Annotated in this window: 44 protein-coding genes (2 of these 44 running past the window's edge); 24 read left to right on the top strand and 20 right to left on the bottom strand. The window is 72.9% G+C overall.

From position 1 onward, the window contains the following. The 3 genes from qcrB to ACZ7P3_RS15635 form a co-directional block, all read right to left on the bottom strand. Positions 1 to 735, bottom strand: the beginning of a protein-coding gene (gene qcrB, locus ACZ7P3_RS15625; RefSeq protein ID WP_472081753.1) for a cytochrome bc1 complex cytochrome b subunit. It extends 759 nt beyond the left edge of the window; the window shows 735 of its 1,494 coding nt (coding positions 1-735); the start codon lies at positions 733 to 735; its stop codon lies off the left edge, out of view. Further along, the gene (locus tag ACZ7P3_RS15630; protein WP_472081755.1) at positions 732 to 1,004 is read right to left on the bottom strand and encodes a hypothetical protein; all 273 of its coding nucleotides are present in this window, start codon (positions 1,002 to 1,004) and stop codon (positions 732 to 734) included. The genes qcrB and ACZ7P3_RS15630 overlap by 4 nt, the downstream gene beginning before the upstream one ends. 81 nt (positions 1,005 to 1,085) lie before the next feature. Next, on the bottom strand, positions 1,086 to 3,533 hold the full coding sequence (locus ACZ7P3_RS15635; protein ID WP_472081757.1) for a SpoIIE family protein phosphatase: 2,448 nt from the start codon (positions 3,531 to 3,533) through the stop codon (positions 1,086 to 1,088). 203 nt (positions 3,534 to 3,736) lie between these two features. Between ACZ7P3_RS15635 and lanKC the strand changes: the two genes are divergently transcribed. The 4 genes from lanKC (at position 3,737) to ACZ7P3_RS15655 (ending at position 10,272) form a co-directional block, all read left to right on the top strand. Further along, positions 3,737 to 6,427 (top strand): class III lanthionine synthetase LanKC, encoded by a 2,691-nt coding sequence (lanKC, locus tag ACZ7P3_RS15640; RefSeq protein ID WP_472081759.1) that lies wholly within the window; start codon positions 3,737 to 3,739, stop codon positions 6,425 to 6,427. A gap of 49 nt (positions 6,428 to 6,476) precedes the next feature. Beyond that, on the top strand, positions 6,477 to 6,593 hold the full coding sequence (locus ACZ7P3_RS15645) for a SapB/AmfS family lanthipeptide (RefSeq protein WP_472081761.1): 117 nt from the start codon (positions 6,477 to 6,479) through the stop codon (positions 6,591 to 6,593). A gap of 95 nt (positions 6,594 to 6,688) precedes the next feature. Further along, entirely contained in the window at positions 6,689 to 8,389 is a 1,701-nt protein-coding gene (locus ACZ7P3_RS15650) for an ATP-binding cassette domain-containing protein (protein WP_472081763.1), read from the top strand. Further along, positions 8,386 to 10,272 (top strand): ATP-binding cassette domain-containing protein, encoded by a 1,887-nt coding sequence (locus ACZ7P3_RS15655; protein ID WP_472081765.1) that lies wholly within the window; start codon positions 8,386 to 8,388, stop codon positions 10,270 to 10,272. Before ACZ7P3_RS15650 ends, ACZ7P3_RS15655 begins: the two co-directional genes overlap by 4 nt. Here the strand turns inward: ACZ7P3_RS15655 and ACZ7P3_RS15660 are convergent, their stop codons facing one another. Further along, positions 10,273 to 10,881 carry a LuxR C-terminal-related transcriptional regulator gene (locus ACZ7P3_RS15660; RefSeq protein WP_472081767.1) on the bottom strand — a complete coding sequence of 203 codons (609 nt, stop codon included), beginning with the start codon at positions 10,879 to 10,881 and terminating at the stop codon, positions 10,273 to 10,275. Positions 10,882 to 11,224: 343 nt separating this feature from the next. Here ACZ7P3_RS15660 and ACZ7P3_RS15665 point away from each other — a divergent pair, with 343 nt between their 5' ends. Then, positions 11,225 to 13,375, top strand: a complete 2,151-nt coding sequence (locus ACZ7P3_RS15665; RefSeq protein ID WP_472081991.1) for a SpoIIE family protein phosphatase — start codon at positions 11,225 to 11,227, stop codon at positions 13,373 to 13,375. A 347-nt stretch (positions 13,376 to 13,722) separates the two neighbouring features. Here ACZ7P3_RS15665 and ACZ7P3_RS15670 read toward each other — a convergent pair whose 3' ends face one another. Then, positions 13,723 to 15,189, bottom strand: coding sequence for a S1 family peptidase (locus ACZ7P3_RS15670; protein WP_472081993.1), 1,467 nt, complete (start codon positions 15,187 to 15,189; stop codon positions 13,723 to 13,725). 198 nt (positions 15,190 to 15,387) lie between these two features. On the opposite strand from ACZ7P3_RS15670, the gene ACZ7P3_RS15675 reads away from it, so the two are divergent. From ACZ7P3_RS15675 to ACZ7P3_RS15700, 6 genes are all read left to right on the top strand, one after another. After that, complete coding sequence (locus ACZ7P3_RS15675; protein WP_472081769.1) at positions 15,388 to 15,801, top strand: PaaI family thioesterase; 414 nt, start codon at positions 15,388 to 15,390, stop codon at positions 15,799 to 15,801. A 454-nt stretch (positions 15,802 to 16,255) separates the two neighbouring features. Beyond that, positions 16,256 to 16,471, top strand: coding sequence for a type A2 lantipeptide (locus ACZ7P3_RS15680; protein ID WP_472081771.1), 216 nt, complete (start codon positions 16,256 to 16,258; stop codon positions 16,469 to 16,471). A 116-nt stretch (positions 16,472 to 16,587) separates the two neighbouring features. Further along, positions 16,588 to 17,394, top strand: a complete 807-nt coding sequence (locus ACZ7P3_RS15685) for a hypothetical protein (RefSeq protein WP_472081773.1) — start codon at positions 16,588 to 16,590, stop codon at positions 17,392 to 17,394. Further along, positions 17,391 to 19,613: an NHLP family bacteriocin export ABC transporter peptidase/permease/ATPase subunit gene (locus ACZ7P3_RS15690; RefSeq protein WP_472081775.1), complete on the top strand. Its 2,223-nt coding sequence runs from the start codon at positions 17,391 to 17,393 to the stop codon at positions 19,611 to 19,613. Before ACZ7P3_RS15685 ends, ACZ7P3_RS15690 begins: the two co-directional genes overlap by 4 nt. A gap of 1 nt (position 19,614) precedes the next feature. Next, positions 19,615 to 22,440 (top strand): NHLP bacteriocin export ABC transporter permease/ATPase subunit, encoded by a 2,826-nt coding sequence (locus ACZ7P3_RS15695; RefSeq protein WP_472081777.1) that lies wholly within the window; start codon positions 19,615 to 19,617, stop codon positions 22,438 to 22,440. Between the two features lie 95 nt (positions 22,441 to 22,535). Then, a complete protein-coding gene (locus ACZ7P3_RS15700) occupies positions 22,536 to 24,176 on the top strand; it encodes an FAD-dependent monooxygenase (protein ID WP_472081779.1) in 1,641 nt (546 codons plus the stop codon). 12 nt (positions 24,177 to 24,188) lie between these two features. Here ACZ7P3_RS15700 and ACZ7P3_RS15705 read toward each other — a convergent pair whose 3' ends face one another. Then, positions 24,189 to 24,716, bottom strand: coding sequence for an SRPBCC family protein (locus ACZ7P3_RS15705; RefSeq protein WP_472081781.1), 528 nt, complete (start codon positions 24,714 to 24,716; stop codon positions 24,189 to 24,191). Positions 24,717 to 24,743: 27 nt separating this feature from the next. After that, entirely contained in the window at positions 24,744 to 25,109 is a 366-nt protein-coding gene (locus tag ACZ7P3_RS15710) for an ArsR/SmtB family transcription factor (RefSeq protein WP_472081783.1), read from the bottom strand. A gap of 211 nt (positions 25,110 to 25,320) precedes the next feature. Here ACZ7P3_RS15710 and ACZ7P3_RS15715 point away from each other — a divergent pair, with 211 nt between their 5' ends. After that, positions 25,321 to 26,823: an MFS transporter gene (locus tag ACZ7P3_RS15715; RefSeq protein WP_472081785.1), complete on the top strand. Its 1,503-nt coding sequence runs from the start codon at positions 25,321 to 25,323 to the stop codon at positions 26,821 to 26,823. Between the two features lie 289 nt (positions 26,824 to 27,112). On the opposite strand, the gene ACZ7P3_RS15720 is transcribed toward ACZ7P3_RS15715, so the two are convergent. Next, positions 27,113 to 27,547 carry a protease inhibitor gene (locus tag ACZ7P3_RS15720; RefSeq protein WP_472081787.1) on the bottom strand — a complete coding sequence of 145 codons (435 nt, stop codon included), beginning with the start codon at positions 27,545 to 27,547 and terminating at the stop codon, positions 27,113 to 27,115. A gap of 336 nt (positions 27,548 to 27,883) precedes the next feature. Here ACZ7P3_RS15720 and ACZ7P3_RS15725 point away from each other — a divergent pair, with 336 nt between their 5' ends. From ACZ7P3_RS15725 to ACZ7P3_RS15740, 4 genes are all read left to right on the top strand, one after another. Further along, positions 27,884 to 28,447, top strand: coding sequence for a hypothetical protein (locus ACZ7P3_RS15725; RefSeq protein ID WP_472081789.1), 564 nt, complete (start codon positions 27,884 to 27,886; stop codon positions 28,445 to 28,447). Positions 28,448 to 28,603: 156 nt separating this feature from the next. After that, positions 28,604 to 30,196 carry a purine-cytosine permease family protein gene (locus tag ACZ7P3_RS15730; protein ID WP_472081791.1) on the top strand — a complete coding sequence of 531 codons (1,593 nt, stop codon included), beginning with the start codon at positions 28,604 to 28,606 and terminating at the stop codon, positions 30,194 to 30,196. Next, positions 30,193 to 30,864: a cyclase family protein gene (locus ACZ7P3_RS15735; protein ID WP_472081793.1), complete on the top strand. Its 672-nt coding sequence runs from the start codon at positions 30,193 to 30,195 to the stop codon at positions 30,862 to 30,864. Before ACZ7P3_RS15730 ends, ACZ7P3_RS15735 begins: the two co-directional genes overlap by 4 nt. Before the next feature lie 315 nt (positions 30,865 to 31,179). Next, the gene (locus ACZ7P3_RS15740) at positions 31,180 to 32,349 is read left to right on the top strand and encodes a lactate 2-monooxygenase (RefSeq protein WP_472081795.1); all 1,170 of its coding nucleotides are present in this window, start codon (positions 31,180 to 31,182) and stop codon (positions 32,347 to 32,349) included. 69 nt (positions 32,350 to 32,418) lie between these two features. Here the strand turns inward: ACZ7P3_RS15740 and ACZ7P3_RS15745 are convergent, their stop codons facing one another. The 3 genes from ACZ7P3_RS15745 to ACZ7P3_RS15755 all read right to left on the bottom strand — a co-directional run bounded on the left by ACZ7P3_RS15745 (position 32,419) and on the right by ACZ7P3_RS15755 (position 35,173). Continuing rightward, a complete protein-coding gene (locus ACZ7P3_RS15745; protein ID WP_472081797.1) occupies positions 32,419 to 34,065 on the bottom strand; it encodes an RICIN domain-containing protein in 1,647 nt (548 codons plus the stop codon). 487 nt (positions 34,066 to 34,552) lie between these two features. After that, positions 34,553 to 34,930: a toxin Doc gene (locus ACZ7P3_RS15750; RefSeq protein WP_472081799.1), complete on the bottom strand. Its 378-nt coding sequence runs from the start codon at positions 34,928 to 34,930 to the stop codon at positions 34,553 to 34,555. Positions 34,931 to 34,933: 3 nt separating this feature from the next. Beyond that, positions 34,934 to 35,173: a hypothetical protein gene (locus ACZ7P3_RS15755; protein WP_201837833.1), complete on the bottom strand. Its 240-nt coding sequence runs from the start codon at positions 35,171 to 35,173 to the stop codon at positions 34,934 to 34,936. 164 nt (positions 35,174 to 35,337) lie between these two features. On the opposite strand from ACZ7P3_RS15755, the gene ACZ7P3_RS15760 reads away from it, so the two are divergent. From ACZ7P3_RS15760 to ACZ7P3_RS15770, 3 genes are all read left to right on the top strand, one after another. Then, entirely contained in the window at positions 35,338 to 35,844 is a 507-nt protein-coding gene (locus ACZ7P3_RS15760; protein WP_472081801.1) for a methylated-DNA--[protein]-cysteine S-methyltransferase, read from the top strand. 12 nt (positions 35,845 to 35,856) lie between these two features. Continuing rightward, positions 35,857 to 36,579: a 2OG-Fe(II) oxygenase gene (locus ACZ7P3_RS15765; RefSeq protein ID WP_472081803.1), complete on the top strand. Its 723-nt coding sequence runs from the start codon at positions 35,857 to 35,859 to the stop codon at positions 36,577 to 36,579. Positions 36,580 to 36,703: 124 nt separating this feature from the next. Next, positions 36,704 to 38,317 carry a multicopper oxidase family protein gene (locus ACZ7P3_RS15770; protein WP_472081805.1) on the top strand — a complete coding sequence of 538 codons (1,614 nt, stop codon included), beginning with the start codon at positions 36,704 to 36,706 and terminating at the stop codon, positions 38,315 to 38,317. Between the two features lie 299 nt (positions 38,318 to 38,616). Here ACZ7P3_RS15770 and ACZ7P3_RS15775 read toward each other — a convergent pair whose 3' ends face one another. The 3 genes from ACZ7P3_RS15775 to ACZ7P3_RS15785 all read right to left on the bottom strand — a co-directional run bounded on the left by ACZ7P3_RS15775 (position 38,617) and on the right by ACZ7P3_RS15785 (position 44,848). Next, complete coding sequence (locus tag ACZ7P3_RS15775) at positions 38,617 to 40,131, bottom strand: glycosyl hydrolase family 18 protein (protein WP_472081807.1); 1,515 nt, start codon at positions 40,129 to 40,131, stop codon at positions 38,617 to 38,619. Between the two features lie 615 nt (positions 40,132 to 40,746). Beyond that, positions 40,747 to 41,496: a dienelactone hydrolase family protein gene (locus tag ACZ7P3_RS15780; RefSeq protein WP_472081995.1), complete on the bottom strand. Its 750-nt coding sequence runs from the start codon at positions 41,494 to 41,496 to the stop codon at positions 40,747 to 40,749. 253 nt (positions 41,497 to 41,749) lie between these two features. Continuing rightward, on the bottom strand, positions 41,750 to 44,848 hold the full coding sequence (locus ACZ7P3_RS15785) for a glycoside hydrolase family 2 TIM barrel-domain containing protein (protein ID WP_472081809.1): 3,099 nt from the start codon (positions 44,846 to 44,848) through the stop codon (positions 41,750 to 41,752). Positions 44,849 to 45,113: 265 nt separating this feature from the next. Between ACZ7P3_RS15785 and ACZ7P3_RS15790 the strand changes: the two genes are divergently transcribed. Further along, complete coding sequence (locus tag ACZ7P3_RS15790) at positions 45,114 to 47,501, top strand: SpoIIE family protein phosphatase (RefSeq protein WP_472081811.1); 2,388 nt, start codon at positions 45,114 to 45,116, stop codon at positions 47,499 to 47,501. Here ACZ7P3_RS15790 and ACZ7P3_RS15795 read toward each other — a convergent pair. Then, complete coding sequence (locus tag ACZ7P3_RS15795) at positions 47,495 to 48,043, bottom strand: RNA polymerase sigma factor (protein ID WP_472081812.1); 549 nt, start codon at positions 48,041 to 48,043, stop codon at positions 47,495 to 47,497. The genes ACZ7P3_RS15790 and ACZ7P3_RS15795 overlap by 7 nt on opposite strands. Before the next feature lie 47 nt (positions 48,044 to 48,090). On the opposite strand from ACZ7P3_RS15795, the gene ACZ7P3_RS15800 reads away from it, so the two are divergent. From ACZ7P3_RS15800 to ACZ7P3_RS15810, 3 genes are all read left to right on the top strand, one after another. After that, positions 48,091 to 49,482, top strand: a complete 1,392-nt coding sequence (locus ACZ7P3_RS15800; protein WP_472081814.1) for a serine/threonine-protein kinase — start codon at positions 48,091 to 48,093, stop codon at positions 49,480 to 49,482. A gap of 473 nt (positions 49,483 to 49,955) precedes the next feature. Beyond that, on the top strand, positions 49,956 to 50,681 hold the full coding sequence (locus ACZ7P3_RS15805) for a DUF4232 domain-containing protein (RefSeq protein ID WP_472081816.1): 726 nt from the start codon (positions 49,956 to 49,958) through the stop codon (positions 50,679 to 50,681). A 191-nt stretch (positions 50,682 to 50,872) separates the two neighbouring features. Further along, on the top strand, positions 50,873 to 52,111 hold the full coding sequence (locus ACZ7P3_RS15810; protein ID WP_472081818.1) for a polysaccharide deacetylase family protein: 1,239 nt from the start codon (positions 50,873 to 50,875) through the stop codon (positions 52,109 to 52,111). 185 nt (positions 52,112 to 52,296) lie between these two features. Here ACZ7P3_RS15810 and ACZ7P3_RS15815 read toward each other — a convergent pair whose 3' ends face one another. Both ACZ7P3_RS15815 and ACZ7P3_RS15820 read right to left on the bottom strand, forming a co-directional pair. Then, the gene (locus ACZ7P3_RS15815; protein WP_472081819.1) at positions 52,297 to 54,144 is read right to left on the bottom strand and encodes an RICIN domain-containing protein; all 1,848 of its coding nucleotides are present in this window, start codon (positions 54,142 to 54,144) and stop codon (positions 52,297 to 52,299) included. Between the two features lie 385 nt (positions 54,145 to 54,529). Beyond that, complete coding sequence (locus ACZ7P3_RS15820) at positions 54,530 to 55,498, bottom strand: aldo/keto reductase (protein WP_472081821.1); 969 nt, start codon at positions 55,496 to 55,498, stop codon at positions 54,530 to 54,532. A gap of 290 nt (positions 55,499 to 55,788) precedes the next feature. Between ACZ7P3_RS15820 and ACZ7P3_RS15825 the strand changes: the two genes are divergently transcribed. Continuing rightward, a complete protein-coding gene (locus ACZ7P3_RS15825) occupies positions 55,789 to 56,586 on the top strand; it encodes an endo alpha-1,4 polygalactosaminidase (protein WP_472081823.1) in 798 nt (265 codons plus the stop codon). Between the two features lie 15 nt (positions 56,587 to 56,601). On the opposite strand, the gene ACZ7P3_RS15830 is transcribed toward ACZ7P3_RS15825, so the two are convergent. The 3 genes in view from ACZ7P3_RS15830 to ACZ7P3_RS15840 are tightly spaced (at most 46 nt apart) and all read right to left on the bottom strand, a layout consistent with a single transcriptional unit that may run on beyond the window. Further along, positions 56,602 to 57,135 (bottom strand): flavoprotein, encoded by a 534-nt coding sequence (locus ACZ7P3_RS15830; RefSeq protein WP_472081825.1) that lies wholly within the window; start codon positions 57,133 to 57,135, stop codon positions 56,602 to 56,604. A gap of 46 nt (positions 57,136 to 57,181) precedes the next feature. Continuing rightward, positions 57,182 to 57,382: a ferredoxin gene (locus ACZ7P3_RS15835; RefSeq protein WP_472081827.1), complete on the bottom strand. Its 201-nt coding sequence runs from the start codon at positions 57,380 to 57,382 to the stop codon at positions 57,182 to 57,184. 12 nt (positions 57,383 to 57,394) lie between these two features. Then, positions 57,395 to 57,671, bottom strand: the 3' portion of a protein-coding gene (locus ACZ7P3_RS15840) for a cytochrome P450 (protein ID WP_472081829.1). 953 nt of this gene lie beyond the right edge of the window; 277 of the gene's 1,230 nt are visible here — the last part of the coding sequence; its start codon lies off the right edge, out of view; its stop codon occupies positions 57,395 to 57,397.

The following is a 57,671-nucleotide window of genomic DNA, read 5'->3' on the forward strand; positions in this document are numbered from 1 at the left end:
GACGTTGCCCGGGGTGTGGCCGGGACCGCGCCACTGGGTGTGCTTGAGGTGGAAGACCAGGATCAGATGCACCGTCACCAGGGCGATGAGGGCTCCGGGCAGCAGCAGGATGTGCACGGGGTAGAGCCGGGTGATGATGTCGTGGCCCGGGTACTGGCCGCCGAAGACGAAGAAGGCCACGTACGTCCCCACCACCGGCAGGGACAGCATGATGCCCTGCGCGATGCGCAGCCCGGTGCCGGAGAGCAGGTCGTCGGGGAGCGAGTAGCCCGCGAAGCCCTCGGCCAGCGCGAGGACGAACAGGGTCAGCCCGATCGACCAGTTCAGCTCGCGCGGGCGGCGGAAGGCTCCGGTGAAGAAGATCCGCAGCATGTGCAGGCCGATCGCGGCGACGAACACGAGCGCGGCCCAGTGGTGGGCCTGCCGGATCAGCAGGCCGCCGCGCACGTCGAAGCTGATGTGCAGGGTGGAGTCGAAGGCCGCCGACATGAGCACGCCGCGCAGCGGGACGTAGGGGCCGGAGTAGACGACCTCGCGCATCTCGGGCTGGAAGAAGAACGTCAGCCACACCCCGGTCAGCATCAGCACCAGAAGGCTGTAGAGCGCGAGTTCGCCGAGCAGGAAGGACCAGTGCTCGGGGAAGGCCTTGCGCAGCAGCGCCCCGCCCTCCAGGACGGGCAGCCGGGCGTCCGCCGCGTCCACGAGCCGCTCGGCGCGGCGGCCGGCTCGGCTCATGTGTCCTCCGTGGCCGCCGCCCGCTCCACCTCGGCCTCCACCTCCGCGCGCGGCCGTCCCGTGTCCCGCGCGTAGTCGTTCACCGCGGTCTGCACATCGCGTGCGAGGTCCCGCCAGGCACGCACGGCCGTCTCGTAGGTGCCCGACTGGGCGCCCGTCATCCCCCGCTCGGCGGGCGGCCCGTAGGTGCCGCGCAGTTCGTCGACCATGCGCTGCGCCGCGTCCGCCGCGCGCTGCTTCTCCACGAGTTCTTCGAAGGTGTGTGCCACGGCAACCGACCCTAGGCACGGGGGGCGCGTCGGCCCCTCCGACCTGCCGGGAGCGCCGCCGACGGGTACCCGAGTGGCGGGTCAGCGCTCGGGGACGATGTCCGCCCACACCTGCTTTCCGCCGCTGACCGGCACGGTTCCCCAGGCCTGGGACACCGCCTCCACCAGCAGGATGCCGCGGCCGCCGGTGGCCTCCCAGCCGATGTTGGTGGGCTTGACGGGACTGCGCGGGGAGGAGTCGGCGACGGCGAGGCGCAGCCGGTGGTTGATCAGGCTGAGGTCCAGGCGGACCTGGCCCCCGGTGTGCACGAGGGCGTTGGTGACCAGCTCGGAGACGATCAGCAGGGCCGTGTCCATGGTGGCGGGCGACACACCCCAGGCGCGCAGGGTGCGCCGGGTGAAGCGGCGGGCGTGCCGGGCGGCCTCGGGGACCCGCCACACGGTCCAGGTCTCGCGCAGCGGGCGGACGGCCAGGCCGTCGTAGCGCACCAGCAGCAGGGCGACGTCGTCACCGCGGTGGGCGTCGGTGAGCAGGGCGTCGGCGACCAGGCCCAGATGGCCGGGGTCGGCGGCGGCAAGCCCGCGGGTGAGCCGGGCCAGTCCCACGTCCATGGGCGAGTCGGCGGACTCCACCAGCCCGTCGGTGGTCAGCGCGAGGACCGTACCGGGCCTGAGCCCGACCGGGGTGATCGGGAACTCGGCCCGGGTGAGCACCCCGAGCGGCGGGCCGCCCTCGGCCGTCACGATCTCGGTGGAGCCGTCGGGGTGGCGCAGCACGGGCGGCAGATGGCCGGCGCGGACGCACCAGGCGGTGCCCTGCTCCATGTCGGCGTCGACGTAGCAGCAGGTGGCGAAGAGGTCGGTCTCCATCTCCAGCAGCAGCCGGTTGGCGAGCGCGACGACCACGTCCGGCGCGTGCCCCTCGGTCGCGTAGGCGCGCAGGGCGGTACGCATCTGGCCCATCAGGGTCGCGGCGCCCGCGTTGTGTCCCTGGACGTCGCCGATGACGAAGGCCACGTGGTTGTCGGCCAGCGGGATCACGTCGTACCAGTCGCCGCCGACCTCGAGTCCTGCGGTGGCGGGCAGATAGCGTGCGACGGCGACCGCACCGGGCAGCCGGGGCAGACGGCGTGGCAGCAGGGTGCGCTGGAGCATGCCGACGAGTTCGTGCTCGGCGTCGAAGGCGTGGGCGCGCAGCAGGGCCTGGCCGGCCAGGCCCGCGCAGGCGGTGAGCAGGGCGCGTTCGTCGGGGCTGAAGTCGTGCGGCCGGTCCCAGCCGATCAGGCAGGCGCCTGCCATGCGGCTGCCGGCGGGCAGCGGCAGCACGGCCAGGCCGCCCGGGCCGACGTCCGCGAGGGCGGGTTCCAGCGGGGTGCCGGCGGGCCAGATGTGGGCGCGGCCCTCGCGCAGGGCGGCGGCGAGGGTCGGCATGGCGCGCACCGGCGCGTCGGGCCATTCGGTGCGCCACTCGGAGCGCCACACCTCGGGCCAGGCCTCGGGTCCGGGCGGGTCGAGGACGGTGACGACGAGCCGGTCGTTCTCCAGTTCGGCCAGGGCGATGCGGTCGGCCTGCAGGGGTTTGCGCAGGGCGGTGACGACGGCCTGCCCGACGTCCCTGACCGTGCCGGCCATGGCGAGGGCGGCGGCCAGGCGCTGGACGCGGGCCACGTCGGTGACGTCGGAGCGCAGAGTGGCGGCGTCCGCGACGGTGCCGACGAGCCGGGCCGGGCGTCCCCCGTCGGCGGGCAGCAGCCGTCCGCGCAGCCGGAGCCATCGGGGCGGGCCGGAGGGCTGCAGGATGCGGAACTCCAGCTCGCGGTCGCCGATCGACATGTGGTCGGCCTCGACCACCGACATCAGGGCGGGCAGGTCCTCGGGCACGGTCACGCCGAGCAGCGTCTCCACCCTGCCGTCGAACTCGTCGCGGGGTATCCCGACGAGTTGGAGGATCGCGTCGCCGACCTCGACCCGGCCGGTGTCCACGGCCAGGCTGAAGGCGTCGGGGGCCAACTCGCCGCCGTCCGCGGCCGTGCCGGCCGGTGCGGGCGCGGTGACCGCCCGGGCGATCAGCTCCAGACAGGCCCGGTCGTCGGTGTCGAAGCCGCCGGGGTGCTCGCAGACGGCGACCAGAGCGCCGCTGCCGGCCGGGCCGAGCGGCAGGACGGCCACGGTGAAGTCCGCCGACGGCGTCCGGCGGGCCTCGGGCCAGTCGGCCGGCGCGTCCGGGCCTAGCCACACCGGCCGCCCGGTGCGGTGCGTCTCGGCGAGCGGGGAGCCGCCCGCGGCCGGATAGCCGTCCCGCAGGCCGTACAGCGTGCGGGGCAGGCCCGCCGACTCGGCCAGACACAGCGTCGCGGGGTCGTCGCCGGGCACGTAGACACCCACGAACGCCGCCCCGGCGAGCACGAGTGCCTGTTCGAGGACCCGGCGCAGCCGGTCGGGAGAGGCGGGTACGGCTGTGAGTGTTTCAAGGGCGAGTCCGGCACGCTCGGCTCTCGTTCTGCGCACCGCAGCACCCTCACTGGCCACTTCGCCATTACAGCGCGTATGAGCCGCCTGCGCAGCCCCTGTGAACGGTACGAGTGCAGCGCATCGACGCCGCGCTCGAAAGCCGCCGAACACATCTTTACCCATGCGTTCCGCATGTCGATCTCGTGACAGGCATTACTGTCCGCGACCGTGCGCCTGCTGCGAGTGTCTACCGGGTCACCGGAGGAGGGGGCACAAGGCGCATGGACAAGCGGTACGAGGTGTACGCGCTGGCCGACGGGCACTTCTACGACACGCCCGACCGGCTCTCGGCGGACGGGAACGAGCCGGCGCCGCTGTTCGCGACGGCGCGTCGGCCGGTCCCGGACGGGTGGCACGCGGGGCGCACCGGCGACTGGCTGATGCTGACCCCGCTCGGCGAGGACGGCGCGCCGCTGCCGTCGCCGGCCCAGGGCTGGAAGATCCATTCCTCGGCGACTGCCGCGCACGCCGAGCGGATCGCCGGGATCGTGTGGGACTACTGCGTGCCGCGCCGCATCCCGTTCAAGTTCGTGCCGTCCGTGCATCTGCTGCACCTGCGCAACGCCAAGTACGCGGGCCGCGACACCAGCGGCAAGTTCGTCACGGTCTATCCCGCCGACGAGGAGCAGCTGCAGCAGGTGCTGCGCGAGCTGGGCGCGCTGCTGGAGGGCTGCGAGGGGCCGTACATCCTGACCGATCTGCGCTGGGGCGAGGGCCCGCTCTACGTCCGCTACGGCGCCTTCGCACGCCGGTATGTCGTCGACGAGCGCGGCTCGCTGGTCCTGGCGGTGGCCGACGGCGAGGGACGCCTGGTCCCGGACCGGCGGGAGCCGTCCTTCCAGGTGCCGGAGTGGATCACGCTGCCGGAGTTCCTGCGGCCGCACCTGGAGGCCCGCAACACCACGACCGTGGGCGAGCTGCCGTACCGGATCGAGAAGGCGCTGCACTTCTCCAACGGCGGCGGGGTGTACGTCGGCACGGACACCCGCGACGGGCGCCGGGTGGTGCTGAAGGAGGCGCGTCCGCACGCGGGGCTGGCCGGCGACGGGGCGGACGCGGTGACCCGCCTGGAACGGGAGAGAGCCGCACTGGAGCAGGTCGCCGGGACGGGGGTGGTGCCCGAGGTGCGCGACTGGTTCACGCTGGGCGAGCACCGGTTCCTGGTGATGGACCATGTGGCGGGCCGCCCGCTCAACGCCTTCTTCGCCGAGCGGCATCCGCTGCTCACGCCCGACCCGGATCCGGCGAAGATCGCCGCGTACACGGCGTGGGCGCTGCGCATCCACCGGGCCGTGGAGCGTGCGGTGGAGGCGGTGCACGCGCGCGGGCTGGTCTTCAACGACCTGCATGTCTTCAACGTGATGGTCGCCCCGGACGAGGAGACGGTGTACCTCATCGACTTCGAGGCGGCCGCCCCCGCCGCGGAGAACGGCCGGCAGACGGTCGCCCACCCCGGCTTCTTCGCCCCGCCGGACCGCCGTGGCAAGGACGTCGACCGGTACGCGCTGGCCTGTCTGCGCCTCGCCCTGTTCCTCCCCGTGACCACGCTGTTCGTGGTGGACCGGGGCAAGGCGGCCCATCTGGCGGACGTGATAGCCGAGCAGTTCCCGGACGTGCCGCGCGCCTTCCTGGACGAGGCGGTCACCGAGATCACCCGGGACACGGCGGGCGGGCAGGCCCGTGGCGCGTCCGCGCCCCTGGTGGTGCCGGGGGACTGGCCCTACAGCCGGGACTCGATGGTCAAGGCGATCCTCGCCTCCGCGACCCCGGAGCGCGACGACCGGCTCTTCCCGGGCGACATCGCCCAGTTCTCCGACGGCGGGGGCCTCGGGCTCGCGCACGGCGCGGCCGGGGTGCTGTACGCGCTGGCGGCCTCCGGTGCCGGCCGGTACGACGAGGGCGAGCGCTGGCTGCTGGACCACACCGCCCCGCCCCCGCCCGGCACCCCGCTCGGCCTGTACGACGGTCTCGCCGGCGTGGCGCTGGTCCTCGACCGGCTCGGGCACCGGCAGCGGGCGCTGGACCTGGTCGACGGAATCCTGCGGGAGAACTGGCGCAGCCTCTCCTCCGACCTGCACGGCGGCCTCGCCGGACTCGGCCTGGTCCTCGGCCACCTGGCGGACGCGACCGGTGAGCCGGAGCTGCGCTCGCATGCCGCCGAGGCCGCCGAGATCCTCGTAGGGCGCCTGACCGAACCGGTTGCGGACCCGCCACGGCGGCGGGCCGGGCTGCTGCGGGGCGCGAGCGGGCCCGCGCTGTTCCTGCTCCGGCGCTACGCCGACACCGGTGAACCGCGGCTGGCGGCAGCGGCGGCCGAGGCGCTCCGGCGCGACCTGGCCTGCTGTGTCGTCCAGGAGGCGGGCGGCGGTCTGGAGGTGGACGAGGGCCGGCGGACCTTGCCGTACCTGGGTGACGGGAGCGTGGGGATCGGGCTGGTCCTCGACGACTACCTGGCCCTGGCGGGCGAGGACGGCCGGAGATTCGCCTCGCTCTCCCGGGCGGCGGACGACAGCCGGGAGTCGGCCCGGTTCGCCCACGCGGCCGCCGCCACCGGCGAGTTCGCGCAGGCCCGGGCCGGCATCCTGACCGCGGCCGCCTCCCGCTTCTACGCCCAGCCCGGCCTCTTCCAGGGCCGCGCCGGAATGATCCTGCACCTAGCCCGCAGCACCGCGCCCGGCACCGGCCGGGAGCGGCTGGAGCAGCAGATCGCGGGGCTCGGCTGGCTGGCGATGGCCTACCAGGGCCAACTCGCCTTCCCCGGGCACCAGATGATGAGGCTCTCCATGGACCTCGCCACCGGAACGGCAGGCTGCCTGCTCGCGCTCTCCTCGGCCCTCGGTGACGAGCGCACCGCGCACCTGCCCTTCCTTCCGCCGCCACCGGCGGCCCCCACACGCGGCTCCGCGACCTGACGGAGTCGTGACACAACCCCCGTCCCCAACCTAGGGAAAGGACACCACCATGGCACTTCTCGACCTTCAGATCCTCGACTCCGACGAGCACAACGGCGGCGGCGGCGCCAGCACCCTGAGCCTGCTGTCCTGTGTCTCGGCGGCCAGCGTCCTGCTCTGCCTCTGACCGGGACGCCGAGTCCACGGCTCCGGGTGTTCCTCTCCCTGCGGGGAGGGGGGCACCCGGAGCCCTCCCGTCCGTTCCGACGCGAGGCACCGCCGATGACGCCCTGTCCCGACGCTCCCGACCGTCTGCCGCACGCCGTGCTCCGGCACGCCGGCGCCCGCTGCACCGCCCTGTGCGCCGTGAGTACGGCCGCGACGGCCGCCGGACTGCTGCTGCCCGCCGCACTCGGCCGGACCCTCGACCTGCTGCTCGCCCACGCCCCCGCCGGCCGCTGGGTGGCCTGCTGTGCGGGTCTGGTGCTGCTGCTCGCCGTGCTGGACGGGTGCGCGGGCGTGCTCACCGGCACGGTCGACGCCCGGTCCACCGCGTGGCTGCGCGGCCGGGTCACCGGCCATGTGCTGGCCGTCGGCCCGCGCGCGGGCGCCCGGTTCGGCGCCGGGGACCTGGTGGCGCGGCTGGTCGGCAGCGCCGCGCAGGCCGGGACGGCGCCGGGAGCGCTGGCCGCGCTGCTCGCCGCGCTCGCCGGGCCGGTCGGGGGTGTGGTGGCGCTCGGCCTCCTCGACCCGTGGCTCGCGGCGGTGTTCCTGGCCGGCGCACCGGTCCTGGCTCTGCTGCTGCGCGCCTTCGCGCGGGACACGACGGCGTGCGCGGCCGACTACCAGCGCGTCCAGGGGCGGATCGCCGGCGCGCTCGCCGAGGCCGTCGGCGGCTTCCGCACGATCCGGGCCGCGGGCGTGGCGGACCGGGAGACGGCCAGGATCCTGGCGCCGCTGCCGGAGCTGTCCGGCGCCGGACACCGCATGTGGCGGGTGCAGGGGCGGGCCGCCGCACAGGCGATGACGGTGGCACCGCTGCTGAACCTGGGCGTGGTCGCGGTGGCCGGGCTGCTGCTCGTCCGGCACCGGCTCACCGTGGGCGAAGTGCTCGCCGCCTCCCGGTACGCGGTCCTCGCGACGGGAGTCGGGGTGCTGGTCGGCCAGCTGGCCGCGCTCTCCCGGGCCCGCGCGGCGACCGGGCGGCTCGCCGAGGTGCTGTCCGAACCGGCGCCCGGATCCGGCACCGGTCACCTGCCTCCCGGCCCGGGGCGGCTGGAGCTGCGGGGCGTGACGGCCCGCCGGGGCGGACACACCGTCCTGGACGGCGTCGACCTGGTCGTCCCCGGCGGCACGGCCCTCGCCGTGGTCGGCCGCTCCGGCACCGGCAAGTCCCTGCTCGCCGAACTCGCCGGCCGGCTCACCGACCCGGACGGCGGCGAGGTCCTCCTGGACGGGGTGGCGCTGCGCGCCCTGACCCACGCGGACCTGCGCGGCGCGGTCTCCTACGCCTTCGAACGGCCCGCCCTGCTGGGCGCGACCGTCGAGGACACCATCGCGTTCGGGCTCACCGCGCCCTCGCCCGCCCGGATCCGGTCGGCGGCGACCGCGGCCCGCGCGGACGCCTTCGTCCGCCGCCTCCCCCACGGTTACGCCACGCCGATCTCGGCGGCGCCCCGCTCCGGCGGCGAGTCCCAACGCCTCGGACTCGCCCGTGCCTTCGCCCACGGGGGCCGCCTGCTGATCCTGGACGACGCCCTCTCCAGCCTCGACACCGTCACGGAGCACCAGATCACCGAGTCCCTGCTGGCCCCGGACGCGGGCCCCACCCGCCTGCTGATCGCCCACCGCGCGGCGACGGCGGCCCGTGCCGACACGGTCGCCTGGCTGGACGCCGGCCGGGTACGCGCGGTGGGCACACATGACGAACTGTGGCGGGACGCCGAGTACCGGGCCGTCTTCGGTGAGAGGGCCCTCGCATGAACGCCCGACGGAAGCCCGGCCGGCAGTCCGATCGCCAGTCCGGCCGGGAAAAGACGTCGCCGACGGCCGTACGACAGCGGGCGGGGCGGTTCGTGCGGACGCGGTGGCGGGTGCTGGTCCGGCTCGGCCTCTGGTCCGTCCTGGAGGCCGGTCAGACCTTCCTGGCCGGGTATGCGCTGGCACGAGCGCTGGATGCCGGGTTCCTGGCCGGGAACACCCGGGTCGGCCTGCTGTGGCTCGGGGCGGCCGGGCTCGCGGTGGGCGCCGGGGCGTACGGGACCGGCCGGGTGTACGGCGTGGTCGCCGCCCTGGTCGAACCGGTCCGGGACCGGCTGGTGACGTGGGTGGTCGGACGCGGGGTGCGGGAGGCGGACGCCGGGTCGCTGTCCGGGCTCACCCAGCAGGTGGAGATCGCCCGGGACACCCTGGCGGGCCTGGTGCTGGTCTCCCGCTCGTTCCTCTTCACCGCCGCCGGCGCGCTGATCGGCCTGTTCTCACTGGCCCCGCTGCTGCTGACGGTCGTCGTGCCCGAGCTGCTGGCCGGGGTGTGCCTGTTCGCGGCGGCCCTTCGGCCGCTGGCGCGCCGTCAGGAGGCCTTCCTCGCCGCCGACGAAGCGCTCGCCGAGGACCTGGAGGCGGTGTGCCGGGGCCTGCGGGACGTCACCGCCGCCGGTGCGGAGGCGCAGGTGGCGGCGCGCGCCGGGGAGCGGATCGACGCGGAGCGGCGGGCCGCCCGAGCCCTGGCCCGCTGGAGCGTGACCCGCGTGGCCGCCCTGGCGGTGGGCGGCGAGCTGCCGGTGGTCGTGCTGCTCGCCACCGCGCCCTGGCTGCTGGGCCACGGCGTGACCCCGGGTGCGCTGGTCGGCGCCCTCGCCTATGTCACCCAGTCGCTGCTCCCCGCCCTCCAGAACCTCGTCCACGGCCTCGGCACCAGCGGCTCCCGTCTCACCGTCGTACTGCGCCGCCTGGCCCCGCCGGCCCTGCAGCCCCTCCACGAGCCGCGCTCCCCGCGCGACACACCCGACGCGTACCCCACAGCCCGGACCGGCCCGACCCCGCCGGACGACACCCCCGCCTCCGCCACCGGCCTCACTCCCGCCAGTACCGCTGCCACCGCCCCCGCCGGCACCACTGCCGCTGACACTGCCACCGCCCCCGCCCTGGCCCTCGCTTCCGTCACCTTCGCCTACGGACCCGCCAGCGAACCCGTCCTCGACGGGCTCGACCTGGACGTTCCCGTCGGCGGGCACCTGGCCGTCGTGGGCCCGAGCGGGATCGGCAAGTCGACGCTCACGGGGTTGGTCGCCGGACTGCTGGAGCCCCGCAAGGGTGCGATCCGGGTGTGCGGGCACGCCGTGCCCGGTCCGAAGGCGGCGGCCTCCCGCGTGCTGATCCCGCAGGAGGCCTACGTCCACGGCGGCACGCTCGCCGAGAACCTGAGCCTCTTCCGCCGGGATCCGGTGCCGGAGGCGGAGCTGCTGGCCGCCGCCGAAGCGGTCGGGCTGACGCCGCTGCTGCGGGCGCTGGGCGGTCCACCGGGCCGGGTCGACCCGGCCGCCCTGTCGGCGGGCGAGCGGCAGCTGATCGCGCTGGCCCGGGCCTATCTCTCGGCCGCGCCGCTCGCCCTGCTCGACGAGGCGACCTGCCATCTCGACCCGGAGGCCGAGGCCCGTGCCGAGCAGGCGTTCGCGAAGCGCCCGGGCGGCACCCTGGTGGTCGTCGCGCACCGCATCAGCTCCGCCCGCCGGGCCGGCCGCATCCTGGTGATGGACGGACCGCGCACCGCCTGCGGCACCCATGACGAGCTGCTGCGGACCTCGGCCCTGTACCGGGACCTGGTGGTGGAGAGTCAGCCGGTACGGCCGGCCGCACCGGTGCGGTGATCACACCCACCCCTCCCCCCGCGATATCCGTATCGCGTCGATGCGGTTGCGCGCCCCGGTCTTCCGGGTGATCGCCGCCATGTAGTTGCGCACGGTGCCGTGGGACAGGTGCAGGCTCCCGGCGATCTCCGCGACGGACGCCCCGGCGGCGGCCAGCGACAGCACGCTCAGCTCGCGTCTCGTCAACGGCATCTGCGCCGCCTTGAGGAAGCCGAAGCCCAGCGAAGCATCGACGAAACGTTCCCTCCCCGCCACGCTGCGGATCGCGCGCACCAGCCCGTCCGGCGATCCCGACTTGTCGACGAACCCGAGCGCACCCGCCTCGGCCGCCCGCTTCAGCAGCCCCGGCCGGTTCGCACTCGCCAGCACCACGAGTGCCGGGGGCCGGCCCGCCGTACCCGGCGGGCACAGATCGCCGAGCGGCGGCACACCGTGGCCGTCACCGCACTCCAGGTCCGCCGCGCACACGTCCGGGCACGAGGAGCGCACCTTCGCCGACGCGCCACGCCACGGCGTGTCCTCCACCTGCAGACCGGGCGACCGCCGCAGCCATTCGGCCAGAACCGATCGCACCAGACACGCGTCGTGGACCAGAAGTACCCGGATCACTGCCCGCCCCCCCAGTTGGCCGTACCTCGTTCTGCAACGCCGTGCTCTTGTCTTCAGGTGCTCAGCGCGTGCCCCATTCTTGGGCAATGTCACCGTTCGTGGGCGCGGAGAACCGGCCATCAAGGTGCGCGGGGGCGCACGCAGGGCACCCGTACGCCGCCCCATGCTTCGGCCGGGGGGGCATGGGCCGGGCCGATCGGGGTAGCCGCAAGACCACCGGGGCAAGCGAGCTCCTTTGCAGGTCAGGGCTGCCCCGGGCGCGTGCGGGAGGCGTTCGCCGTGCGCGGCGCGCCCGGGCGGGAGAGCCTTGATCCCGGGATGCGACGCGCGGCCGTACGAGGAGGTGGTCGGCGTGTCCGACGGGCGAGGGCCCGCGCAGGCACCGGCGGCCGCCAAGGTGGCGGTCGGGCGGCCGGTGCTGTCCCTCGCTCTGGCCTCGATGATCGAGGACGTGGGCGCGCACTCCGGTGCCCTGTACCTGCTCAGGCCCGACGAGCCGGTCCTCGAGATGGCGGTGATGGCGGGGATGCCGCGGGCGTTCGCCGCGCCGTGGGAGCGGGTCGGACTGGGCTCGACGGTCCCGGTCGCGGACGCCGTGCGGGGGCGGCGGGTGGTGTGGGTGGGTGGCGAGGAGGAGATGGCGCGTCGCTATCCGCGGATCTCGGTGGTGCTGCCGTACCCGTTCGCACTGGCCGCGGCGCCGGTGGCGACGGCGGAACGGGTCTACGGCGCCGTGTTCGTGACCTGGCCCGGTGCGCATCCGCCCGACCTGTCCGACTGGGAACACGATGTTCTGACGTCCGCCTGTGAGCGGCTGGCCATGCGGCTGGCGCGGGCCGACGAGGAGAAGCGGCCGCTGGGCCCCGAGACCGACCTGCTGGCGATGCCCGGCGCGGGTGTGGCGGACACGCTGGGGTCGGTGGAGGCGGTACGGCTGGTGGCCCGGCTGCCGTACGGGCTGGTCTCGCTCGACCTGCACGGGCGGATCGCCTTCGCCAACCCGGCCGCCGCCGAGCTGCTGGGCAGACCGACAGGAGAGCTGCTGGGCACGCTGCCATGGGTCTCGGTGCCCTGGCTGAACGATCCGATGTACGAGGACCGCTACCGGGCCGCGCTGATCAGCCAGCAGGTGACCTCGTTCCTGGCACTGCGTCCACCGGGCGAGTGGCTCTCGTTCCGGCTGTATCCGAGCACGTCCGGGCTGAGCGTGCGGATCAGCCGGGCCCGGGCGGTGGCGGAGATGACGCGGGAGAAGCCCCGGTCGGGCCCCGGCCACTCGCGGCTGGTGACCATCTCGCAGGTGCTGAGCCTGGCCGGCGCGCTGACCGAGGCGGTGGGGGTGCAGGACGTGGTGCAGCTGGTCGCGGACGAGGTCGCACCGTCGGTCGGCAGCCAGGCGCTGGTGGTTCTCGGCTCCCAGGGCGGCCGGCTGCATGTGCTGGGGCACCGCGGATACCCGGACCCGCAGATCGTGGAGCGGTTCAGCGGGGTGCCGTTGAGCGAGCGCACCCCGGGCACCCATGCCCTGAACAGCGGGGTACCGGCGTTCTTCGACTCGCGGGAGCAGCTGGAGCGGCTGTACCCGGGCCGGCAGGAGACCCCTGACGGGTTCGCGGCCTGGGCGTATCTGCCGCTGATCGCGTCCGGACGGCCGGTGGGCACGTGTGTGCTCGCGTACGCCGAGCCGCATGTCTTCCCCGCCGAGGAACGGGCGGTGCTCAGCAGCCTCGGCGGCCTGATCGCGCAGGCGCTGGAGCGCGCCCTGCTGTACGACGCCGAGCACCGGCTGGCGCAGGGGCTCCAGGAGTCGCTGCTGCCGCGCTCGCTGGCGCCGCTGCCCGGCATCGAGGCGGCCGCCCGCTATCTGCCGGCCACTCAGGGCATGGAGATAGGCGGCGACTTCTACGACCTGGTGCCGACCACGCCGCTGGCGGCCGCGGTGATAGGGGACGTCCAGGGGCACAACGTGACGGCGGCGGCCCTGATGGGACAGATCCGCACCGGGGTACGGGCGTACACCACGGTGGGACAGGCACCCGAGGAGGTGATGGGCAGCACCAACCGGCTGCTCATCGACCTCGGCGCCGACCTGTTCGCCAGCTGCCTCTACCTGCGGCTGGACCCCGCGCGGGGACGGGCGGTGATGGCGCGTGCCGGGCATCCCCCGCCGCTGCTCAGACGTCCGGACGGCCGGGTGCGGGTGCTGGACCTGGCCGGCGGCCCGCTGCTGGGGATCGACGCCGCGGCGGTCTACCCGACGACCGAGGTGTCCCTGACCCCCGGCTCGGTCCTGGCCCTCTACACGGACGGGCTGGTGGAGTCGCCCGGTCTGGACATCGAGGACGCCTTGGTCGACCTGGGGGCGCTGCTCGCGGAGATCGGCGACCAGCCGCTGGAGGAGCTGGCCGACGAACTGGTGCGGCACAGCGTGGCGGCCCGGGAGCGGGTGGACGACATGGCGGTGCTGCTGCTGCGGGCATGCGAGGACGACTGAGCCACGGGTCCCGCACGGACAACGGGCCGAACCGCGCAGCCCCGCAGAGACGACGGCCGAAGGGCCCGGCCCCCGGCGACCAACGGCCGAATCGCCCGGCTCCGTACGGACGACGGCCGAACCGCCCGCCCCCCTGCGGCCAACGGCCGGGCCGCCGGCCCCGCACGGACGACAACGGCTGAATCGCGCAGCCCGCTGCAGACGACGGCCGAGGTGCCCGGTCAGGCGCATGCGGTCCGGCCCTCCCGCCGGAGGGCCGGACCGGTCCCCGCCGGCCGGAACCGCTGTGGGCCGGTCAAGGAGTTCCGGGACTGCTCGGGGTGCCCCGAGGTCCCACTGCGGCGGGGTCAGTTGCTCCCGGTGAGGGACGACGACCCGTCGCCCGCGCCCGACTGATCGCCCGCGCCGCTCTGGTCACCGACACCGGACTGGTCACCCGCGCCGCTCTGGTCACCGACACCGCTCTGGTCGCCCGCGCCGCTCTGGTCACCGGCACCGGACTGGTCACCCGCGCCGCTCTGGTCACCGGCACCGCTCTGGTCGCCCGCGGAGGCGGACGGGTCGGCGGAGCCGCCGATCTGGTCGCCGCCCGACTGGTCACCGGCACCCGACTGGTCGCCGGCCGAGGCCGAGGGGTCGGCGGTGCCCGCCTGGTCGCCGCCGCCCGCGCCGTTGCCGCCGTCGCCGAGGGTGGCGCCGGTGGCCTGCAGGGCGGCGGTGACCGGCTGGAAGAAGGTCTCGCCGCCGCTGGTGCAGTCGCCGCTGCCGCCGGAGGTGAGGCCGACCGCGCCGCCGTCCTGGGTGAACAGGGACCCGCCGCTGTCGCCCGCCTCTGCGCAGACGTTTGTCTGGATGAGGCCGGTGACGGTGTCGACGCCGTTCGGGTCGGTCTCGCTCTGGAAGTTGACCGTGGCGTCGAGCCCGGTCACCTGGCCGTTGTGCAGCCCGGTGGTGGAACCCATGCGGAAGACCGTCTCGCCGACGGTCGCGTCCGCGGCCTGGGTGATGTTGACGGTCTGGCCGTTGCCGACGTTGACCTCGCTCGGCGCCTGCGTGTTGGCGTCGTTGTACTTCACGAGGGAGAAGTCGTTGCCCGGGAACTTCGCCTGGTCGACGGTGGCGACGGGCTGACCGTTCTGGGAGTCGGACCAGTCCTTGGCGGCCACTCCGCAGTGACCGGCCGTCAGGAACGCGGGGCTGCCGTCGGAGGCCTTCACGTTGAAGCCGAGGGAGCAGCGCACATTGCCGCCCTGGACCTGAGAGAAGATGGCGTCGCCGCCGGAGACGAAGGTCTTGAAGCTGCCCGAGGACTTCTTCAGCGTGGCCATGCCCGGGCCGAGGCCCTGCACGGTCGACCGGAGCCGGTCCCACTTGGCGCCGGTGACGCTGGAGTCGGCGGTGACCTGGACCTTGTCGGTGCGCGGGTCGACGGCCCAGGCGGTGCCCGGCATGGTCGCCCTGGTCTTCAGCCTCTTTGCGGCGGCCTTGAGTTCGGCGGTGCTGTTCTCGACCTGGCGGACGACCGCGCCGGCCTTCTTCGCCTGCACGATGACATTGTTGTCGCCGCTGACCACGTTGACGACCAGCTGCTTCTTGCCGCTGTCGTAGTAGGAGCCGGCAAGGGCGTCACCGAGCGCCTTCTGCAACTGCGCGGCGAGATCCGAGGCGTCCGAGGCCTTCAGGGTCTTCGCGGTGCCGGCGGCGCCGGACGCGTCGTTCTTGTCCTGGGATGCATTGGCGTTGGGCAGCAGAAGGGCCGCCGCTCCGAGCGCCGCGACACCGCCCACCGCTATCGCTGCCTTGCGCTTGGGCATTCGCTTGTGACTCAAACTTCTCGACCTCCTGGGGACGGGGGCCTGCCGCTGTCGGGCAGTTGATCGGGGGCGCCTGGATGGCTGTAGGTACGGGCGGGTCACACGGTGCGTTCAATTCCGCTTGCCAACTTCCGCGCCGTGGCGGTGAATCGGCCATGCTTCGCGTGTCGCGCCGGGCAGCCGGGAAGAATCCCCCATATGACGATGACCACCGCTGAAGCCGACAAGATCCTCTCCGACCGCTTCGCCCCCTGGGTCCTCGACCTCGGGCTGTCCGTCGAGGCGGTGGGCGAGGACCGTGCGGTCCTGCGTCTTCCCTGGTCGGACCGGCTGGCCCGGGAGGGCGGGGGGCTCTCGGGGCAGGCGCTGATGGCGGCCGCCGACACGGCGACGGTGATCGCGGTCTCGGCCGCGCGGGGCGGCTTCGTGCCGATGACGACCGTTCAGCAGTCGACGTCGTTCCAGCGGGCGGTGTCCGGTGCGGATGTCCTGATCGAAGCGGTCCTGACCAAGCTGGGCCGGCGGATGGCGTTCGCGGACATCACGCTGAGCGACGCCGGTTCGGGTGCGCTCGCGGCGCGCGCGAGCACGGTCTATGCACTGATGGGCTGACACGCTCAGCTACTGATCGGTAGCGGTCCGTTCCGAACACGTACCGGAATCCCTGCTTCAGAGAATCTGCACATCGAATACCCGAGCGCGTCACTGCCGTCCATGGTTCTGCACATTCGCACGCCCCCCGGTACGGCTTTGGCGCGGAGTGCCGGATTCGCCGGACGGCGGGCAAGGGCCGGAATGCGCCGATGCCGTGCCGCATGTGAAGGAGTCGCCGACATGCCGTGCGCGCGCCTGCACGGATGAGCCCCTCCGGGGAACAAGTTCCCTGGTGAGAGGCCTGGTTGATTGGAAGCGCGCCCTGCGTGCGTGCTTTGATCCATCACATCGCGGGACTCCCCCGGGACTCCGGAGACGGAAGCCCGGTGCCCGCGGAGCGCGGCCGTCCGTCTGTCCCCAGAGGGGGCCGCTTCCCCCCTTGTGAAATATCCATACGAAGGGAAGTTCCACCATGAACTCCACCCCCCAGGTTGAGACCGTCGAGATCTCGGACGCCGAGCTGGACAACGTCTCCGGCGGTCTGTCCGTGAACGCCCTGAACACCGTGACCGGTGCCGTCAACGGCCTTGCCCCGGTTTCCGGCCTGGTGGACACGGCTGTCGGCACCGTCCAGGGTGTCACCGGCCTGAACGTGGCCCCGGTTTCCGGCCTGGTCGCCGGTCTCTGATCGCACCTCGGTGTGACCGAAGTCCCGGAGCCGCCCCCCGGCTCCGGGACTCTCGGGTGCCTGGAAGCACCCGGACCATGTCGTAGCGAAGTCTCTCCACGGGTGAGGGAAGTTCCGTGCAGTTCCGCCAACAGGCCCTCGCCAAGCTCCAGTCGCCGGAGGAGCTGGACCTTCCGGTGCGCCTCGCCCGCCCCCAGGGCTGGCTCGCGCTCGGCGTCACCGTCGTCGTCATGGCGGCCGCCTCCGTGTGGGCGGTGACCGGTTCGGTCGCCTCCACGGTGAGCGCGCAGGCCATCCTCACCCACGCACAGGGCAGCTATCTGCTGCAGAGTCCCGTGGCCGGGCAGGTCACGGCCGTACTCGCCAAACAGGGCGAACGGCTGCCCGCGAACGCACCCGTCCTCAAGGTGCACACCGGTCAGGGCGATTCGGTGGTCCGCACGGTCGCCGCGGGCCGGGTCACCGCGCTCGCCGCCACCATCGGCCAGATCATCCAGACCGGCACCAATGTGGCCGCCGTCGAGAAGGTCGCCCACGCCGCCGACCCGCTGTACGCCACCGTGTACGTCCCCGCCGAGAACGCCGCGGCCATCCCGGCGCACGCCCCCGTGGACCTGACCTTGCCGTCGGTGCCGACCCAGCAGTACGGGGTGCTGCGCGGGCATGTGAAGTCGGTGGACCGCACCGCGCAGTCCGCCCAGTCGATCTCCGCGTTCCTCGGCGACAGCCAGCTCGGCGAGCAGTTCACCCGCAAGGGGCGCCCGGTGGCCGTCCTGGTCGCCCTGGACAGGTCCCGGGCCACCAAAAGCGGTTACCGGTGGTCGTCCGCGGACGGGCCGCCCTACCGGCTCGACTCCATGACCCTTGCCTCCGGTTCGGTCCGGCTGGCCGACCAGCGTCCCGTCGATTGGCTGCTGCCGTGAGCACCACTCAGGAAACCCGCGGCCGCAGACGGGCCGCCCCGGCCCGGCGCCCGGTCCCCAAGGCCCGCGGCGGCACGGTCCGTACGCCGACCGTGCTCCAGATGGAGGCCGTCGAGTGCGGCGCCGCCTCCCTCGCGATGGTGCTGGGCCACTACGGCCGGCACGTCCCGCTGGAGGAGCTGCGCATCGCCTGCGGTGTCTCCCGCGACGGCTCGCGCGCCAGCAACCTGCTGAAGGCCGCCCGCAGCTACGGCCTCACCGCCAAGGGCATGCAGATGGACCTGGCGGCCCTCGCCGAGGTCGCGGCCCCGGCCGTCCTGTTCTGGGAGTTCAACCACTACGTCGTCTACGACGGGATGGGCCGCCGCTTCGGCCGGCGCGGGGTCTACATCAACGACCCCGCCAAGGGCCGCCGGTTCGTGCCCATGGAGGAGTTCGACGGCAGCTTCACCGGAGTCGTGCTGGTGCTGGAGCCGGGCGACGGCTTCAGCAAGGGCGGCCGCAGGCCCGGCGTGCTCGGCGCGATGCCGGCCCGGCTGCGCGGCACCGCGGGCACCCTGCCCGCCGCGGTCCTGGCCAGCCTGCTGCTGGTGGCGGTGGGCGCGGCGGTGCCCGCCCTCAGCCGTACCTACATCGACACGTTCCTCATCGGCGGTCAGACCTCGCTGCTCGGCGTGCTGTTCGCGTCGATGGCCACCTGTGTGCTGCTCACCCTGGTGCTGACCTGGCTGCAGCAGGCCAACCTGCTGCACGGCCGGATCATCTCCTCCACCCTCTCCAGCGCCCGCTTCCTGCGCCATCTGCTGCGGCTGCCGGTCACGTTCTTCTCCCAGCGCAGCCCGGCCGACCTGGTCCAGCGGCTGCAGTCCAACGACCAGGTCGCCGAGACCCTGGCCCGCGACCTGGCGGCGGCGGGCGTGGACGCGATCGTGGTCGTGCTGTACGCCGTCCTGCTGTACACCTACGACCCGCAGCTGACCTTCCTCGGCATCGGCGTGGCCCTGCTGAACGTGGTCGCCATGCGGCTGGTCGTACGGCTGCGCGCGACCCGGACGGCGAAACTGCGCGCGGACACGGCCCGGCTCACCAACACCTCCTACACCGGTCTCCAGCTGATCGAGACGATGAAGGCGACCGGCGGCGAGGACGGCTACTTCCGCAAGTGGGCCGGGCAGCACGCGACCACGCTGGAGGAGCAGCAGCGGCTCGGTGTGCCGAGCGCCTGGCTCGGCGTGGTCGCGCCGATGCTCGCCACGCTCAACAGTGCGCTGATCCTGTGGATCGGTGGTCTGCGGGCGGTCGAGGGACACATCTCGGTGGGTCTGCTGGTCGCCTTCCAGGCGCTGGTCACCCGCTTCACCGCCCCGCTGACCCGGCTCAACGGCGTGGCGGGCCGGATCCAGGACTTCGCGGCCGACGTGGCGCGGCTGAAGGACGTGGAGAACTTCCAGACCGACCCGCTCTACGCCCGCCCCGGCGGCGGCGACTCGACGCGCCGGCTGCACGGGCACGTCGAGCTGGAGAACGTGACCTTCGGCTACAGCCCGCTGGACCAGCCGCTGCTGACCGGCTTCGACCTGACCGTCGGGCCCGGCCGGCAGGTGGCCCTGGTCGGCGGTTCGGGCAGCGGCAAGTCCACGGTCTCCCGGCTGATCTCGGGGCTGTACGCGCCGTGGGACGGGGTGATCCGCATCGACGGCCGCCGTCTGGAGGACATTCCGCGCGGCGCCCTCGCCTCCTCCGTCTCCTTCGTCGACCAGGACGTGTTCCTCTTCGAGGGCTCGGTCCGCGACAACGTCGCCCTGTGGGACCCGTCCGTCCCGGACGAGGCCGTGGTGGAGGCGCTGAAGGACGCGGCCCTGTACGAGGTGGTGATGCGCCGGCCCGGCGGCATCCACAGCAAGGTCGAGCAGGACGGCCGGAACTTCTCCGGCGGGCAGCGCCAGCGTCTGGAGATCGCCCGGGCGCTGGTGCGGCGGCCCAGCATCCTCGTCCTGGACGAGGTGACCAGCGCACTGGACGCGGAGACGGAGCTGGCCGTGATGGACAACCTGCGCCGGCGCGGCTGCGCATGCGTGGTGATCGCCCACCGGCTGAGCACCGTCCGGGACAGCGACGAGATCGTGGTGCTCCAGCACGGCACGGTCGTCGAGCGCGGCCGGCACGAGGAGCTGGTGGCGCACGGCGGCGCGTACGCCGCGCTGGTCAGGGAGCGGTGAGATGACGGCTGTTCAGGAGGGGCACGGGGGCGACCTCGTCCTCGGCGCGCTCGGCTCGCTGGGCACCCGGGTCGACTGCGCCGGGTTCAACCGCCTGGACCTGGAGGGTCCGCAGGTGCTGTGGCTGGTCGCGGCCGGAGCCCTGGATCTGTTCGCGGTGGACGCCGTGCAGCAGGGCCACTGGCACCATCTCGGCCGGCTGGAGGCGGGCTCGCTGCTGCTCGGCCCGGTCGCCGGGCCCCAGCACACCCTGGTGGCCCGTCCGGTCCGCGACTGTGTGGTCCACCGGGTCGGTCTGCGCGAGCTGTATCAGACCGCCCACACCCAGACCTGGTCGTACGACGAGTACGGCAACCCCCAGTACGTGCCGCCCGCTTCGAGCCCGCTGGAGTACGCCCTCGCGCTGGGCGTCGGCCGCGGTCTGTCGGTCCTCTTCCAGGCGCCGATGGCCGAGGAGCGGACCGCGGCACCCGCCGATGACGACGTGTTCTGGATGCAGGTGCCGCCGGGCAGCGTCCAGTACGGCTCGCTGTACGGCGCGGAGGCGGCTGCCGACCTGCTGATGGACCCCGCCCTGTGGCAGAGCATGGTCGACCAGCAGTACCGGCTGCTGACCGCGCTGGACCGGTGGATCGAGCAGCTGGAGCGCACCCACGAGACGCGCACGGCGGCCGGGATCAAGGCCGGTGAGGCGGTCCGCGCCCAGGCCGACCGGACCCTGCTCGCCTCCATCGGCAAGCGCTCGGCCCGCCGTACGACGGCCGCCGACGCCGATGCCGGCTACGCGGCCTGCAAGCTGGTCGCCGAGGCCGCCGGGATCACCCTCGCCGCGCCCGCGCAGAGCGGCACGGAGAGCGAGCGCCTCGACCCGGTCGAGCGGGTGGCCCTGGCCTCCCGGGTGCGCACCCGTGCGGTGCGGCTGCACGGCCGCTGGTGGCGGGAGAACGTGGGGCCGCTGGTCGGGCACCGGGCCCTGTCCGGCGCGCCGGTCGCCCTGCTGTGGCGGCGCGGCGGCTATGTGGCCGTGCAGCCGGCGACCGGACGCGAGACCCCGGTCGAGAAGGCGAACGCGGAGGAGTTCGAGCCGCGCGCGGTGATGTTCTACCGGCCGCTGCCCGAGCGGCGGCTCGGACCGCTCGGGCTGCTGCGGTTCAGCCTGCGCGGCACCCGCGGCGACCTGCTCAATCTGATGCTCGCCGGGCTGGTGACGGTGGCGATCGGCGCGCTGGTGCCGATCGCGACGGGCAAGGTGCTCGGCGAGTACGTGCCGAGGGCCCAGGTGGGCCTGATCGTCCAGGTGTGTCTGGCGGTGATGATCAGCGGCGTCGTGTCGGCCGCGTTCACGCTGCTGGAGAACCTGACCATCCTGCGGCTGGAGGGACGGATCGAGTCGGCGCTCCAGCCGGCCGTCTGGGACCGGCTGCTGCGGCTTCCGACCCGGTTCTTCACCCAGCGCTCGACCGGCGAACTCGCCAGTGCTGCCATGGGCATCAGCGCGATCCGGCGGCTGCTTGCGGGCGTGGGCCCGGTGGTCGCGCAGTCCGTGACGGTCGGCGCGATGAATCTTGGCCTGCTGTTCTGGTACAGCGCGCCGATGGCCATGGCGGCGATCGGCATGCTCGTCGTCATCGGCGCCGTGTTCCTGGGGCTCGGGCTGTGGCAGGTGCGCTGGCAGCGGCGGCTGGTGGTGCTCGGCAACAAGCTGAACAACCAGGCGTTCCAGACCCTGCGCGGCCTGCCCAAGCTGCGGGTGGCCGCGGCCGAGAACTACGCGTACGCCGCCTGGGCCGGAGAGTTCGCGCGCAGCCGGGAACTCCAGCAGAGGGTCGGCCGGATCAAGAACCTCACCACGGTGCTCGGCGCGGTCTATCTGCCGGTGTGCACCCTGCTGATGTTCATGCTGCTGGCGGGCCCGGCCAGGGGCGCGATGTCGGCGGCGGCCTTCCTCACCTTCAACACCTCGGTGACGATGGTGCTGACCTCGGTCACCCAGCTCACCAGCTCCTTCGTCTCGGCGGTGGCCGCGCTGCCGCTGTTCGAGGAGATCAGGCCGGTGCTGGACGCCACGCCCGAGGTGCGCACGGCCAGCACCCGCCCGGGCCCGCTGTCCGGCGCGGTGGAGGCCCGCCGGCTCTCCTTCCGGTACACCGACGACGGCCCGCTCGTCCTGGACGACGTGTCCTTCGACGTCCGTGCGGGCGAGTTCGTGGCGGTCGTCGGCCCGAGCGGCTGCGGCAAGTCCACGCTGCTGCGCCTGCTCATCGGGTTCGACAGGCCGGTCTCGGGCAGTGTGCTGTACGACGGTCAGGACCTGGCGGCCCTGGACCAGTCGGCCGTGCGCCGCCAGTGCGGGGTCGTCCTGCAGCATGCGCAGCCCTTCACCGGCTCCATCCTGGACGTCATCTGCGGCACCGAGCCGTACACGCCCGAGGAGGCGATGGCGGCGGCCGAGATGGCGGGGCTCGCGGAGGACATCAAGCGCATGCCGATGGGCCTGCACACGATCGTCGCGGGCAACGGCGCGATCTCCGGCGGGCAGCGCCAGCGCCTGATGATCGCTCAGGCGCTGATCCGGCGCCCGCGCATCCTGTTCTTCGACGAGGCGACCAGCGCTCTCGACAACGACACCCAGCGCATCGTCATCGAGAGCACCCGCAAGCTGCAGGCCACGCGCATCGTCATCGCCCACCGTCTGTCGACGGTGCTGGACGCGGACCGGGTCGTCGTGATGGAGGACGGCAAGGTCATCCAGCAGGGCCCGCCGGCCGAGCTGCTCGCCGACACCGGCGGGCGGCTGCACGAGCTGGTGCGCAGGCAGCTCACGTAGGGCCGCGCACCGTCCGCGCGGGTGGCCCGGTCGCCGTGCTCGTTCCCTCGGACGACCATGGAAGCGGGACGGAGCGTGCCGGGCGGGAGCAGCGCATGACGGACACCGAGGTACTGATCGCCGGAGCGGGCCCGGTCGGCCTGACCGCCGCCCTCGAGCTGAGCAGACGGGGCATCGGCTGCCGGCTCGTGGACAGACTTCCCGAGCGGCTGCCGTACGCGAAGGCCGTGGGCATCCAGCCGAGGACGCTCGAGGTCTGGGACCGCGCGGGGGTGGCCCGCGCGGCCCTGGACGCGGCGGTCCCGCTGCGCGGGCAGCTGACCTTCGTCGACGGTGCCGAACAGGCGCGCATGGAGATGACGCTGCCGCCGGAGGTGCCCTACGGGTTCGCCGCCCTGCCGCAGTACGAGACGGAACGCATTCTCGAAGAGCGGCTGGCCTGCTTCGGCCGGCGGATCGAGCGCGGCACCGAGCTGCTGTCCTTCGCCCAGGACGCGAACGGTGTCACCAGCCGGCTGCGCACCACGGCAGGCGGCGAGCTGGAGATCCGCTCGCGCCACCTGGTCGGATGCGACGGTGCGCACAGCGTGGTGCGCAAGACGCTGGGGCTCCGCTTCGAGGGCGGCGCGCTGCCGGAGGAGTACATGCTCGCGGACGTGGAGGTCGACTGGGACCTGCCGCCCGGCTGGACCGTGCGCGCGATGCACCGCGCCCCCGGCGGAGAGGTGGACGACCTTCTCGTCTGCATCCCGCTGCCCGGCAGACGCCGTTACCGCATGTCCATGCTGGTCCCGCCGGAACTCTCGCCGCGGTCCGGCCGGGACGCTGCGGCCCCGGGGGATGCGGGGGATGCGGTGACCCACGGCCTGGAGGCGGGGGGTACCCCGCGTCTGCACCACATCCAGGCGGTCCTCGACCGGCTGTCCCCGCGGCCGACGACCGCATCCGCGCTGCGCTGGTCGTCCGTGTTCCGCATCAGCCACCGCATCGTGGACCGTTACCGCGAGGGCCGGGTGTTCGTGGCCGGCGATGCCGCGCACATCCATCCGCCGACCGGCGCCCAGGGCATGAACACCGGGGTGCAGGACGCCTACAACCTGGGCTGGAAGCTGGCCCTCGCGACGCGGGGCATCGCCCACCCGGGGCTGCTGGACAGCTACGACGCCGAGCGCCGGCCCGTCGGGCAGGAAGTGGTGGGCCGCACCCTGCGGCACGCGGCGCGGGGCGTCCAGGCCGACCCGGACGATCCGCTGACCGTGGGGCTGCGGGAGGCACAGCTGCTGATCTCCTACCCGGACGGTCCGCTCACCGAGCCGGGCCCGTCCGGCGGACCCCGCCCGGCCGCGGGTGAGCGGGCGCCGGACTGCGGCGGTCTGCTGGATCCGATCGCGGCCTTCCCGCTGCGCCTGTACGACGTGCTGCGCGAGCGCGATCACGTCCTGCTGCTGTACGCGGACACCTCCGAGGGAACGAAGGACTTCGAGGAACTGGCCGGGACCGCGCGCGCTCTGGCGCACGGCCGGCTGGACTGCTGCTGCGTGCTGCCGGGGCACGTGGACGCCGGACCACCGGCCCTGCCCGTGGTCCGTGACAGCCGTGGCGAGTTCCGCGAGCGGTACGGGACCGGCGACAGCGACGCGTTCCTCGTGCGCCCGGACGGCTATCTGAGCGCACGGGTCTCGCCGGCCGGCGCCGGGCCGGTGGCCGCGGCCCTGGCCCGGGTGTTCGCCACCTGACCGGGCGGGAGATCAGTCCAGGCCCGGCACGGGCGCGCCCGAGGGCACGCCGGCCCCGATGTAACCGTCGTAGAACTCCTTCCAGGGTGCGTTCGCTCCGGCGTGCGGACCCTCGAAGCGCTCACCGCGCGCCTTGGCGTCCAGGGCGGCCAGGCACACCTCCCAGCCGGCGCCGTTGCGGGCGGCGGTGTTCTCGGCGACGAGGACGTTGGTGAGCGTGAAGCGGGTACGCCCCTCGCCGGTCGCCTCCAGGTCGAAGCGGACTTCGTCGCCGCCCCACTCGAAGGAGAGGTGCCGGGGCGGGTCGACGGCGAGGACCCGGCCGGTGAACTCCGGTGTTCCCGGCTCACCGAAGAAGCGGATGGGCGCGTCCGCGCGCAGTTCCATCTCGACGTGGAACGGGAACCACTCGGCCAGCTCGTCCGGGTCGGTCACGAAGTGCCAGACGCGGTCGAGGGAGTGGGCGTAGGTGCGGCTGAAGCGGACGGCGGGGCGGCCGTCGGCGAGGGTCAGATAGGTGCCGGTGAGATCGACGGACATGGTGCTCGGTCCTTCGCGATGGGGGGGTCAGATGTCGTCCGGCGCCTCGTCCCGCCCCGCGGAGCCCCGGGGCCCGTGCGCCTCGGCCGTCTCGTCGAGGCGGCGGCCCAGGGCGTCGAGGCTGCGGTTCCACAGCGTGCGGTACGGGGCCAGCCAGGCGTCGAGGGCGGCGATCGGAGCCGGGTCGAGGGCGTAGACGCGACGCTGCGCGTCCTGCCTGACCCGCACCAGACCCGCCTCCCGCAACACCTTGAGGTGCTTGGACGTGCTCGGCTGGCTCAGCCCGCAGGCCGCCACGATCTCCCCGACGGGCCGGGGCCCCTCCAGGAGCAGCGCGACGATGGCCCGCCGGTGGGGGTCGGCGAGGGCACTCCAGAGCACGGCGTCGGACATACATGCAATATGCCTGTCTAGTTATATGCCTGTCAAGGAATACGATCCCCAGGCAAGCGAAACGTTGCCGTTTCGCTCACGCTGGTCTACGCTCAATGCGTACGAAACAGTTTCGTTTACGAGCGGCCGACAAGCTCGCGCGCCGACGAACTGTCCGTGCGTCCGTGTCTCCGTGTTCCCGCTTCGAACGACTTCCCTGGAGTAGTTCCCGATGCCCCAGAAGACCCTGACCGACGGCGCCCGCACGGCCGCCGTGGAGGCGCCGCCGGCCGCCTCCGCCAAGCGCTGGTGGATCCTCGCGGTCATCGCCATCGCCCAGCTGATGGTGGTGCTCGACGCCACGATCGTGAACATCGCCCTGCCCTCGGCCCAGGCCGACCTCGGCTTCTCCGACGGCAGCCGGCAGTGGATCGTGACCGCCTACGCACTGGCCTTCGCCTCACTGCTGCTGCTCGGCGGCCGGATCGCCGACCTGTTCGGCCGCAAGCCCGCCTTCCTCGTCGGCGTCGTCGGCTTCGCCGCGGCCTCCGCACTCGGCGGCGCGGCGAACGGCTTCACCATGCTGGTCGTCGCGCGCGCCCTGCAGGGCGCCTTCGGCGCACTGCTCGCACCGGCAGCGCTGTCGCTGCTCAACACCACGTTCACCGACGCCCGCGAGCGGGCTCGCGCGTTCAGCGTGTACGGCGCGATCGCCGGCGCCGGCGGCGCGGTGGGCCTGCTGCTCGGTGGTGTGCTGACGGACGCGCTCGACTGGCGCTGGACCCTCTACGTCAACGTGGCCATCGCGGTCGTGGCCTTCGCCGGCGGCTGGGTGCTGCTGAGCAACCACCGTGACGCGGCGGACGCCAAGCTGGACGTGCCGGGCACGGTCCTGGTCGCCGCCGGTCTCTTCTCCCTGGTGTACGGCTTCTCCAACGCCGAGACGCACGACTGGGGTTCGCCGCTGACCTGGGGCTTCCTGATCGCGGGCGGCCTGCTGCTGGCGGCGTTCGCCTGGTGGCAGACCCGGGCCGCGCACCCGTTGCTGCCGCTGCGCATCCTGCTCGACCGCGACCGCGGCGCCTCGTTCCTCGCGGTGCTGATCACCGGCGCGGGCATGTTCGGCGTGTTCCTCTTCCTGACCTACTACCTCCAGCTCAACCTCGGCTTCAGCCCGACGAGGACCGGCGTGGCGTTCCTGCCGATGGTCGGCGCGCTGATGGTGACCGCACAGGTCGGCACGACGGTCCTGGTGCCGCGCATGGGCCCGAAGGCGGTCATCCCGCTGGGCTTCGCGATCGCCACGGCCGGCATGGCCTGGCTGACCGGCATCGGTCTCGGCTCCGCCTACACGAGCGCGGTGCTGCCGCAGCTGATCGTGATCGGCGTGGGCCTGGGCCTGGTCATGCCGCCCGCCATGCAGCTGGCCACCGGCGGAGTCGCGGCCGAGGACGCGGGCGTCGCGTCCGCGACGGTCAACGCCATGCAGCAGGTGGGCGGTTCGATCGGCACGGCGCTGCTGAACACCCTCGCCGCGAGCGCGGCCACCGACTACCTGTCCGGTCGCGACGCCACCAGCAAGCTGGTGCAGGCGCAGGCGACGATCGAGAGCTACACGACCGCCTTCTGGTGGTCGGCCGGCCTCTTCGCCGCGGGCACGGTCATCGCGTTCCTGCTCTACCGGCGCGGGGTGCCGCAGCAGGACGCCGCGGCCCCGCAGGTCGTCCACATGTAGCCGCCGCGACCACCACGAAGGGGCCGCCGTCAGCAGGGAGACGGCGGCCCCTTCGCACAGTCGGGGCGTGTTGATGCGCAAGGCGTCCTCGGCGCACCGTTTGTTTTTCGCCGCTCCCCGGACGGCCCCCCACGGACCGGTCCGGGGAGCGGCTGTGTGCCCGGAAGCCGGAGGGCGGCCCCACTCCGCCCACCAGTCCCGGTGCGAGATCGCAGATCCCCGCTCCAGGGGGCCGCACTCCCCAGTTGCGGACCTGATCCGGCGCTACGGAGACCGCGCGATCCCGGTCTTAGAACGCGAAGACGCTGCTGTTCAGCGCGTCCTTCACGCAGGTGTTACCGAAGACGCGCTCATAGGAGACGCGCTGCCCCTGCCAGACCCCCTGCACCGTGACCACGACGGGGGCGTACAGCTTGGTGCACCACACGTCGTCGCGGGGCTTGAGGGCCGCGAAGTCGCCGCCGACGCCGCGCAGTTCGGCGCAGGCCTGGGCCGCTGCCGGATGGGTTCCGGAGGCCGTCGGGGCGCAGTTCAGGGTGACGGCGCGCTCCGGAGTGGCCGTGGCCGCGTTGTCGCCGTGGCCGGTGGTGAGCACCAGCGCCGAGGGGGCGTAGAGCGACGACGGGGCGGCGTCCGGTGCAGCGGCGGCGGCCCCGATCAGGGGACCGCAGACGGTCGTGGCCGCGAGGCCCAAGATCGCTGCCCAGCGCGCGGTGTTCCGCATTGTATGCATCCTTCCGCTCGAATAGACGAGTGCCGGCCCGGGCCCGGTCGGCGCCGGAGCGGCGTGCGCCACTCTGCCGAGTCCGCCGTCGAAACACACATCCAACCCACAGCTTTCAGTAACCTTGCGTGTTGAATCAGTGGCGTGAAGTCACGGAATCCGAACGCTTCGACCGCACAACCGAGCGGTTCTTGATCGCTGAGAGCGATCCCATGGCCGAAAAAGACCGCCTCGTTAATAGGCCTGAAACATTCCGCCCTCACCCCACAGCGAACCCCTTCACGACCCCTTCACCACTCCTTGCGTTCATGAAGACGACGGAGTAATCCTGATTACATGATTACAGCGGAGCAGAAAGAGCAGCTGCGCGGCTGGTTCGCCGGCCGGCTGCCCGACGAACTCTTCGAGGAACTGGTCGAGGTGACCGCGGACCGCGAGGAGATCACCGTGATCGGGCGCGTCCCGGAGCCCCGGCTCGCCGGCGGCGCCTCGGACGCCGAGCGGGAGGCCGCCGTACAGGCGCGGATCCAGGAGTTCCGGGAGCGGACGCGCGAGACCCGCATCGAAGTGGCCCGCGAGGCCGAACACCGGTTCCGCCGCAAGGTGTCGTGGGGCGTGGTGTGCGGCACGGAGCGGGCCCTGTTCACCCATGTGGCGGCGCCGGTGATGACCCGGCTGCGGCAGCCCGAGCGACAGGTTCTGGACACCCTGATCGCCGGGGGCGTCGCGCGCAGCCGCAGTGACGCCCTCGCCTGGTGCGTACGGCTGGTCCAGCGCCACACCGACGACTGGCTGACCGAGCTGCGCGATTCCCTGGAACACGTCCAGCGGGTCCGGGCCCAGGGGCCGGACGCCGAGGAGGTGGCCGATTCCTCCACCGACGACGGCACAGATGGATGAATCGTCCTCTGGCAGGGGTCTTCGCCGGCGCCGTACCGTCGGCAGACCCCTCCAGGACGGCTCCCGCCCGCGTCGCACACCCCCACGGCGCCGGCGGTCGTTCACCATCGCCGCGCCACCAAGCGCTCCACCGCCGCAACCTCGCTGGAGCCCTCCTTGACCCCTCAGCCCCCCGACTCCCCCACCGCGCCGCCGTCCCTCACCGAGGTCGAGCCCTACGGCGTCGAACGCATCCCCGACGCGGACCGCACCGCGACCCCGCTCGACCTCTTCCGGGTCGCCTTCGGCGGTGCCAACACCTTCTCCACCTGCGTCCTCGGCGCCTTCCCGATCCTCTTCGGGCTCTCCTTCTGGCAGGGACTGGCGGCCACCGTCCTCGGTGTCGTCGCAGGCGCCCTGATCCTGTGCCCGATGGCGGTGTTCGGCCCGGTCAACGGCACCAACAACGCCGTGTCGTCCTCCGCGCACCTGGGCGTGCACGGCAGGGTGGTCGGCTCGTTCCTTTCACTGCTCACCGCGATCGCCTTCTTCTCCATCTCGGTGTGGAGTTCCGGGGACGCCCTGGTCGGCGGCGCCCACCGGCTGTTCGGCCTGGAACGCAGCACCCTGTCGTACGTCGTCGCGTACGCACTGTTCGCGGGGCTGGTCCTCGCCGTGTGCGTGTACGGCTTCCGGTTCATGCTGTTCGTCAACAAGATCGCCGTGACCTCGGCGACCGTGCTGTTCCTGCTCGGCGCGATCGCCTTCGCCGGTGACTTCGACCCGTCGTACGCCGGTGTGTTCACGGCCTCGGCGGACGCGGCGACACAGTCGATGTTCTGGCCGTCGTTCATCGGCTCGGCGCTGATCGTGCTGTCCAACCCGGTGTCGTTCGGCGCGTTCCTCGGTGACTGGTCGCGCTACATCCCGGCCGCCACCCCGCGCCGCACGGTGGTGGGCGCCGCCTTCCTCTCCCAGATCGCGACCCTGCTGCCGTTCGTCTTCGGCCTGGCGACCGCGAGCATCATCGCGGCCGAGGCGCCGAAGTACGTCGACCCGGCCGCGCCCGACTTCGTCGGCGGGCTGCTGGCCATCTCGCCGAGCTGGTTCTTCCTGCCGGTGTGCCTGCTCGCGCTGATCGGCGGCATGTCGACGGGCACGACCTCGCTGTACGGCACCGGCCTCGACTTCTCCTCGGTGTTCCCGAGGCTGTCCCGTGTCCAGGCGACGTTGCTGGTCGGGCTGTTGTCCGTCGCGTTCATCTTCATCGGCCGGTTCGGCCTCGACCTCGTGCAGTCCATCTCGACGTTCGCCACGATGATCATCACCTGCACCACGCCGTGGATGGTCGTGATGATGCTCGGCTTCTACACCCGGCGCGGCTGGTACGACCCCGACGCGCTGCAGGTCTTCAACCGCCGTCAGCGCGGCGGCCCTTACTGGTTCGCGCACGGCTGGAACTGGCGCGGCATGACCGCCTGGTGGGTGTCCGCGCTGATCGGCGTGCTGTTCACGGACATCCCGGGCCAGTTCGTCGGGCCGCTGGGCGACCTGGCGAACGGGGTCGACATCAGCCTGCCGCTGTCCCTCGCGGTGGCCGCCGTCCTGTTCCTGACACTCCTGCGGCTGTTCCCCGAACCCCGGGCGGCGTACGGCCCCAAGGGCCCGCGGCTGGCCCGTACCGTCGAGGTGCCGGTGCCGCCGGTCACCGGTCCCGGTGCTCCGGCGGACGAGATGCCGACCGTGCTCGCGGCCGAGGGCGGACGATGAGCGGCTGGCTCGATCTGTCGGTGCCCGTGGTCACCGGGATGCCCGTGTATCCCGGTGACCCGGAGGTCACGCTCTCCCCCGCCCTGCGGGCGCCGGCCGACGGCGTCAACGTGCTGGCGCTGCACCTGGGTTCGCAGTCCGGCACCCACGTCGACGCGCCGTACCACGTCGACGACGCCTGGCCCCGCCTGGACGAGCTGCCGCTGGACCGGTTCGCCGGGCCCGCGGTCGTGGCCGACGTCCGGGGGCTGCCCGCCCGGTCGCCGATCACGCCGGCCCTGCTGGCCCCCGCGCTCGACCGGCTCGCGGCGACGCCCGGCGCGCTGCTGCTGCTCGCCACGGGCTGGTCGGCGTACTGGGGCAGCGACGCGTACCTCGCCCACCCCTGGCTGACACCCGAGGCCGCCGGGGCCGTCGTGGCGGCCGGCGCCCGGACCGTGGCGGTGGACGCGCTCAGCGTCGACCCGACTCCGCAGCCGGACGATCCGCACACCGGACTCGGCCTGCCCGCCCACCGGGTGCTGTGCGGTGCGGGCGGGGTGATCGCCGAGAACCTGACCGGGCTGGAACGGCTGGTGGGCAGGGCCGAGGTCGAGGTGTTCCTCTTCCCCCTGCGGCTCCCGGGGGCGGACGGCGCTCCGGTGCGAGCGGTGGCCCGGGTCGGCTGAGCGCCGGGCGGGCCGGCCACGCGGCCGGCCGCACGAGGGCCACGTGGGGGGGCACGCGCCGACCCACGGGGCCCTCCCGTCCGGCACCGGAATGCTCAACTTCCCTTCCATGACGTGGAGTTGGCGGGTCGAACCGGCACGTTGGAGCTGGTGGAGCCGGAGACCGGTCACCGGCCCGTGTCCTCCGTGCCCCACGGGCTCGCCACCGTCCCGTGCGAGGCGGTCACCCGTGGCCGAGGGCGCCTGTGCACCGCGCCGACCGGCCCGTATCGTCTGCCTGCAGCGCATCTCAGCGACGAGCGGCGGGAGGGCCGGATGGCCAAGCACTGGGCGGACTTCCAGTACGAGATCTATCTGAACGGGACGACGGGTGCCGTGCCCCGGCTGCCCACGGACCTGACCCGCCTGGAGGAACTGGCCGAACACCGGCTCGGGCCCGGCCCGGTGGGATATGTGGCGGGCAGCGCGGGCGACGGCAGCACCGCCCGCGCCAACCGCGCCGCCCTCGCCCGGCGTCGGATCGTGCCGCGCATGCTCAGGGACGTGCAGGAGCGCGATCTGTCGGTGGAGGTGCTGGGCCGTGCCCTGCCGGCGCCGTTGGCACTGGCACCGGTGGGCACCATATCGATCATGCATCCGGACGCCGAGTCCGCCGTCGCCCGGGCGGCCGCCGCGCAGGGTGTGCCGTACACCCTGTCCTCGGCCTCCAGCACGCCGATGGAGCAGGTGGCCGAGGTGATGGGGGACGCCGAGCGGTGGTTCCAGCTGTACTGGGGCAAGGACCGCGAGGTGACCCGCAGTTTCCTCGCCCGTGCGAAGGCCGCCGGATTCACGGTGCTGGTGGTCACGCTGGACACGCCGCTGCTGGCGTGGCGGCCGCGCGATCTGGACCAGGCCTATCTGCCGTTCCTGCACGGGGTGGGCACCGCCAACTACTTCACCGACCCCGCCTTCCGGGCGGGCCTCGCCAAGCCCGTGCACGAGGACCCGAACGCCGCCGTCATGCACTTCCTCGGCCTGTTCGGGGACGCGGGCCACACCTGGCCCGACCTCGCCTTCCTGCGGGAGCACTGGGACGGGCCGATCGTCCTCAAGGGAGTCCTGCACCCGGACGACGCCCGGCTCGCCGCGGACGCCGGGATGGACGGGGTGGTGGTCTCCAACCACGGCGGCCGGCAGGTGGCCGGCTCCGTCGCGGCGGCCGACGCGCTGCCCCGGGTCGCGGCCGCGGCCGGCGACCGGCTGACGGTGCTGTTCGACAGCGGGGTGCGCACCGGGGACGACGTGTTCAAGGCGCTCGCGCTCGGCGCCCGGGGGGTCCTGCTCGGGCGCCCCTACGTCTACGGGCTCGGCCTGGACGGGCAGGCGGGCGTCGAGCATGTGATCCGCTGCGTCCTCGCGGAGCTGGACCTCACCCTCGCCCTGTCGGGGCACGCCACGCCCGCCACGGTCACCGCGGACGACCTCGTCGAGTCACCCGTGTGAGGTCCGGCCGCGTCCCGCCGGCAGCTCCGCTGTCGCCGTCGGACCGCGGCGGGACGCGCTGCCCGGGCGTCATGTGCCCGTCCCGGGCAGCTCCGCCGGCCGTGCGGAGGGGCCGCCGGTACCGGCGATCGACAGGGAGCCGGGACTGGCCGTCGGCCCGTCGGTCAACCAGCGCTGCCCGGCGGAGCGGTCCCGGACCTTGACGACGATGCCGGCGCCCGCCTCCTCGCTCTCCGGGGCGAGCGCGAGCGTCTCGTCCCAGCGGGGCAGCAACTCGCCCGGCACGGTGAGGTCGTAGCGCACATCGTCCCCCCTCCGCGCGCCGGCGTCGGAGCAGGTGCCGAGGATGACCACGCCGGCGTCGGCGTGCGAGTCCAGGCACAGGCCGGAGTCGGCCGCGCTGCGCAGCAGTCCGTCGGCGTCGTACGTCCACTGCTGCGTCGGCGCGGCGGAGCAGACCGCGAGCACCGTGTCCGCGCCGGCGGCGGGCTTGCCCTTGATGTCCAGGCACAGGCCGGCGGCGGCGTTGTGCAGCCGGGTCGGCCGGCCGGCCGAGGGCAGGCCGGCCGACCCGGGCGCCGTGGCGGGCGGGGACGGGGTGCCGGTGCCGGGAGCCGAGCCCGTGGAGGCGACCGAGTCGGTGCCGCCGCCGTCCGGCCGGACGCTGATCACCAGGACGGCCGCGAGCAGCCCGGCCGAGGCGACGCCGACGCCGGTGAGCAGCGCTCTTGAGGACCAGCCGGCCCGTGGCGCGGCCCGGCCGGCCCCCTGTGCACGCGGCGCGGGCACCGGAACCCGGGCGAGCAGCCCGTGCTTGCCGCCGCCGCGCCGACGCCCGCCGGAGCGCCGGGAGGTGCTGCGGGTGCGGGCGGGGCCAGGCCCTCGGCGGCCCGGACGCGAGTCGAGGTACCGGCGGGCGCCCCAGCCGAGGACCGCTTCGGCGAGCAGCACGCCGACTCCGGCCTCGATCTGCCCGAGCTGCTCGGCGGCGTGCCGGCAGTAGGGGCAGGCGGCGAGGTGCTGCTGGACGTCCGGCAGCAGGGCGCCGCCCCGGCGGATCGGCCCGTCGAGCAGACGGTTGTAGTGGCGGCAGTCGGTACTCGGCGCGAGTTCCCGGTGTGCACGGACACAGCCTTCCCGGAATTTCTCGCGGGCTTGTTCGAGTGCAAGCGCGGCGCTGTCGGTGTCCATGCCGAGCAACCCCGCGGGGATGTTTATCGGCTCGGCCTCGACCTCGGTGTGCCACAGCAACGCCTGTTCGATCCGGGGAAGTCCTTGGAATGAACGTTCGGAGAGCGCGCGGTTTTCCGGTATCAGGGACTGCGCGGTGCGCATACCGCGTCCCCCGGCGGGTTTCCGGAGTCCGGGCAGCACGGCGGCTATGCGGTCCGTGGCGGACCAGTTCACGACCGTGTCCCGGACGGCCACGAGCAGACGGGGCCGCAGCGCCTCGGCCGGTTCGCCGAGCGCGAGCCGGTCGAGGACCTGGTGGAAGGCGGTGGCGGTGACCATGTGGGCGAGCGGGCCGGGTGCGGCCAGGCAGATGACCGCGTAGTCCTGCGCCGGGCGCCAGTGCCGGGCCATCAACAGCGCGGCGGACCGGGCGGCCTCCGCGTCGGAGCCGGCGCGCAGCGGTGCGGCGACGGACTCGTCGGACTCTGCGGGATCGCCGCCGGAGGGCGGGTAGGGCGGACAAGGGGGGTGGGGGGTGGGCACGGAGCGGATTCCTTTGATGCGTATGCGTGTGGCGCGTTGGTGCGTACCTCGGGAACGCGTGCGGGACGCGGGAATTCGGCGGTGCCGTGGCGGTACGGTTCCCCAACTGCCGAAAGAACCCCGGGCATTATCCCCCGCACGAGTGTTTCAACCCTTGCACAACTTCCACACACGCAACAAGGCGCACGTAGGACATCAACAGGTTTGAAAGAAAGTCAGAAATCACGTGCAGGGCCAGGTCCGGTACGGCGGTTTTCCGCATTGCCCGCGCCCCGTGCGGCATTGCCTGTGCCCCGTGTGAAGGGCACGCACGCGCCGGTGGTCCGCGCACGCTCCCGGGGCAGGTGCCCGCGGGAGTGGACTGGGTCCGGCCCTTCTCGGAAGGCCTGCGCGGGACGGCGGCTCTCCTGCGCGAAGCCGGCCGCCGGCCCGTTCCTCCCGCTTCCGGCCGGCGGCCCCGGCGGCTTCCCCCGTCGGCCGGGCGGTGTCAGATCTGCCAGGAACGGAGCCGGTCGGCCGCGCCGTACACGTCGGTCTTGCCGGCCAGCAGATCGCGGGCGAGGTCGACGAGGGCGCCGTAGGGCGGGTCGATGCCGACGCCGCTCGTGAACATGTAGGCCACGGCGGTGGCGCACGCGAAGCGGGCGTTGGACGCGGGCAGCGGCTTGAGGACGGCGAGGGTGTGCAGCAGGGCGGCGGCCCGCCAGGCGGGATCGGAGTCCACGCCGAGCCGGGGCGGGTCGACACGGTGCCGGGCTACGGCGGCGACCAGCGCGGAGAAGTCGTCGACCGTGGGCTGGTCGGGCAGGACCTCCTCGTGCCGCTGGAGCAGCCACGGGACGTCGATATGGATGACGGAGGGCATCACTCAGGCGGCCTCGCCCCGGGCGGGGGGCTCGTCGTCGGGGAACGCCGCCGCGAACTCCTCGGCATGGGCGGCGAAGAAGCGCCGGAAGGCCTCCGCGCCCTCCTGCAGCGCGCGGTGCCGGGCGATGTCGGCGGCGGCGGCCTCGCGCACGAGCGCCTTCATCGACGTACCGCGCTCCTTGGCGATCTGGCGCAGGTCCTCAAGTTCGCGTTCGCTGAACTCCACATTGAGAGCTGGCATGCCCTCACGGTACCGCGCGGGTACTTACCCGTAAATACGAGCAGGTCAGGCCCTCTCCGCTCCGGTACCTGCAGGGCCTCAGGGCCAGGTCCGATTTCCGCCGGTGACGGGGCGGCCGGCGCAGCAGACTCGACAGCGGACCCGACGAGAACCCGGAGGACCCGATGACCACGCACACCGTCCACACCACCTGCGCGAGCCCGCTCGGAGAACTGCTGCTGACCGGTGAGCTGTCCGGCGGCCTCACTCTCGCCTCGGTGTCCCTGCCGGGGCAACGGGGCGCGCCCACGGTGCGTGCGCAGGACCGCGACGACCGGGCGTTCGCCGAGGTGCGCCGTCAGCTCGACGCGTACTTCGACGGCCGCCTCACCCGCTTCCGGCTGCCGCTCGCCGCCACCGGCACCCCCTTCCAGCAGCGGGTGTGGCAGGCACTGGAGGACATCCCCTACGGCACCACCACCGGCTACGGCGAGCTGGCCGCGCGGCTGGGCGTGTCCCGGGCCGAGATCCGCTCGGTGGGACAGGCGCTCGGCGCCAATCCCCTGCTGGTGGTGCGCCCCTGCCACCGGGTGATCGGCGCGGACGGCTCGATGCGCGGGTACGCCGGCGGGGTGGAGCGCAAGGTGTGGCTGCTCACCCACGAGGGTGCGCTGCAGCCGGCCCTCGTCTGAAGGGGAGACGTCATGGATCTCACCCGGGCCGAGGCCCGCCGCCGCACCGCGGGCACCGACTGGACCGCGCTCGCGGCCGGCCTGGACGAGCACGGCAGCGCCCCCACCGGCCCCCTGCTGACGCCCGGCGAATGCGCCGGGCTGGCCGCCCTGTACGAGGAGCCGGACCTGTTCCGCACCACCGTCGACCTGGCCCGGCACCGGTTCGGGTCCGGTACGTACCGCTACTTCACGCACGACCTGCCCGGCCCGGTGGCCGCACTGCGCGCCGCCCTCTACCCGCGCCTGCTCCCCGTCGCCCGGGACTGGGCGCAACGCCTGGGCCGCCCGGCGCCCTGGCCCGACTCCCTGGACGCATGGCTGGAGCGCTGCCACGCGGCCGGGCAGGACCGGTCGGCGCAGATCCTGCTCAGCTACGGTCCGGGGGACTGGAACGCCCTGCACCGGGACGTGTTCGGCGAACTGGTCTTCCCGCTCCAGGTGGTGATCGCCCTGGACGCGTACGGTACCGACTACACCGGTGGCGAGTTCCTGATGGTGGAACAGCGGCCGCGCGCCCAGTCGCGGGGGACCGCGAGCGTCCTGCGGCAGGGCCACGGCCTGGTGTTCACGACCCGGGACCGCCCGGTGCGCACGCGTCGCGGCTGGTCGGCCGGGGCGATGCGGCACGGGGTGAGCACCGTACGGTCCGGACGGCGGCGCACATTGGGACTGGTGTTCCACGACGCCGCCTGAAGCCGCCGAGGCCTTTGCTGAAGCCGCCGGGGCGTCCGCGGCCCACCGGCGCCGGACATCACATCACCAGACGCGCCGCCGCAGATCCATCGGATATCAGAACAAAACGTGTCTTATTTCCTACATGCACACACCTTCGCGGCGTACCCTACTCCGAGCCCCGATCGTTGCTGCCGGAGCGGGACTCCTGGCTGCCTGCACCGACTCCGGTTCCCGCGCCCGCTCCGGCCCCGAGGTCACGGCGGCCGGCGAGAAGGACTTCGTTCCCCCGGGCCCCAAGGGATATGTCGACCCGTCGGGTCCGGAGGTCCGTGCCGCCGAGCGCAAACGCGGCACCGGTCCGGTGCGCATGCTCAAGGTCACCGCCGCCGAGGCCACGCTGGACCTGGGCGGGCGGCATGTGCAGAGCTGGGCCTACCACGAGCAACTGCCCGGGCCGCTGGTGCGAGTCACCGCCGGTGACGTCCTCAGCCTCACCCTCTCCAACCGGCTCCCGGACACCACCACGCTCCACTCCCACGGCGTGCGCCTGCGCTGCGACATGGACGGCGCCCCCGGTCTGACCCAGCAGGCCATCGCCGCCGGAGCCGACTTCACCTACCGCTTCACCGTCTCCCATCCGGGGACCTACCTGCTCCACTCCCATGTCGGAATGCAGCCGGACCGCGGTCTGTACGCGCCCCTCATCGTCGACGACCCCAAGGAACCCCTCAAGTACGACAAGGAATGGATCCTCGTCCTGGACGACTGGCTCGACGGTGTGGACGGCTCCACCCCCGACCGGGTGCTCCACCAGCTCATGCCGAGCGGGGGCATGAACATGAGCAGCATGGGCATGGGGTCCGGGCACGACGGTCCCATGGCCGCCAGCAGGGCGTCGTCCCGCAGGGCAACGGGCCCCTCCCGCGTGCTGCACGGCTCCCACAGCCGCATGCTGCACGGGGAGGCCGGGAGCGTCAACTACCCGATCTACCTCGTCAACGGCCGTATGGCCACCCATCCTTCGGAGTTCCGGTGCCGTCCCGGCGACCGCATCCGGCTGCGCATCATCAACGCCGGCTCCGAAACCGCCTTCCGTGTCGCACTGGAGGGCCACGCCATGACCGTCACGCACACCGACGGCTATCCCGTGGAGCACAAGGAGACCGATGCCCTCCTGATCGGCATGGCCGAGCGCTACGACGTCCTCGTCACCGCCAAGGACGGCGTCTTCCCCTTCGTCGCGCTGGCCGAGGGCAAGAACGGCCAGGCCCTCGCCGTCCTGCGCACCAACCAGGCGAGAAGCCTTCCCCCCGCGGGCGTCCGCCCGGACGAGCTGGACGGGATGGTCGTCCCCGCCCGTCGGCTGGTGCCGCACGATTCGGTGGCTCTGGAGGACCGCGAACCCGACCGCGAGATGCGCATCAGGCTCACCGGCACCATGAAGAGGTACGACTGGGGTCTGGACCACCAGACCTACGACGTCCGCCACCGCCACCCGGTCCGGGCCGGCGAGCGGGTACGGCTCACCCTCGTCAACGCCACCGACATGTGGCACCCGCTGCACCTGCACGGCCACACGTTCGCGCTGACCGGTCTGAACGCGTCCGGGGCGCGCAAGGACACCTCCATCATCCTCCCCCACCGCAAGATCGTCGCGGATTTCGACGCCGACAACCCCGGGCTGTGGATGCTCCACTGCCACAACCAGTACCACTCGGAGAGCGGCATGATGACCGTCCTCGGATACCGCACATGACCGGCTGATCCGAAGGAGCCGCCCCCGGGGAGGGCCTTGCCGGCGGGGCCGCTTCGCGGGACGACACCGCCGGCACCGGTGACGGGTCGAGCGTGCGAGCCGTGGGGCGGGGTGCCTCCGCGGCCGGCGGCGCCACCCCGGAACCGGGCCGCGCGGGCGCCCCGGAACCTTGCCGTACCAGGGCCCCCGGAGCCGTGCCGTACCGGGGCCCCGGAGCCGTACCGTGCAGGGGGGCGGGTCCCCGGTGTGGCGGCGGGCCTTCGCTGCCTGCTGACGAGAGCCCGCCGCCTTGTGCGGGGTCAGCAGGTTCCCTTGTCGCTCCACACGCCGGCGCTGCCGCCCGGGACATCGCCGTAGGTCCACCACTTGGCCACCCAGGTGTGGTTCTTGTAGCTGACCGTGTCACCTGCGGTGTAGACGGTGGAACCGCTCCAGGGCGCGGCCGTGCAGCCGCCGCCGGAGGAGCCGGTGACGGTGAGCGTGTACACAGCGCTGTGTCCGGCCGACACGCCGGTGCCCGTGACGGTGATCGGGTAGGTTCCCGGGGCGGCCGTCGAGGCGACCGTGGCCGTCAGCTTCGCGCTGCCGCCCGCCGTGAGCGAGGCAGGGCTGAAGGACAGCGTCACCCCGCCGGGCGCGCCGGTGGCGGCCAGCGTCACCTTCTGCGCGCTGCCGGAGGTGACCGCGGTGGCCACGGTGGCCGTGGCGCTGCCGCCCGGGGCGACGTTCGCGGCGGCGGGAGACAGGGCGAGGGAGAAGTCGTCGGCCGGTGTGGTCGTGCCGCCGCCGGTGAAGGGCTCCATCGCGTGACTGAAGTCCCAGGTGCCCTGGCTGATGCCCGAGCAGGTGTCGGACCCCGCCGTGCCGGGGCAGCCGCCGTTGTCACGCTGGAGTGCCCAGAACGAGAGCGTGTCGACCCCCCGGGCCGTCGCCCAGGCCTCGACGTTCTTCGCGTCGGCGACGGTCGTGGTCTCGGCGGCACCGTAGTCGTCGATGCCGGGCATGAGAGTGATGCCGGTCATGTTCCAGAGCTGCTGGGCGGTCTTCGCCGGGTAGAGCGAGGCGAGCTGGCCGTGCAGGCCGGTGGCGGCGTTCTCGGCGTCGGTGCCCATCTGGTGCGTGGCGCCGTCGTAGTAGTCGAAGGCCATGATGTTGACCACGTCCACGCGGGCCTTGTTCTGCACCGCGTTCCGCAGGACGGCGAGCCCGTCGTCGGTCAGGCCGCTGGTGGTCGTGGGCAGTGTGTAGGAGAACTGCACGGTGCGTCCGCTGCTCGCGGCCCATGCCTCCACCTGGGCGACGGCCTTGTTGCGGCGGTCGATCCCGGCGCTGTCGGTCAGCGAGTTGTCCTCGGTGTCCAGGTCGATGCGAGTGACCCCGTAGGTCGTGACGACCTTCTCGTAGACGGACGCGATGGCGTTGACGTCGGTGCAGCTGTCGGCGATCTCGGTGCCCGTGTTGTCGGCGGTGTACCCGCCGAAGGAGGGGATCACGTCTCCTCCGGCGGCCTGGATGGCGGAGATGTCGCTACCGAAGGAGGCTGAGGTGAGGGGCCGGCTGGTGTCGCCGTTCCAGTACGCGGTGCAGGACCCCTTCGTCGCCGCCTGGATGAACGCCATGGACAGGTGCTTGGCGCCGGATTGCGAGGACAGGGCGGCGGGGCTGTCTCCGCTGTACGCCTCGAAGTAGGGGGCGAACACATGGGCCGGCAGCGGTGTGTTCGCCGCCTGGGCGTCCGAGGCCCCGGCCAGACAGAGGAGGGCCAACCCGGTGCCGGCCGCGAGCGCGGTCATGGTTCTGCGGAACGGGAGCATGCTCTGACTCCTGGAAAGTATGGGGGTGTTGGGGAACACAGGGCAGCGCGGGCCGGCCGGCAGGCGTTACGGAGCGGAACCTCCGCAAGGATTGGACTGGACCAATGTGGCCGTCAAGGGGTGGGACACCAGGAGTCCGGCCGTAGGGCCGGCCTTTGCCGTGCCATGACCGGGAAGCGGGGAATCCGCACCCGGCACGGCGAGGTGGACACGCGCTCACGCGGATCGCGGGCGAGGGTTCCTCGCCCGCGACCGTGATGCGGATGCCACGCGTGCACGGCGAACGGGTTGCGGTGCCATGCGAGCACGGCGACCGTGATGCGGATGCCGCGCCAGCACGGCGAACGGGTTGCGGCGGCAGATGGCGCGTGCCTACGGCCACCGGATCCCGGCCGCCGCTGTCCGGCCGGCGTGCGAGCCGGCGACTCCGCGGCCGTGCATCAGGTCCGGTCGGAGCCCAAGCCGTCGATCAGGTCCGGTCGGAGCCGAAGCCGTCGAGCAGGCCCGGTCGGAGCCGAAGCCGTCGAGCAGGCCCGGTCGGAGCCGAAGCCGTCGATCAGGCCCGGTCGGAGCCGAAGCCGTCGAGCAGGCCCGGTCGGTTTCCGGGCCGGAGCCTCAGCCGTCGGACAGGGTGCGCTCGAGGAGGGGGAGCAGACGGTCCCAGTGGCGCTGCATCGCGGACGGGTTGAAGGCGTCGGTGTCGGACATGGTGAAGCCGTGGACGGTGCCGGGGTAGATCTCGCAGGTGTGGTCGACGCCCGCGGCGTCCAGGGCCCGCTTGAGTTCGACGACGGCCTCGGGCGACATGTCGTGCTCGGAGAGGCCGAGGTGGACCTGCGCGGTGACCTTGGGGACGAGGCGGTGCGGGCTGTCGGGCGCGTCGGTGACCAGGAAGCCCGGGTGGAATACGGCGACGGCGGCCACCTGGTCGGGGTGGGCCGCCGCGGTGCGCATCGCCAGGACGGCGCCCATGCAGTAGCCGATCACGGCGACCGGTCCGGCGCCGACCTCGGGCCGGGTGGTGAGGAACCTGAGACAGGCGTCGGCGTCGCGCAGGGCGCGTTCGGTGGTGTGCGCCTCGACCAGGGGCATCAGCCGCTCGAAGACCGCGGGTCGGATCTCCTCTCCGATGTGCTCGGGAAGCTCGACCACGGGTGCCGGGCCGTGCCGGTAGTAGACGTTGGGGACGAGCACGTAGTACCCGTGCTCGGCCAGTTCGCGGGCCCGCTGCTCCAACTCGGGCCGCAGGCCGATGGCGTCCATGTACAGCAGCACTCCCGGGTGCCGCTCGCCCTGGTCGGGTAAGGCGACGAAAGCGTCTGCCGGGCCGTCCGTGGTGGGAATCTGCACTGTCTTGGTGGGGATGGCGGATCTTCCTTTCTCGGGCTGGTGCCGGTGCACAGCCCCTGTCGGGGTCGGGGTCGATCAGAGATCAACTCGGCGGTGACCCACGATCAGCGCCCTGGTCCGTGCCGTCAAGCCCATTTCGGGGACGCCCTGGACGAAGACGCTCCTCGGTACCGACACCCGCCCCTGCGTTCCGGCCATGACACCCCGTCGAGGTCCGGCCGGGGGGCGGCCCCGAACCCATCCCCCGGACGGACCCCGGACGGCCCGCTCAGACGTCGAGCCGGCTGATCCTCAGTGCTCCCCCGGTCTGTCCCGGACGGGCGCTGGTGAGCATGAGGCGCACGCGTGAGCCGCGCACCGCGTCGAAGGTGATCACCGTCGGGCTGTCCGAGGCGGTCGCCCAGTCCGTCCGCGCGCCCGTCACCGGCACGTACGCACGGCCGTTCCACACCGCCACCTCGGCCCCGGCGGGCAGGGAGTGCGTACCGTCGACCGTGAACGAGACCGCCACCCGGTCGAGCGTGCGGCTGCGCCCGAAGTCGACCGCCACCCAGTCCTTCGGCCGGGCGCCGTCGAAGGCGGGCAGCAGGGCCGTGGCCGGCTTGGCGAAGGAGTTCGACCAGCCGGTGGCCGGGTCGCCGTCCAGCATCGCGGCCGGCAGGGTGTCCTCGCGGCCCGAGTAACTGGCGTCCGCACGAGGGAGGTCGGGGACGGCCGGGTGGTCGGGCTCGAAGCGGGGCGCGGCGGTGGTGACGGCCGTGCGGGCCGGTGTGGTGCGCACGCCGACCGTGCCCGTGCGCAGGCCGTCCACCCGTGCCGTGACCTCCAGGGTGCCCGACTCGCCGCCGGAGCGGACGATCGCGAGCGCCTTGCCGTGGAAGGCGGTCCTCGTACTCGCCTGGTAGCGCTCGGCGCTCTCCTCACGGCCGTTGTCTACTCCGGCCAGGGAGCCGCCGGTCACCTCGAAGGCGATGAGGTGTCCGGCGTCCGGTACGACCACGCCGTGCGCGTCCACGACCTCGGCGGTCACGAAGGCCAGTGAACGGCCGTCGGCGGCCAGGGACGTGCGGTCGGCGGTGAGCCGCACGGCGTGCGGGTCACCGGCGGTGCGCAGGACGTCGGTGGCGACCACCCTGCCGTCGCGCCGGGCCACCGCCTTCAGCTCTCCCGGCCGGTACGGCACCTTCCACGTCAGGTGCAGCTTGCCCGCGCTGCCGTTGGGACTGGTGTAGCTGCCCGGGTAGGGACCGTCGGTGAAGGTCCTGTCGTCGCCGGTCGCCTCGGTGGTCTCCAGGTAGCTGCGGCCGTCGGTGGTCTTCTTGACGTCGAACTCCCGTACCCCGAGGGACCGTCCGTCCAGGAACAGCTCGACGGACGGCACATTGGCGTACGCCCACACCTCGACCGTGTCGCCCTCCTCGTGGTTCCAGCTCATCGGCAGCAGATGGACCATCGGCTCGGTGGTCCACTGGCTCTTGAACAGGTGGTACATGTCCTTCGGGAAGCCGGCCGTGTCGACCGCGCCGAAGAAGGACGACTTCACCGGGAAGACGTCGTACGGGGTCGGCTCGCCGATGTAGTCGATGCCCGACCACAGGAACTGCCCCGCGAACCACTTCCGGTCCCGGTCCTTCTTGTGCCCGTACTCGCCGCTCATCGTCCAGGAGGCGAGGTTGTTGTCGTAGGAGGAGGTCTCCCGTCGGCCCGGTGCGTGGTTCTCACCGGTGTTCAGGTGTTCCGGCTCCTGGTACGCACCGCGGGTCGAGGTCTCCGAGGAGGACTCGGACTCGAAGAGGAACAGGTGGGGGTACAGGGCGTGCAGGGCGTCGACCGACTTGGCCGTGTTGTAGTTCAGGCCCAGGCCGTCGAGCTTGGCGAGCATGCGGTCGGCCGCGGAACCGGGGGCGGGCACGCCGTGGTACTTGTTCGAGCCGATGACCACGGGGCGGGTGTCGTCGGCGGCCTTGATCGCGCCGATGATCCGGTCGGCCATGGCGAGACCGGCGGTCGAGGTCGAGTCGGGGATCTCGTTGCCGATGGACCACAGGACGACGGCGGGCGAGTTGCGGGCGGCCAGCACCATCTCGGTGGCGTCCTTCTCGCACCACTCGTCGAAGAACCGGCCGTAGTCGTACCTGGTCTTCCCGGTCCGCCAGCAGTCGAAGGCCTCCACCATCATCACGATGCCCAGCTCCTCGCAGACCTGGATCATCTGCGGCGAGGGCGGGTTGTGCGAGGTGCGGAGGGCGTTGACGCCCATCGACTTCATGATCGTCATCTGTCGGCGCACCGCGTCGATACTGATCGCCGCGCCGAGGGCGCCCTGGTCGTGGTGCAGGTCGACGCCCCTGATCTTGCCGGGGGTGCCGTTGAGCGAGAAGCCCTCGTCGGGGTCGAAGCGGTAGGTGCGGATACCGAAGGGGGTCGGACAGGTGTCGACGGTGCGGCCGCCGACCCGGAGTTCGGTGTGCAGCGTGTAGCGGTGCCCCGGCGTGGTGACGTCCCACAGGCGCGGCTCGGGAACGGTCAGCTCGTGGGTCTCGGTGGCCCGGCCGGAGACGGCGAGGGTGGTGGACGTGCGGGCAGCCGTGCGGCCGTCGGGTCCGGTGATCCGGGACAGGACCTGCACGTCCGCGCCGGCGGCGGATTCGTCGACGACGGTGGTCCGCACCCGCACCAGGGCGCGCCCGGCGGTGACGTCCGGTGTGGTGACGCAGGTGCCCCAGCGGGCCACGTGCACGGGCTCGGTGATCACCAGGCGGGCCTCGCGGTAGATGCCGCTGCCCGAGTACCAGCGGCTGCTGGGCAGCTGGTTGCGGACCTTGACCGCGAGGACGTTCGGTGTGCTGCCGTCGGTGTGCACCAGGCCGGTGAGGTCGAGGGCGAAACCGGTGTAGCCGTAGGGGTGGTGTCCGGCCTCGGTGCCGTTGCAGTACACGTAGGAGTCCATGTAGACGCCGTCGAACTCCACCGAGATCCGCCGGCCGGCGCAGCCGGGCGGCAGGGTGAAGGTCAGCCGGTACCAGCCGAGGCCGCCCGGGAAGAAGCCGGTGCCGCTGGTGGTGCCGTGATCCGTCGTGGGGGTCTGCTCGATGCTCCAGTCGTGCGGGACGGCGACCTCGCGCCAGGCCGAGTCGTCGTATCCCGGCTCGGCGGCCTGCGCGTGGGCGCCGGTCGGGTCGCCGATGCCGCCCGGGTCGGCCGGCGCGAAGCGCCAGCCGTCCCGCAGCGGGACGGTACGGCGTCCCCCGTCGACGGCGGACGGCTCGGCGGCCATGGCCGCGCCGCCGCCGGCGCCGTCCAGGAGCGCTCCGGCCGCAGGCACTGCCGTGGCTGCGACCAGAACCGATCTGCGAGTGACCGTCATGGCGGCTCTCCCTCATCAAGGCCCAGAAGTACTCACAACTGATCGTGAACAAACAGATTCTGACGGTCCGCCACTCACGACCGTCAAGAGTTCGGGTACGCGCACCTGCTCCGCGTGTCGGAACGGCCGGAATTCCCCCTTGACCGTGTTCGACCGGTCGACCCGGTCACCGGGGGTTGCGGTTCACGGACGTGCGCGACGCACTACGCTGGAACGGAAGTGGTGCCACCTGTTCACTGTGAGTGTGCGCTTGGGAGCGGCGACGATGAGCCGGGTCTATCCGTTCGACGATGCGGCGACGGCCCGGGCTGTCATCGACGACGACGGAACACTGGTGGAGTGGAACGAGGGCGCGCGGCGCCTGCTCGGCCACCCGGCCGACGCCGTCGTGGGCCGCTCCGCGGCCCGTCTGCTGGCCGGGGACGGCCCTCCTGGCGCGCCCGGCGGTGTGCGCTGGGAGGGGACGGTCGACCTGCGCCACCGGGACGGCCGTACGGTCTCGGTGTGGCTGCTCGCCCACCACCGGCCGCCCGGCGACGGGCACGGCGCCCGCTGGCTGGTGGTCACCCCGCTGACCGGCCGGGCCCCGCACGCCCCCGACGATCCGCTCGAGCGGGCCGGCCTGATCCAGTCGCCGTGCGCGGTCGCCGTGTACGACGACGCGCTGCGCCTGCGCCGGATGAACGAGGCGATGGCCGAGGTGATCGGCCTGCCCGAGGAGCGTCTGCGCGGTCTCAGGATCTCGGAGATCGGCGGCAAGCCGCAGAGCGAGGAGCTGGAGCAGAGCATGCTCCGGGTGCTCGGCACCGGCCGGCCGCTGGACTTCCAGACGTCCATGCGCACCGGCGGCGACGAGCGGGCGCACGCCTGGCTGGCCAGGATGGCGCCGGTCACCGATGCCGAGGGGCGGGTGCGGGGCGTCTGCCTGGCCGCACACGACGTCACCGACAGCTACCGCTCCCGGCAGCGGCTGCAGCTGGTGAACGAGGCGAGCGTGCGCATCGGCTCGACCCTGGACGTCACCCGGACGGCGCAGGAACTCGCGGACGTGTGCGTGCCCGCGCTCGCCGACTTCGTCACCATCGACCTGCTGGACCCGGAGGAGTACGGCGGCGAGCCCCCGGCCACCCTCACCGCACCGCTGAACCTGCGCCGGGTCGCCCACCAGTCGGTCCTCGAGGGCATTCCGGAGGCGGTGGCCGAGCCCGGGCAGGTCGAGGTGTATCCGGCCATCTCCCCGCAGGCCGACTCGCTGGTCGCCGGCCGCACCATCCGGGGCACGGTGACCAAGGGCGACATGGCCAAATGGCTGAGCTGGAGCTCCTCGCGCGGTGAGCGGGTGCGCGAGTTCGGCATCCACGCCTCGATGTCGGTGCCGATCCAGGCGCGCGGACTGACCCTCGGGGTCGCGGTCCTCACCCGGCACCGCCGCCCGGATCCGTTCACCGACGACGACATGCTGCTCGCCGAGGAGATCACCGCACGCGCCGCGGTCTGCATCGACAACGCCCGCCGCTACTCCCGCGAGCGCGACACCGCCCTCGCCCTGCAGCGCAGCCTGCTGCCCCGCACACTCCCGCGCACCGCCGCCCTGGACGCCTCCTCCCGCTATCTGCCGGCGGCCCGGGCGGGAGTGGGCGGCGACTGGTTCGACGTGATCCCGCTGTCCGGGATGCGGGTCGCGATGGTGGTCGGGGACGTCGTCGGGCACGGCGTCCAGGCCTCGGCCACCATGGGCCGGCTGCGCACCGCCGTACGGACCCTCGCCGACATCGACCTGGCCCCGGACGAGCTGCTCACCCACCTCGACGACCTGGTGGTGCGGCTCTCGGAGGAGTCCGGTGGCGACGGCAGTCCCGGCGAGGTCGGCGCCACCTGTCTGTACGCCGTCTACGACCCGGTGTCACGGCGCTGTGCGCTCGCCAGGGCCGGGCATCCGCCGCCCGTGGTGCTGGAGCCGGGCGGCGAGCCCCGCCAGCTGGACCTGCCCGTCGGTCCCCCGCTCGGCCTGGGCGGACTGCCCTTCGAGTCGGCCGAGATGGAGCTGCCCGAGGGCACCGTCCTCGCCCTCTACACGGACGGTCTGATGCTGTCCGGTGAGCGGGCCGGGAGCGCCGGCCGGGCGCTGCTCTTCCAGGCGCTCGCGCCGTACGCGGACTCCCTGGACGAGACCTGCGACCGCGTCCTGCACACGCTGCTGCCGCCGGGCGGGGCCGCCGACGACGTGGCGCTGCTGCTGGCCCGCACCCGGGGGCTGGCCGCCTCCCAGGTGACGACCTGGGACATCCCCGCCGACCCGGCACTGGTCGCGCCGGTCCGCAAGCAGGTCGTGGAGCAGCTGGAGCGCTGGGCGCTGAGCGAGATCGCGTTCACGGCGGAGCTGGTGGTGAGCGAGCTGGTCACCAACGCGATCCGGTACGGCGCCCGCCCCATACGGCTGCGGCTGATCCATGACGCGGCCACGCTGATCGTCGAGGTCTCCGACACCAGCCACACCGCCCCGCACCTGAGGCGCGCCAAGACCTTCGACGAGGGCGGCCGCGGGCTGCTGCTGGTCGCCCAGCTCACCCAGCGCTGGGGCAGCCGGCACACCGCGGAGGGCAAGACGATCTGGGCGGAACTGGCACTGCTGGAGCAGGCCGGGGATCAGTAGCCCCGCAGCCAGGGCCGCACCTGCTTGCGGGCCTCGTGCAGCCGGGACTTGAGGGTGCCCAGCGGGATGCCGACGCGCTCGGCGACCTCGGCGTACTCCAGCTGGCAGATGTCCCGGTAGACCAGGGGCGCGACCAGGTGCGGATACTCGCGCTCCAGCCGGTCCAGGGCCTCCAGCAGATCGATCCGGGAGCCCGCGATGACGCTGGTGGTGCGCGGGTCGATGTGCTCGACGGGCTGGACGGCCACGGGCTGCTCGGCGGCCCGCCGCTTCAGCTCGCGGTACTTCTGCCGGCAGCAGTTGGCGACGACCGTGTACAGCCAGGTGCTGAAGCGGCTGCGGCCCTCGAAGGAGGAGATGTGCCGGGCCACCTGGAGCAGCACGTCCTGGGCGGCCTCCTCGGCGTCCTCCCGGCACGGCAGGAAGCGTCCGCAGCGGCGCACCACCTCGGGCCACAGCTCGGCCAGCAGCCGGTCCAGGGCCGCTCGGTCGCCTGCCGCGGCGCGCCGGGCAAGGTCCTCGGCCGTCGGCACGTCCTGCACGTCAGGGTCCCCCTCGGAGTCGATCTCAGACCAGGCATGATAGTCCTATGCACTCCCTCGAGCGGATCGGCCGCTACCGCCTCGAACGACGTCTGGGTTCCGGTGCCTTCGCCACGGTGTGGCTCGCCCAGGACGACGAGCTGCAGGCTCCCGTGGCAGTGAAGGTCCTCGCCGAGAACTGGGCCCACCGGCTCGACATCCGGGAGCGCTTCCTGTCCGAGGCGCGGCTGCTGCGCCGGGCCGGCTCCAGCCGGGTGGTCCAGGTCTACGACATCGGCGAACTGCCCGACGGCAGGCCGTACTTCGTGATGGAGTACGCCGACGGCGGCACCCTCGCCGATCTGCTCACCGCCGGACCGCTGCCGGTGCCCCAGGCGCTGACGCTGACGGCGCTGGCCGCGCGGAGCGCCGCCGCACTGCACGAGGCGGGCATCGTGCACCGCGACATCAAGCCGACCAACGTGCTGCTGCACACCGCTCCCGACGGCGAGCGGCGGGTGCTGCTGGCCGACCTCGGCCTCGCCAAGAGCCTCGCGCAGGCCTCGGTGCTCACCCTGGCGGCGGGCTCGGCGGGCTACCAGCCGCCGGAGCAGGCCGAGCCCGGGGAGGGCATCGACGAACGCGCCGACGTCTACAGCCTGGGCGCGGTCGGCTACGAACTGCTGACCGGGACCGTGCCGGGCCCGCCGGGCAAGGTCGTCCCGCCCAGGCGGCTGCGGCCGGACCTCGGCGAGGACATCGAGCGGGCGCTGCTGCGGGCCCTGGAGCCGGACCGGGAGCGGCGCTGGCCCGGGGCGCAGGCGTTCGCGGCCGAGCTGGAGCGGCTCGCGGCGGCCTGCCACGGCGCCCGCCCGGACCGGCGGCTCGACGCCGTCCGGGGCCGGCTCAACGTGGTGACGCTGTCCCTGGCCGCGGTGCTCGCCGCCGCGGTGGCGGCGGCCACCGTGACGCTGGTGCTCCACCGGTCCGGCGGCGACGCGACGGCGACGGTGAAGGACTCCACCGGCCGGGTCGCCGTCGAGGTGCCCGCGGGCTGGGCCCGCGAGGTGCGCGACTCCGGCTGGGACCCGCACGCGCTCGGACTGCCCGCGGGGCACGAGCCCGGTCTGGTCGTCGCCGACGACATGGCGAAGTGGTCCGACCTGAGCGTGACGGTCGACGGTGTGTTCGTCGGCGTCAGCGAGCACGGCGACGTCGCCGCCCGGGTGGCCGCCCTCACCCATGCCGGCTGCCACTACACCGGCAGCCGGTCCTTCACCGGCGCCGGCTGGCAGGGCAGCACCCGGACCTGGACCGGCTGCCCGGACGGCGCCTCGGTCACGGAGGCGGCGCTGCGTCCCGCGAAGGGCTCGACGACCCCGCAGGTCTATGTGCAGGTGCGCGAGAGCGACGGCGACTCCGCGACCCAGGACATACTCCGCTCGCTCCGGGTCACCTGACCCACAACCCCGGCCGACGGACCCGGACCACCGACCGCACCACGGGACGACGGACCCTGAATACCCGACCCGCACCACAGGACGACGGAGCCTGATCACCCGACCCGCACCACGGGACGACGGACCCGGACGACCCGACCCGCACCACAGGACGACGGACCCGGACCACCCGACCCGCACCACAGGACGACGGACCCGGACCACCCGACCCGCACCACAGGACGACGGACCCGGACGACCTGCCTGCACCATCGACAACGGCCCCGGATCACCGGGCCGACGGTCTCCCGGTCGCCGGCCCACAACACCGGCCAACGGTAAAGATTCGGCCAAAACGGCGTGCCATCCGCTGAAAAGGCGCACAGTACGCGAACTTTTCCCGCGGTCCGGGCATCGGAACCTGATGAAGGCGCAGTGAGCGCCGGAGGCGCGCCCGATGTGCGTGCCGTGATCATCCAGGAGTGTGGAAAGCCATGGCGCACCTGTCCCAGTCCTTGCAGCGCGGGGCCCTGCTCGCGAGCGCGATCGCCGTACTGGGTCTGCTGACCGCCTGCGGCAACGATCAGGCGGGCGGCGGTCCGCGCTCGGTGTCCGGCACGGCCGCGCCGGCGACCGGCACCGGTTCGGCGTCGTCGTCCTCGTCGTCGTCCTCTTCCTCGTCGGCCGGGTCCGGCACGGACACGACCGCGACCACCGGCGCCTCGTCCGCCACCCCGAAGTCGCCGGCCTCCTCGGCCGCCGGCACCTCCTCGGCCACCGGCACCCAGGCCGGCAGCGCCGGCGGCCGGTGTCACACCTCCGAGCTGCGGGCGTCCGTCGGCCGTAACAACCCGGGCGCCGGCCAGGAGAACTTCCCGGTCGTGCTCACCAACAAGTCCGCCCGGACCTGCACCCTGCGCGGCTTCCCGGGCGCCGCGTTCGTGAACGCCTCGGGCAGCCAGCTCGGCCCGGACCCCAAGCGGGAGTCGGGCTCGCCCGCGACGGTCACGCTGAAGCCCGGCCAGAGCGCCTGGGCGGGGCTGACCTTCTCCAACCCGGAGATCAGCGGCGCCAAGACGGGTACGCCGGCCACGCTGGTCATCACCCCGCCCGACGAGCGGGACCCTCTGAAGGTGGCCTGGACGGCCGGCCCGGTCCCCGTGTCCGGAAACTCCTCGTCCGTCTTCCTGTCGGTGTTCAGCCCCGGCACCGGCGCCTGACCGAAACCCCTCGACGAACCCCGCTGTCCGCATCCGGACAGCGGGGTTCGTCATGAGCGCGCCACAAATGTCACAGGACGGCAACACGTCCCGGCCGCCGCGATCTTTCCCCGCCCTCCCCTCATCGAACCCGTCGACCTCACAGCACCAAGGCTCCGCAGGGAGCCCTGACGACGAAATCGGGGAAGACGATGAGCGGCATCTCACGCAGGCGTGTGCTGACGGCGGGGGCGGCGGCAGGCGCCCTCGGAGCCCTGTCCGCGTGCTCCTCCGGCAGCGGCCTGTCCGTCGGCGGGAAGGACCCCGCGGGCAAGGACACCGAGCAGGCCCGGCCGGCCAAGCCCATCGGCGACGGCTCCACCGCCGACACCGGCGCCCAGCCGCACCAGCCGACGCCGGCCCGGCTGAAGCCGGGCCAGAAGCCCCCGCAGTTCGTGGTGTTCTCCTGGGACGGCGCCGGCGAGCTGAGCAACAACCTGTTCTCCCGGTTCCGCAAGGTCGCGTCCGACCACGGCGCCAAGATGACCTTCTTCCTCAGCGGCATCTACACGCTGCCCGAGGCCAAGAAGAACCTCTACCGGCCGCCGCAGCACCCGGTCGGCGCGTCCGCGATCGGCTACCTCGCCGACCGGCACATCCACGCCACGCTCCAGCAGGTGCGGGCCGCCTGGCTGGAGGGGCACGAGATCGGCACCCACTTCAACGGCCACTTCTGCGGCGCGACCGGCGTACGCAACTGGTCGTCGGCCGAGTGGCGCAGCGAGATCGACCAGGCGGTCGACTTCGTCACGAAGTGGAAGACGAACACCGGTTTCACCGACCTCGAGCCCCTGCCGTTCGACTACCGCAAGGAGCTGATCGGCGGCCGCACCCCCTGTCTCGAGGGCCAGACGAACCTGCTGCCCACCGCGGCCGCGCTCGGCTGGAAGTACGACGCCAGTTCCCCCGGCGGACTGCAGATCTGGCCGGGCAAGGTGCAGGGCGGCCGGATCTGGGACTTCCCGCTGCAGTCCATACCGTTCTCCGGCCACGCCTTCCAGGTGCTGTCGATGGACTACAACATGATGTTCAACCAGTCCGGTGGCAACCCCCTGGGCGACCGCAACCAGTTCGCCGCCTGGCGCGCCCAGGCCCGGGACACCTACCTGGCCGGATTCCGGCGGGCGTACGAGACCAACCGCGCGCCCTTCTTCATCGGCAACCACTTCGAACGCTGGAACGGCGGCATATACATGGACGCCGTCGAGGAGGCGATCGGCCGGATAGCGGGCCATGACGACGTGCGGTTCGTGTCCTTCAAGCAGCTCGTGGCATGGCTGGAGGCGCAGGACCAGGCGGTGCTGCGCAAGCTGCGCACCCTCTCACCGGGTCAGGCCCCGGTCGGCGGGTGGGACGAGTTCCTGGGCGCTGCGGGCACCACGTCCTCGTAGCCTTGCGCGGCCGTCCGCCGGGTTCCGCCGGGTACGGTGCCACCACCGACCCGGCCGCCGCTCAGCGGCTCCACCGCCGCTCCGGCCGCCACTCAACGGCTCCACCGCCACTCTGGCCCCCACTCAACGGCTCCACCACCGACCCGGCCCCCACTCAACGGTTCTTCAGCCGACCCGGCCGCCGCTCAGCGGTGGTGGCGCCTGGTGCCGCCGCCGTAGCCACCGCCGCCGTATCCGCCGCCGTCCTGGTCGCAGTGGTACGCGTGGACCGTGCAGCGGTCGGGGCCGGCGGAGCCGTACGGTGCGGGGCCGGAGGCGGACGCTGTCGGGGTGGGCGCCGGTGACGAGGACGTCGAGGCCTTCGGGGCGACCTTCGTCGACGGGGACGCGAACGGGGCTGTGGCGGTGTCGGCGCCCCAGTTGACGAATTCCATCTGGAGGTCGGGCTTGGCGGTGTCGACGCCCCAGCGCTGCGCGGAGGTCGCGGTGCGGTTCTTGAGGACGAGGGCGCCGGAGCCGTCGGTCGCGGCCGGGGTCAGTGCCAGGTCCTGGTCCGAGCGGGGGACGAGGGCGCCCTGGAGGGTGAAGTCGTAGCGGATGTCCCTGGCGGCCTTCCCGGTGGCCGTGCAGGGGGCCAGCCGGACCGAGTAGCCGAGGTGGGAGTCCAGGCACAGGTCCGGAGCGGAGGAGTTGCGCAGCAGTCCGTCGGTCTCGTACGTCCACTGCTGGCTCGCCACCGAGGAACAGGCGGCGAGTTCGGTCTCCGCGCCTTCGACGGCCTTCTTGCCGACGACGCCCACGCACAGGCCCGAGGCGAGATTGTGCAGCCGGCCGTGCAGCGCGCCCTGAGCCTTCCCGTTCGCCGCGGCCCAGGACGGCTGCGGTGTAGCGGAGTCCTTGCCGGGCGCCCGGGAGGCCTTGCCGCCAGGGGCCGGGGCGTGGTCGTGGTCCGTCCCGAGGACCGACCACAGCACCAGCGGCAGGACGACCAGGCCGGTGACGGTGGCGACGGCCAGGGTCAGGTTGCGGCGGCGGGCACGGCGGGCGGCCCGGTGCGCGGAACGGCGGGAGGAGCCGGGCGCGGTGGGGGTGGCGGAGGTCCGGGGGGCCGGCGCCGGTGCCGGTGCCGTGGGGGTGAAGGCCTCGCCGCCCGGGGGCGCGGCGGGCATCGGTGCGGGCGCCGGGGCGGCGCTCTCCTCGGTACGGGCCGCCCGGGAATCCAGGTAGGCGCGGGCGCCCCAGCCGAGGACCGCCTCGGCGAGCGCGAGGCCGAGTCCCGCGTTGAACTGTGCCAGCTGATCGGCGGTCTGCGAGCAGTGCCGGCAGCCGGCCAGGTGCTGGTCGAGGTCCGGGTCGATGTCGACGCCCCGGCGCCGGAAGGTCACGTCGAGCATGCGCAGATAGCGCTGGCACTCGTCCTCGGGGGCGAGTTCGCGGTGGGCCTGGAGGCACTCCTCACGCAGCCGTTCCCGGGCGCGGCGCAGTTCGATCCGGGTCTCCTCCTCGTCCAGGCCCAGCAGCGCGGCGAAGCCGGCGAGGGGCTCGGCCTCGGCCTCGGCGTGCCACAGCACGGCGCGGGAGGACTGGGGCAGCCGCTGGAACGCCCGGGACAGCAACCGTCGGCCGGAGGGCGGCAGCAGCCGGGCCGCCGCGCGTTCCCCGGTGGCGGGGTCCGGCCGCAGGGCGGGGGCCAGCAGCTCCTGACGGCCGTCGCCGTCCCACTCGGCCGCGATCCGGCGGACGGTGACCAGCAGGTGCGGCCGCCATGCGGCGGACGGGCCTCCCTGCCTGAGGGACTCGCCGAACAGCCGGGTGAAGGCGGCGGTGGTGAGCATGCCGGCGGCGCGTGGCCCGTCGGTGCACAGCCGCGCATAGGCGAACGCCGCTTCCCAGTGCCGGTCCAGGAGTTCGCCGACCGGATGGAGGGCGGGTGTCGATCCCGTCCACTTCTTCAGTTCGGCACTCAGTTGCGCGTCCGAGACATCGAACCGGGGGGCGGTGGGAACGGAATCCGACGAGCCTGCGTCATGCACGGCTGCATTCCTCCAGACACATCACGAGAATTGGTCCATACCAAAGGGTATAGGCCGGGATTCGGCCTCTCGGACGTACGCCTGGACAGCTCTTTTGAAGCGTGGGGGCGTCCGCGGGAGACCTGGCGCATGCAGCGGAAATGTAATTGCCCGCACGCCGACAGCGCACACTTTTGCACAGGCGGGCAGGACGGAACAAGACGTCCCTCAATCCTGAACATTGCATGTGGCGGGCGTTGTTTTTGACTTCTTGTCAATGACGGCCAATGCCGGTGTATTAAGGCCGTTCACCCGCCCGATATGCGCCCGTCGGAACGCTGCCGCGGAGCGAGGGTGCCGGTCCGTGCGGCGCGGAGTTCACGCCGCACGGACCGGCACCGGGCCGTCAGTGGCCGCTGATCGCGCGCGAGGTGTAAGGCTCCTCCAGCTGCTCGATCTCCTTGTCGCTCAACTGGAGTTCCACCGCTGCCACCGCGTCCTCGAGGTGCCCGGGCCGGCCGGCGCCGACGATCGGAGCGGCCACCGTGTCCTGGTGCAGCAGCCAGGCGAGGGCGACCTGGGCGCGCGGGATGCCGCGGTCGCCGGCGATGCGGGTGACGGCCTCGACGATGGAGCGGTCGCTCTCCAGGTAGAGGCGGCTGCCGAAGTCGTCATGGGCGCTTCGCTCGGTGACGGTGCCCCAGTCGCGGGTGAGCCGGCCGCGGGCGAGCGGGCTCCACGGCAGCACGCTCACGCCCTGGTCCGCGCAGAGCGGCAGCATCTCCCGCTCCTCCTCGCGGTAGAGCAGGTTGTAGTGGTTCTGCATGGAGACGAACTTGGTCCAGCCGTGCCGCTCGGCCGTGTACTGGGCCTTGGAGAACTCCCAGGCGTACATCGAACTCGCCCCGATGTAGCGCACCTTGCCCGCCTTGACCAGGTCGTGCAGCGCCTCCATCGTCTCCTCGACGGGGGTGGCGTGGTCGTAGCGGTGGATCTGGTAGAGGTCCACGTAGTCGGTGCCGAGGCGGCGCAGGCTGTGGTCGATCTCGGACAGGATGGCCTTGCGGGACAGTCCGGCCCCGTTCGGGCCCGGCCGCATCCGGCCGTGCACCTTGGTGGCGAGCACGATCTCGTCGCGGTCGGCGAAGTCGCGCAGGGCCTTGCCGACGATCTCCTCGCTGCTGCCGTCGGAGTAGACGTTGGCGGTGTCGAAGAAGTTGATGCCCGCCTCCAGCGCCTGCCGGACGAGCGGACGGGACGCCTCCTCGTCGAGCGTCCACTCGTGCTTTCCGCGGTCGGGCAGGCCGTAGGTCATACAGCCCAGACAGATCCGCGACACGTCCAGGCCCGTCGAACCGAGCTTCACGTACTGCATCGTTGCTGCTCCTGCCTTCAGGGGCGATGGTCTCTTCGGAGCGTACGGGTTGCCCGGAGGCCGACTTGACTGCGGATCGGGCGGACGCTTGGATCCTGAGACGTGCCGCGCCGGCCCGGCGGGCACCCAGAGGTGCGCCCAGCCGGTGTCGGACCCACGGTCCCAGCCCGGCCCCAGTCGCCAGGACGGCCCCGCCGGTCCGAGGCGGGGCCGTACCCGCGATTGATGGAGCGGACGTGCCCACCGAGGGTGTTTCCCGCGTCTCAGGTCCCGGGACGAGCGTCGGCGCGATGCTGTTCGCTTTGGCCGTCGCCGCGTCGGCGCTGACGGGCTGCGATACCGCCGGCACCGGCGCAAAGACGTCACCGAAGCCCGCCGCGGTTCGCCTGCCGCCGCGCCATGCCGGTTTCGACTACCAGATCGGCGGCTCCTATCCCCCGCCCGCCGGTGTCCGGATCGTCAGCCGCGACCGGTCCGACGCCCCGGCACCCGGGCTCTACAACATCTGCTACGTCAACGCCTTCCAGGCTCAGCCCGAGGAGCGCTCCTCCTGGCCCGCCGACCTGTTGCTGCGGGACGCCGACGGCAGGACCGTCATCGACGAGGACTGGAACGAACCGCTGCTCGACCTGCGCACCCCGGCCAAACGCGAGCGCGTGGCGGAGCGGGTCAACCGGTGGATCGACGGCTGCGCGAAGAAGGGTTACGACGCCGTCGAGCCCGACAACTACGACAGCTACACCCGCTCCCGGCACCTGCTCGACGCCGCCGACGCGACCGCCTTCATGCGGCTGCTGTCCCGGCACGCGCATGCCCGGCACCTGGCCATCGGGCAGAAGAACACCGCGGAGCTGGCCGGGCAGCGGAAGGCGGCCGGGCTGGATTTCGCGGTCGCGGAGGAGTGCGGGCAGTACGACGAATGCGGGGTGTACGCCAAGGCGTTCGACGACCGGGTGGTGGACATCGAGTACACCGACAGCGGCCTGCGCAAGGCGCTCGCGCACTGGGGCGCCCGGCTGAGCATCGTCCGCCGGGACGTGCACGTCTCCACGCCGGGCAGCGCGCAGTACGTCCGCAAGGTGCGCTGACGCCTGCCCGGCGCCTCAGGGCCGCTCCAGCAGCTCCAGGGCCCGCTCCCAGGGGAACTCCGGCCGCACGCCGTCCGCGTCGGGCAGGCCGGAGTACGGCTCGCCGAAGCGGACGCCCATCCCGCGCAGCCGGACCAGGCTGTCCCGGTACGCGGGGTGGGCGGCGAGCGCGTCGGCCACGCAGGGCAGCACGGCGATCGGGACGCCCAGTCCGGCGGCCTCGCACAGGGTGCCGACGGCCAGGGTGTCGGCCAGGCCGGCGGCCCACTTGTTGACGGTGTTGAAGGTGGCGGGTGCCACCACCACGGCGTCCGGCGGCGGGAACGGGCGCGGGTCGGCCGGGGAGCGCCAGGCCGACCGTACGGGGCGGCCCGTGCGCGCCTCGACGGCGGCGGTGTCGAAGAACCCGTTCATCGCGACCGGAGTGGCGATCACGCCGACCTCCCAGCCCCGCTCCCGGGCGGCGTCGATCAGCGTGGTGACCTGGGCGGCGATCCCGGCCGCGCAGACGACGACGTAGAGGAAGGGCTTCCCGGCGTGTTCGGTCATCCGGGCACCCTACTGACGCGGCGGCGGCCGGGACGAGGGGCGGGGGTCAGCCGCCGGCGTCCGTCACCGTGATCGCGCTCACCGGGCAGGCGCGGGCCGCCTCCCGGACCATCGGGTCTCCCGCCCCGTCCTCACGGCCCGGGATCAGCATGCTGAAGCCGTCGTCGTCCTGGGTGAACACGCCCGGCGCGGTCAGCGCGCACTGACCCGCGCCGATGCAGACGTCCTTGTCGATCTCGATGTGCATGGCCTGAGCCTCTTACCAGGTCACGGGGAGTTCCAGCATCCCCTGGATCGTGTCTCCGGGCTTGAAGGGGATCTCCTCGGCGGGGGCGGCCAGCCGCAGACCGGGCAGGCGCTCGATCAGGGCGCCGAGGGCGATCTCCAGTTCCGCGCGGGCCAGGTTCTGCCCCAGGCACTGGTGGATGCCGAAGCCGAACGCCACGTGGTGGCGGGCCGAGCGGTGGAAGTCCAGGCTGTCGGGGGCGTCGTACCGGGCGGAGTCGCGGTTGATGACCGAGGTCGCGAAGAGCACG

It is taken from the genome of Streptomyces sp. NPDC107581 (assembly GCF_055657175.1).

Bases quoted from the DNA above. Each gene is read 5' to 3' on its own strand.
- ACZ7P3_RS15765 (WP_472081803.1), top strand. From the start codon at position 35,857: ATGGATCTCACCCGGGCCGAGGCCCGCCGCCGCACCGCGGGCACCGAC.
- ACZ7P3_RS15645 (WP_472081761.1), top strand. From the start codon at position 6,477: ATGGCACTTCTCGACCTTCAGATCCTCGACTCCGACGAGCACAACGGC.
- ACZ7P3_RS15820 (WP_472081821.1), bottom strand. From the start codon at position 55,498: ATGCAGTACGTGAAGCTCGGTTCGACGGGCCTGGACGTGTCGCGGATC.
- ACZ7P3_RS15735 (WP_472081793.1), top strand. From the start codon at position 30,193: ATGAGCGGCTGGCTCGATCTGTCGGTGCCCGTGGTCACCGGGATGCCC.
- ACZ7P3_RS15835 (WP_472081827.1), bottom strand. From the start codon at position 57,382: ATGCACATCGAGATCGACAAGGACGTCTGCATCGGCGCGGGTCAGTGC.
- ACZ7P3_RS15790 (WP_472081811.1), top strand. From the start codon at position 45,114: ATGAGCCGGGTCTATCCGTTCGACGATGCGGCGACGGCCCGGGCTGTC.
- ACZ7P3_RS15700 (WP_472081779.1), top strand. From the start codon at position 22,536: ATGACGGACACCGAGGTACTGATCGCCGGAGCGGGCCCGGTCGGCCTG.
- ACZ7P3_RS15670 (WP_472081993.1), bottom strand. From the start codon at position 15,189: ATGCCCAAGCGCAAGGCAGCGATAGCGGTGGGCGGTGTCGCGGCGCTC.
- ACZ7P3_RS15710 (WP_472081783.1), bottom strand. From the start codon at position 25,109: ATGTCCGACGCCGTGCTCTGGAGTGCCCTCGCCGACCCCCACCGGCGG.
- ACZ7P3_RS15805 (WP_472081816.1), top strand. From the start codon at position 49,956: ATGGCGCACCTGTCCCAGTCCTTGCAGCGCGGGGCCCTGCTCGCGAGC.
- ACZ7P3_RS15830 (WP_472081825.1), bottom strand. From the start codon at position 57,135: ATGACCGAACACGCCGGGAAGCCCTTCCTCTACGTCGTCGTCTGCGCG.
- ACZ7P3_RS15755 (WP_201837833.1), bottom strand. From the start codon at position 35,173: ATGCCAGCTCTCAATGTGGAGTTCAGCGAACGCGAACTTGAGGACCTG.
- ACZ7P3_RS15715 (WP_472081785.1), top strand. From the start codon at position 25,321: ATGCCCCAGAAGACCCTGACCGACGGCGCCCGCACGGCCGCCGTGGAG.
- ACZ7P3_RS15785 (WP_472081809.1), bottom strand. From the start codon at position 44,848: ATGACGGTCACTCGCAGATCGGTTCTGGTCGCAGCCACGGCAGTGCCT.
- ACZ7P3_RS15760 (WP_472081801.1), top strand. From the start codon at position 35,338: ATGACCACGCACACCGTCCACACCACCTGCGCGAGCCCGCTCGGAGAA.
- ACZ7P3_RS15740 (WP_472081795.1), top strand. From the start codon at position 31,180: ATGGCCAAGCACTGGGCGGACTTCCAGTACGAGATCTATCTGAACGGG.
- ACZ7P3_RS15750 (WP_472081799.1), bottom strand. From the start codon at position 34,930: ATGCCCTCCGTCATCCATATCGACGTCCCGTGGCTGCTCCAGCGGCAC.
- ACZ7P3_RS15650 (WP_472081763.1), top strand. From the start codon at position 6,689: ATGACGCCCTGTCCCGACGCTCCCGACCGTCTGCCGCACGCCGTGCTC.
- ACZ7P3_RS15680 (WP_472081771.1), top strand. From the start codon at position 16,256: ATGAACTCCACCCCCCAGGTTGAGACCGTCGAGATCTCGGACGCCGAG.
- ACZ7P3_RS15655 (WP_472081765.1), top strand. From the start codon at position 8,386: ATGAACGCCCGACGGAAGCCCGGCCGGCAGTCCGATCGCCAGTCCGGC.
- ACZ7P3_RS15775 (WP_472081807.1), bottom strand. From the start codon at position 40,131: ATGCTCCCGTTCCGCAGAACCATGACCGCGCTCGCGGCCGGCACCGGG.
- ACZ7P3_RS15800 (WP_472081814.1), top strand. From the start codon at position 48,091: ATGCACTCCCTCGAGCGGATCGGCCGCTACCGCCTCGAACGACGTCTG.
- ACZ7P3_RS15725 (WP_472081789.1), top strand. From the start codon at position 27,884: ATGATTACAGCGGAGCAGAAAGAGCAGCTGCGCGGCTGGTTCGCCGGC.
- ACZ7P3_RS15770 (WP_472081805.1), top strand. From the start codon at position 36,704: ATGCACACACCTTCGCGGCGTACCCTACTCCGAGCCCCGATCGTTGCT.
- ACZ7P3_RS15705 (WP_472081781.1), bottom strand. From the start codon at position 24,716: ATGTCCGTCGATCTCACCGGCACCTATCTGACCCTCGCCGACGGCCGC.
- ACZ7P3_RS15695 (WP_472081777.1), top strand. From the start codon at position 19,615: ATGACGGCTGTTCAGGAGGGGCACGGGGGCGACCTCGTCCTCGGCGCG.
- ACZ7P3_RS15810 (WP_472081818.1), top strand. From the start codon at position 50,873: ATGAGCGGCATCTCACGCAGGCGTGTGCTGACGGCGGGGGCGGCGGCA.
- ACZ7P3_RS15825 (WP_472081823.1), top strand. From the start codon at position 55,789: ATGCTGTTCGCTTTGGCCGTCGCCGCGTCGGCGCTGACGGGCTGCGAT.
- lanKC (WP_472081759.1), top strand. From the start codon at position 3,737: ATGGACAAGCGGTACGAGGTGTACGCGCTGGCCGACGGGCACTTCTAC.
- ACZ7P3_RS15720 (WP_472081787.1), bottom strand. From the start codon at position 27,547: ATGCGGAACACCGCGCGCTGGGCAGCGATCTTGGGCCTCGCGGCCACG.
- ACZ7P3_RS15675 (WP_472081769.1), top strand. From the start codon at position 15,388: ATGACGATGACCACCGCTGAAGCCGACAAGATCCTCTCCGACCGCTTC.